This is a genomic window from Ruegeria sp. BJ6 (assembly GCF_056537885.1).
The window spans coordinates 172,041-215,949 of record NZ_JBQFSG010000009.1 but is presented as its reverse complement, the minus strand read 5'-3'; the positions used below and the strand labels follow the sequence as shown (position 1 = coordinate 215,949).

The following is a 43,909-nucleotide window of genomic DNA, read 5'->3' as shown; positions in this document are numbered from 1 at the left end:
CGAGATCAACACCGCTACCGTCCGCTTTAACGCGGACCTTCACATTATAGTCAATCACGCGTTTGACAGGCACGAGTACCTTCATCGCGTTCTCCTCTGGTTAACTTGGTTGGGTTTGTACAAGGGATGGACGCCCGGATACCGTTTCGTACCAAGCGGTAAGCTGCGGGCGACCGTGGCGCCAGTCCCCGATGGGTTGACGGAAATCGAGATAGCCCAACGCGCAGGCCAGCCCGATACAGGCGGCGTCGAAGTTGGACTCCAGTGTATCAGAGACATGTGCTTCGAACCAATCAAGGGCACGGTTTGCCTTTTCCGCTTGCGCATCAAGCCAGGCCTGAGACACCTGATCCTCTGGTCGGACCCGCCGCTCATAAACGCATAACAAAGCCGCCTCAATTACGCCTTCGGCAAGGCTTTCGATGGTCAGCCGGTCGAACTCTGCATCACCCTTTTCATAAAGGGGGGCGTCCGGTTTCAGGCTGTCAACAAATCGCAGGATCGCTCGGCTGTCGTAGATTACGCGACCGTCGGATCGCTGAAGGCATGGCAACTTGCCCAGCGGATTACGCGCCGCGAGTTCGGCGTTGGTGTCGACAGGAGAGGTCGCAACTTCGACCTCTTCAACAAGGTTTTCGACGCCCTTTTCGAGAACGGCAACTCTGACCTTGCGGGCGAAGGGCGAGGCTGGTGAAAAATACAATCGATTCATGAGAGCACTTCCTGATTAATCATGTTTGACGGTGACAGGATGCTATCCAGTTTTTCGGTGGGCACCAGCCCACAATCCGAGGCTATTTCACGGATCGACTTGCCGGTGAACAAAGCCTGTTTGGCGATGTGCGCAGCAGCATCATATCCAATGTGCGGGGTAAGGGCGGTTGCAAGCACCAGACTGTTGTCCAGTTGTGCTGCACAACGCCCTGCATCCGCCTGAATTCCCTGAACACATTTTTCTGTCAGAGCGTGGATGCTGTTGGTCAGAATCTTTAGTGATGTCAGAAGGTTGTAGGTAACGACAGGCTCCATCGCGTTCAGTTGCAACTGTCCGGACTCAGCGGCCATAGTCACAGTCAGATCGTTGCCGATGACCTGATAGCAAACCTGATTGACCATCTCAGGGATCACCGGATTCACCTTGCCGGGCATGATCGACGAACCTGCTTGAACAGCAGGGAGGATGATTTCTCCTAACCCAGCGCGAGGGCCAGAAGACAGTAAGCGCAAATCATTGCATATCTTGGACAATTTCACTGCCACCCGCTTCAGGATACCCGAAAAGGTAACAAAGCCGCCCAGGTCCGAAGACGCCTCGATCAGATCACTTGCTTGCCTGAGATCGAACCCTGAGATTTCGGCCAGATGGGCCACTGCACGTGTGTCATAGCCGGGTTCGGCGTTGACGCGCGTACCGATCGCGGTGCCGCCAAGGTTGATTTCGGTCAGCAGCTTGCCAATCTCGTGAATGCGGTCAATGTCCTCTCCCACGTTCACGGCAAAGGCCTTAAACTCTGCGCCCAGCGACATCGGTACGGCGTCCTGCAACTGTGTGCGGCCGACCTTGGCTATGTCCGCGAAAGCACTGGCACGGTCTTCGAATGCGGACTGAAGCCCTGACAAGGCAGCGCACAACGGAGCTACGTGGAACAGAACTGCCAACCGAACTGCAGTCGGATAAACGTCATTGGTGGATTGTCCGTGATTGACGTCATCATTGGGATGCAGATGTTGATAGGCGCCAGGCGGGTGGCCAAGTTTCTGTAGAGCCAGATTTGCAATCACCTCATTGGCGTTCATGTTAGTCGAGGTTCCGGCCCCGCCCTGAATCATATCGACCACGAAGTGATCGTGGTGCTGCCCGGCAATGATTTCGTCGCATGTTTCAACAATGGCCTGCGCCTTTTTCACTTCGATGCCGCCAATCTCTCCGTTTGCCTGCGCCGCTGCGCTTTTTACCATCGCCAGCGCTGAGACAAGGTTTGAAAACTGAGACAGCGGTACACCGGTGATCGGAAAGTTCCGGCGCGCGCGCTCGGTCTGAATTCCGTAGAGGCATGATGCTGGCAACTCGATAGGGCCGATTGAATCTGTTTCGGTTCGGAACTGGGACATTGCTCATCGATTTCAAAAGACTGAATTGGGGTCAGGCTTACTGGACGTGATCCGCTATCTAAAGACGGTCTTTCCGTTGCTTTGATTAGGAGTTGTCGAAGCAGTGGACCGAGTGTTTACGCCGATGGTCAAATTCAGGGCGGCGGAGTGGATGCAAAACTAGCGTAAAATAATGTTTTAAAACAAAAAAATGTAAATGATTAGGATTAGCCTAATGTTTGATGAGGAACTCAATAATTCAGCGGACTGCCCTCCACGTATATAACCGGCCCAATCTTCGCGATGCTTAGGGAGGCGGACGTGTCTAACAAGGAAAATGTCGCGATTGACGTGCGGGATGCGGTTAAACGCTATGGCGACTTTACGGCGCTAAAAAAGATCTCACTGTCAATCATGGACAACGAGTTCTTTACACTTCTGGGGCCTTCGGGCTGCGGCAAGACCACTTTGTTGCGGATGATTGCCGGGTTCGAAGATGTGACCGAAGGTGCAATCTTCCTCTATGGCGACGAGATCGAGAGTCTGCCGCCGAACAAGCGTCCGGTGAACACGGTGTTCCAGAACTATGCGTTGTTTCCGCATATGACCATTCTGGACAACGTGGCCTTTGGTTTGGAAATGCGCGGCGCTTCGAAATCCGAGGCGCGTACCAAAGCCGGAGAGATGCTGGAACTGGTGCAACTGAGCCAGTTCTCGGCACGTAAACCCAGTCAGCTTTCAGGTGGCCAGCAACAGCGTGTGGCATTGGCCCGCGCGCTGGCACCACAACCGAAAGTGCTGTTGTTGGATGAACCGTTGTCGGCGCTGGATCTCAAGTTGCGCAAGGCGATGCAGCTTGAGCTGAAGCAATTGCAGCGCGAAACCGGTATTACCTTCATCTTCGTGACCCACGATCAGGAAGAAGCCCTGACCATGTCTGATCGCATCGCCGTTATGTCGGCGGGCGAGATGCAGCAACTAGGCGCCCCAACGGATATTTATGAGCGTCCGCACAACATGTTTGTGGCGGACTTCATCGGCGAAACAAACCTACTGGAAGTTTCTGTTGATGGTATCGAAAACGGGCGTGCTACCTGCCACCTTGGCGGTGGCCATGAACTGACCTGCAACGCTGTTGATGGCGTCGGTGTCGGGTCCAAGGTACACATGTCGATCCGGCCCGAACGCCTGTACATGTCTGCCGAGCCGGTTGAAACCGAGGGCCTGCACGGACGGGTCAAGGACAACATCTTTGTCGGCACCGACATCACCACAATCGTGCATCTGGACGAAGGTCCGGATTTCGTGGTCCGCACATCGAATTCCGATCGAGGCAACAAGCGCATTTTTGAGCCGGGCACAGAAATGTTCGTCAACATGGAGCTGGGGGCCGCGCGCCTCCTGGTGGACTGATGGCAGCAGGTGCAGCAAGCGGCGGCAGCGCAACGACCGACACCTATAAAGAGGCCCGCACATGGCTGTTATTACCCGCATGGGTGACCTTGTCCATCCTGGTGCTGGCCCCGGTCTTCATGATGCTGATCTACTCTTTCCTGACGAAAGAGTTCCGAGGCGGTGTGATCTGGGAATTCTCACTGGCCGCCTATGATCAGTTCTTCTTTGATCGCGGACTGTTTGGGGATGATCCCCCCAAGATCGAGTGGACCTATATCACCATCTTCTGGCGTTCGATCTGGCAGGCAGGCGCGGCGACGCTACTCAGTCTCGTGATCGGCTTCCCGACGGCCTACTTCATTGCCACGCGGTCTGAAAACATGCGACCGATCTGGGTATTCCTGATCACCATTCCCTATTGGGTGAACCTGTTGATCCGGACCGTGTCGATGAAATTCCTGCTGCGCGATCAGGGTCCGCTGAATGACTTCCTGATCAACATCGGCCTGATCGACAGCCCATTGCAAATCGTCAACACCAACTTTGCGGTGCAGTTGGGCCTGTTCTATTCCTATCTGCCCTTCATGGTGCTGCCGATTTATGCGGCGGTGGAACGCTATAACTTCGCGCTGAGTGAGGCTGCGGCCGACCTCTATGCCACCAAGTGGACCACGTTGCGGCGCATTCTGTTGCCCGCGGTCAAGCCGGGTGTCATCGCGGGATGTATTCTGGTCTTCGTTCCATCGATGGGTTCGTTCCTTGCCCCCGACCTGCTGGGCGGCGCCAAGAACTTCATGATTGGCTCGCTGATCGAGGAACAGTTCAAGGGCAATGCGGGTAACTGGCCGTTTGGCGCGGCAGCGTCGATGATCCTGCTGACCATGGTTCTGATCCTGTTGATGCTGTTCGCACGGCAACAGGCCAAAGCCGAAAAAGCGGAGGGATAAATCATGGCGAGCAAACAATTCGACATCAAATCCTACACCGGCTTCAAAGGTATCACCCTACTGTGTCTGGTCGTGCTGTACGCACCGCTGCTTGTGGTGACGATCTACAGCTTCAACGCCTCGCAATCGCTAACGAATTGGGAAGGTGTGTCGCTACGCTGGTACGCGGATGTCTTTACCGGGCCCGAAAGCGAAAAGTTCAAACAGGCCGCCAAGAACAGTTTTATCATTGCAATCGTTGCAGCCACGGTGTCGACCTCGATCGCTACGCTGGCAGCGACCGGCATGGTCCGGGGCGGCAAGTTCAAGCTGCGCACCGTGTCCTTTGGTCTGATCAGTCTACCGCTGATGGTGCCCGAGATCGTGACTGCTGTTGCAACCCTGATCTTCTTCAACTCGATCGGGTTTGATCGCGGCATCATGACCATCCTGCTGGCCCATATCGCCTTCTGCATTCCCTTTGCCTATTTGCCGATCTCGGCCCGGATGCAGGGGATCGAGGACAGCTATGAGCAGGCCGCGCAGGATTTGTATGCCACCAAGCGGCAGGCGTTCACCAAGATCCTGCTACCGCTGATGATGCCGGGTATCATCTCGGGCTTCCTGCTGGCCTTCATCGTTAGCCTGGACGATTTCATCATCACCAATTTCGTCAAAGGCGCGGGTGTCGAAACCCTGCCGACGGCGATCTTCGGTTCGGTAAAGCAGGGGATCAAACCCAATATCATGGCGATTTCGACCATGTTGCTGGGCGTGTCCATCGTCATGGTCACGATCAGCTATTTCGTCAGCAAAACCGACAATACCAAATAAAACCAACAGATGGAGAGAACGATGAAACATATGATGAAAAGTGGCGTCGCAGCGCTTGCTCTGACACTGGGTGCGAACACTGCCGCAGCGGAAGGCGAACTGGTTCTGTACCACTGGTTCGAATACATGCCGCAGGAACTGCTGGAAAAGTTCACTGATGAGACCGGCATCAACGTGACCATGGATACCTACGATTCAAATGAATCCATGCTGGCCTCGCTCAAGGCCGGTGCGATCGGAACCTATGACGTGGCCGTTCCGGGAGATTACATGGTTTCGATCATGACCGGTGAAGGGATGCTGGACACAATCGAAGACGGCGAGTTGAAAAACAAAGGCAATATCGAACCCGAATGGGCCGATCCCAGCTTTGATCCGGGCCGAAAGCACTCGATCCCGTATCAGTGGGGCTCAACCAGTTTCGCCGTGAACCGGGATGTCTATGATGGCGACATTCAAACCACCGACATCCTGTTCAACCCTCCCGCCGAATTGCAGGGCCGCATCAACATGCTGGACGCGCAGGGCGAGATTATGGTCATGGCCTCGCTGCATCTGGGCATCCCGCAATGTTCGAGCGACCGTGAGCAGCTAAAGGCCCTGAACGCTCTGTTGCAGGAGGCCAAGCAACATTGGACCTCGTTCAACTCGGATACCGCGAAAGAGGTTTTGGTCTCGGGTGACGCGGCGGCTGGTCAGATTTATGACGGTTTCTCTGCCAAGGCCCGGGAAGAGGGTGCTAATGTTGAATACGCCTTCCCGACGCAGGGCTATGTCGCGTGGATGGACAACGTCGTTCTGCTGAAAGACGCACCCAACCGCGAAAACGCACTGAAATTCATGGACTTCCTGCTAGAGCCGGAAAACATCGCAGCTGTCACCAATTTTGCCCGCTACAATGCCGGTGTAAAAGATGTGGAGGAATTCCTTGATCCGGATCTGGCTGCACAGCCGGAAAAGAACCCGCATGACAATGTTGGGCCCGGTGTCTTTATCGAGGTTTGCAGTGAAGAGGTTCAGGCCGTCTATGACCAGATCTGGACGAACTTGAAAAAGTAAAACTCCCCGTGCGTGACGCACATCTTATCCGGGCAGTCCGTCTGCCCGGATTTTTTATTCGGATTTTGCGCCGACATGGTTGAGCACCAGCAAGAAGAGTTCGCGCTCGGTGGTGATGTCGAGTTTACGATAGATACTCTTGCGATGATTTTTGACCGTGCCCACCGCAATGCCCAGCTGTTCTGCGATTGAGGCTGAGGGAAATCCACGCAAGGCCAGATGGCAGATCGAAATCTCGCGCTGTGTCAGGCGATTTGCAAACAGGCTTTCGATGACATCGGATAACACCAGTGACGACGACGCCATTGGACGCTGAATGATGAACGTGATCCGGCCATTTGGTGCAGGCGGGAAATCCGCACCCAGCCTTTCTGAAACAACATACGCCGTGCCAACGATCCGAGGCTGCCCCGGCGCGGCCTGCCGGGCGTGACTGACCGCATCCGACAGCGCAATTGTCTGCCCGACAAGCTGTTGCCAGTTGCTGCTGACAAAGCTCTGTCGGCCTTGGCTATCATCGATGGCAAAGGCATCGGCTTCGGGGAAGCCGGTGATTTGCGTGGCGCCTTCCCCCAGTGCCTTGAGGATCAGGCGCTGGTTCAGATCATGCAGAGCACGGATGGTGGGGTACAGGGCCCGAAGCATGTCCATCTCATCCTGAGAAAACGGCGTGCCGCGTAGAAAGAAATAGTTGTCCACCGCCCCGCCGATCTTGGGGCACAGCACCGCGATTTCATCCGCCATGCCGGTCTGGGGCTGAAAGCGCACGATATAGACGCGGGCCTTTTCGCCGACCCGCCCCTCTGCGCCGCTGAGTTCGCCTAAACTCAGCACGCCATTCACCTGATGTTCGCGCCAGTGCCGAAAAAACGGGTCAAAGCGGTAAGCACCAGCCAGATAAAAGTCGATCTCATCCTCGGGCACATGATTGCGCACAAGGTAATGCGGCAGCGCATAGCGGGAATATTGCAGCACCCCACGGCTTTCGGCCCCGAGAAAGGTGGCGATCGCCTCGCTTAATGCCGACTGGAATCCCTCGGTGCCGCAGGTTTGCACCGCCTCTGATAGGTCAGGTAGCGTGGTTTTGGGGGAGGGGACTTGTTGGGATTCTGCCATGGTCCGCTTTGGATATGTCCCTTTAGGGACACTATGCTCCCGGTCGGGTCTCGTTAGACTTTTGGCAATCATATTGCCAACCCGCCCATTGGCCAAGCCATAGGAAAGGTTGCGTTTCTGCAAGCCAGGGAGGCCAGCCATGCCAAGAGATCCCCGTTACGACGTTCTGTTCGAACCCGTTAAAATCGGACCTGTTACAACGAAGAACCGGTTCTATCAGGTGCCGCATTGTTCCGGTACCTCCGACAACGCCCCCGATGCCAACACGCGGATGCGTGAAATGAAGGCCGAAGGTGGCTGGGGCGTCGTCTGTACCGAAATCGCCGAGATCGGCAATACCACCGAGTTCTGGCCATTCCCTTCGCTGCACCTTTGGAATGACGAAGACATCAAACGAATCTCGCGCATGCCCGAAGCTGTCCATCGACATGGCGCGCTGGCCGGGGTTGAGTTGGGCCATGTTGGCCTGGCCGCTGGCAACCGGGCGTCGCGTACTCCGCCGTTGGGACCGACCTCGCGCCTGACGCTGGAATCGGTCGAGCCGTTTCAGTCCAGAATGATGGACAAACAGGACATCAAAACCGTGCGCGAGCAGCATATTGCTGCGGCGGTGCGCGCCCAGAAGGCGGGATTTGACATCGTCTATGCTTATGCCGGGCACGGTTTGTCGATCTTCAGTCAATTCCTTCAGCCCAGCTATAATACAAGGATTGATGAGTATGGCGGCAGTCTGGAAAACCGCGCACGCCTGCTGCGTGAGGTTCTGGAAGGCATGAAAGACGCCATCGGTGACAAATGTGCTGTCGCATTCCGTTTTGGCGTTAACGAGATCGACGGCGATATGGTTCAGGGCAAGGAGCTGGTCGAGATGCTAAAAGACATCCCCGACCTGTGGGATGTGAACATCACCGACTGGCCCGAGGACAGCCAAACCTCGCGGTTTTCCAAGGAAGGCTTTCAGGAAGAACAGATAGCTTTTGTCAAAGGCGTCGTGGACAAGCCGGTGGTCAGTGTGGGTCGCTTTACATCGCCAGATACGATGCTGTCTCAGGTACGGCGCGGCGTGCTGGATCTGGTGGGTGTGGCGCGCCCTTCGATTGCCGATCCGTTCATCCCGACAAAAATCGACGAGGGTCGCGTCGATGATATCCGCGAATGTATCGGCTGTAATATCTGCGCCTCGGGCGAGATGTCCTATGCGCCGATGCGCTGCACGCAGAACCCAACCATCATGGATGAATACCGCCGTGGCTGGCACCCGGAAAAAGTGCCCGCGAAAGGATCGGACGACAACATCCTGATTGTGGGCGGTGGTCCCGCCGGTCTGGAATGCGCCAACATCCTGTCCAAACGGGGTTATGAAGTGACCGTGGCAGATGCGCGTGAGGAACTAGGCGGCCGGGTCAAGCGAGAAGCGAACATGCCGGGCCTGTCCGAGTGGATCCGGGTCGCCGATTATCGCCTGTATGCGTTGCAGCAATTGGGCAACGTGAACCTCTATACCGAGTCGCCGCTGCAAGCGGGCGATATTCTGGAATTCGGGATGGAACATGTGGTGATCGCGACTGGTGCCACGTGGCGTCGTGATGGTGTGGGCCGGTTCAACCTGACGCCGGTGCTGAAGGGTGATGAGGCAAATGTTCTGACCCCGGACGACATCATGGACGGGGCAGAGGTAAACGGGCCGGTCGTGATTTATGACGAAGACGGCGCTTATCTGGGCAATGTGATCGCGGAAAAGCTGGTCAAAGATGGGCATGATGTTACCTATGTGATCCCGGCCTCCGAAGTCGCTCCGTATCTTGCGCTGACAATGGAACAGCACAAGGTCATCGCCCGTCTGATGGAGCTGGGTATTCGGATTGAGCGCCTGAAATCCCTCAAGGCGGTTCATGCGGACAAGATCGAATTTGCCTGCGTCCATGGTGGCGAGGGAATGGAACTGCCGCTGGGAACGGCGGTTGTGCTGACGTCCAAAAGCCCCAATGATGGTGTCTATCAGGAGCTGATGGCGCGCGAAGGCGACTGGGCGGATGCTGGTATCAAATCCGTCACCCGTATCGGCGACTGCGAAGCGCCCTCGATTATCGCCGCCGCCGTTCACGCAGGACACCGCTGGGCGCGCGAACTGGATAGCGTCGAGCAGCACGTGCCGCAATTCCTGCCAATGCCACTGGCCTGAAGAAGGAGGAACACATGAACAAACCTATTCGTTTGCTGGCTGACGGCCACCCCGAAACCGGCTTTGTCGCGTCTTCGCTTGTAGCCGAAGGTGATTTTACCACCGCGGACAAGGCAGAGACGATCAGCAGCTTTTTTGAAAGTCAGGACGAAAGTATTTCAGTCGGTGTGTGGGAATGCGCGCCGTGCCGTGAAGAGATCGAAGCCTATCCGGTGGATGAAATGATGACCGTTATCTCGGGGTCGGTCACACTGACTAGTTCGGATGGTGCAGCGCAGACCTTTAACGCGGGAGATACCTTTTTCATCCCCAAAGGCACGCCTTGCACTTGGGAAATCACAAAGACTTTGCGCAAGTTTTATATGATTTCAGCATGATGTTTACACGGCGCAGGTTACTCTGCGCCGTGTAAATTACGAAAGACGGCCAGTACGGCGATAAACAAGAACATCACTTCGATGACGATCGCACCCGGATTGGGCCGATGGGCCAGCGAGATCATGACCAGCGATCCCCCCAGAATGTTCCAGGCATTGAAGGGTATCTTGTTCGCAGGAAGGACGTTCCGCGTCGCCAGATAATAGACGCATACGATAATCGCCGAACCCAACAGACCAACCCCATCAGAAAATGTGAGCTCTTGAAGCAATTCCATCGTCGGCCTCAGTAACTGATATCTTCAAGGATGCGGTCCATCATTGCATCACAGGCATTGAGCTGCCCGAGATCCAGATGCTCATCCGGTTTGTGGCCTTGTTTCTCCATTGACCCGGGGCCGCAGACAACTGTGGGAATTCCCAGCTCGCTAAAGAATCCAGCCTCGGTGCCAAATGCGACCTTGGTTGTCGAGTTGCTCTGCGCCAGCTTCTGGGCATAACCGATCACTGCGTCCGTCTCGGATATATCCAGCCCGGGATAAGCGTTGTACTGTTCGATCTCGACCCGCGCCTCAGGGCAGATGTTTTCATACTCTGCGCCAACCCTGTGCGCCGCGTCTTGTATCTGGCTAAGAATGTCTTTCCCTCGATCCGCAGCCAGATGCCGGTATTCAAACGTCAGTTCCGCGCGGTCCGGAACGATGTTCAGCGCCTTACCGCCGGACAACATACCAACGTGGAAGGTTGTGTAGGGAACGGAATAGGCCGGATCGCTGTTACCGCTTTCGGCAAAGGTCTTTTGCAGACTCCGCAGCTCATTCACGAAATCCGTTGCCAGATGCAGCGCGTTGACGAATTTCGGGGCCAGCGCTGAATGCCCGCTTTGTCCATGGCACAAGGCCCGCAACGCGGCCTTACCTTTGTGCCCGATCGCCACCTGCATTTCGGTGGGCTCCCCCACAAAGCAGGCGCGCGGCTGGCCCAGCATCGGGGCCAGACGATCCAGCATATGCTGAATGCCGACGCATCCGACTTCTTCGTCATATGACAGCGCAATCTTCAGCGGTTCACGCAAGCTCGACTTCGCCGCCCGGTCTGCCAGCGCCATGACCGAGGCCACATATCCCTTCATATCGGTGGTGCCACGCCCATAGAGGCGGTTGCCCTCGCGCGTCAGGCTGAACGGATCTTTGGTCCAGCTCTGCCCCTCGACCGGAACAACATCGGTATGGGCGGACAACAGCACGCCATCGCCTTTTGGCCCCATTTCTGCATAAAGTCCGGTCTTCTCGCCACCGGGGTCGGTGATGCGATGAACCTCGAAACCGCGGGTCTTAAGGAATGTTTCGACATAGCTGGCCAGATCGAGGTTCGAGTTCTTGCTGACGGTATCGAAACCGATCAGCTTTTCCAGGATTTCCAGTGAAGACGCCATACTTTATGTACCTGCAGTTCGAATGCATAATCTGAGTTACAGTCAGCCTATACGACCCGTTAAAAACATAAATCCGGGAATGGCGAAGCAGTGGTTAGGAGAAATCGAAGCAGTTTTTAGTCGGCATTCAACGTGTAAAGGCCCGGAAGGGTGCCAGAGTTCACCGCTTGCTCGCAATGCTGAATAAACGCCCGCATCGTGTTGGTTTCATTTTCCGTTCGCGCCCTGAGCAGGCCGAGATGCATCGGCCTGAGGTCGCCGGCCAAAGGCACAAAGATCAGCTTTTTACCATCCGGCGACAGTACATTCAGGGGACGGATATTTGCGATGGAAAACCCAAACCCATTGGCCACCAGTGAGCGCATCACCGACATGTCCGAGGTACGCTCGGCAATGTTTGGTTTGATGTTGGCATCGCGAAAAAACGAAAGGAAATATTCTCCGCTGAACGGCAGGTCCAACAGCACCATTGGACTGTCCTGAAGGTCAGGAATCGTCAATTCTGCCCGGTCGGCCAGCGGGTGGCCCTCGCCCAGAACGACGTAAGGGGGCAGTCCATAAAGTGGCCGAAATTCAAGATCGGCAGGAATATCCAGATCATAGGTCAAGGCAATGTCCAACTCGGCCCGCCGCAACTGACTGAAGATTTCGGCCTGATTGAGCTCGCGTTGTTCTATCCGGACTTCGGGATATGTGTTTTCGAACTCGCGCCGCAGCCCCGGCAAGACAATTTGCGCAAAAGTCATCAGGCAGCCGACCGATAGGATACCCTGAACCTTGCCGGTGATTTCCCCGGCGAGCGTAGCCAGCAACTCGGCCTCACGCAGAACGAATTCCGTTCGTTCCATGAACTTGTGTCCGGCCTTGGTCAGCGACAGACCGCGGGCGTGTTCTCGGACAAAGAGGTTTACGCCGAACTCTACTTCAAGCTGGTTGATCGCCGCCGATATCGACGGCGATGAGACGTTCAACTTATCACTGGCGGCGGCGATGCTGCCTGCCTTTCCGACGGCCACAAAATACTCAAGTTGGCGTAGCGTGTACCTGAAAGGCAAACTGGCATCCCCGCGTCGTTGGGGATCAAGCCCTGTACTTGATCCACGTGGTCTTCAAAGCAGTATACTTTTCAAGCGAGTGCAATGACAAATCCCGCCCGAAGCCTGACTGTTTCATGCCGCCGAACGGTGTTTGGGCAGACAGGGCATCGACGGTGTTGACCGAGACAGTACCCACCATCAGCTTGTCCGACACCCGGCAGGCACGGCTGAGGTTGTCTGTCCAGACCGAGGCCGCCAGACCGTAGATCGAGTCATTTGCCATGGCTACTGCCTCATCCTCGCTGTCGAACGGGATGACCGACAGGACGGGGCCGAAGATTTCATCGCGTGCCAGCGGGTTGTCGTGGCTGACGTCGTCAAAAATGGTCGGTTGGACAAAGCAACCTTTGCCGTCGATTGTGACACGTTCACCACCAGCAACCAGATTTGCCGACTTTTTGCCTTCTTCGATAAAACGCATGATGCCCTGCGTCTGCTTTTCGTCAACGATGGCCCCCATTTTCGAAGCAGGGTCCAGCGGGTCGCCCGGCTGGGTCCCCTGCGCACGGGCAATCAGCTTTTCAACGAATGCGTCCTTGATCGAGCGTTCGACATAGAGCCGCGAGTTGGCCGAGCAGACCTCGCCCTGATTGAAGAAGATACCAAAGGCAGCCATATCGGCGGCGGCGTCCAGATCCTCGCAATCGGCAAAGACCAGATTGGGGCTTTTGCCACCGGTTTCCGGCCAGACTTGCTTCAGGTTCGACTGGCCCGAATACTGCATGAACATCTTGCCGATTCCAGTCGAGCCGGTGAAGGCCAGACAATCAACATCCATGTGCAGACCCAGAGCCTTACCCGCTGTCACACCAAAGCCCGGCACCACGTTGAAGACACCATCCGGGATACCAGCCTCGGCCGCCAGCTCAGCCAGACGCAGCGCGGACAAGGGCGATTGTTCGGCTGGTTTCAGCACGACCGAATTGCCAGCGGCCAGCGCGGCGGCGGCCTTCCAGGTGGCCATGTCCAACGGAAAATTCCACGGTGTCACCGCACCAACGACGCCCAAGGGCACACGCTTGACCAGCGCTAAATCGCCGGGTCCGGTGGGGGCGACCTCGTCAAACACCTTGTCGATGGATTCCGCATACCACTGGAAGAAATGCGCTGAGCCGGGCGCATCTACGGTGACCGCATCCGTCACCAGCTTGCCCATATCAAGACTGTCCAGTAGCGCCATCTCTTCAAGGTTTTCGCGGATCAGGTCAGCCAGTTTCAGCATCACTGCCTTGCGGTCACCTGGTGCCATGTCCGACCATCGACCGTCTTCGAAGGCAGTACGTGCTGCGGCGACGGCGCGGTTGACGTCTTCCTCGTCGCATTCGGCGACCGTGTTCAGAATTGCGCCGGTGGCCGGGTTGATGTTGTCAAAGGTCTTGCCCGATGCAGCATCGACAAACTTGCCATCAATGAACGCCTGACCGCGAAACGACAGGCCGGCGGCACGGCTTTTCCAATCTTCATGCGAGTAGTCCAACATGGTGTGTCTCCCTGATTATTCGTCGCCGGGGACGCCGTAGGATGGCGCCTCGCGCGGGTCGAGCGCGCGCTGGATGTATGCGTCGAGCTGAGGTTTGTAGATGTCCCAGGCGGTTGCGATGGCCTCAATCGGGCAGTCCTCGGTCCAGTCGCAGCGCAGATCGGCCACAGGCCAGCTGACCTTGTCTACGATCTTCATTCCTGCAGAGTGTATGGGGCCTGCTTCGCCCCCCGCGGCCAAGCCAGCACGCATGGCAGCGATCAAGCGGTCGCCGATATGGCCTGAGGCCGACAGGAACCCATCGACAATGGCTTGCGGGATACCTTCATTATCCAGAAGGTTACCACCCGAAGCGACGTTTTCCGCCTGCGCCTGTGTCCAGATGCCGAGACTGTTGGGGCCGGAGTGAATCGCGGTACGTCCGGCAATATCCACGGCCAAAACCTGACGGTATTCGATGAAATTTGCCTGGGCGGTCATCGATTCGATGGCCTCGGGCGCAGTTTTTCCCCCTTCCATCAGGTCCAGCGTCAGCGGGCCAAGTCTGGGATCGGTCACGTTTTGCGATGCCACAGCCCCGACACCGGCGCGGGCAAAGGAACAACGCGCGGCCACAGCAGGGGAGGAAGACGAAATCGCCAGACCGAACATGCCGGTATCAGCGCAACGGGCAACCAGAGAAAAAGTCATTCGGCTCTCCTATTAAACACAAATACCGGACCGCGCCTTTAAGGGGAGAAGGGGGGCGCGGTCCGGTTGGATTGATCAATTGGATCAATCGGGAATGACAGCAGTACCGTCGATTTCAACCAGCCATTCAGGACGGGCCAGCGCCTGAACGACGAGGCCGGTCGAGCAGGGGTGAACCCCTTTGATATACTCGCCCATGGTGCGATAGACGGCCTCGCGGTGACGGACATCGGTGACATAGACGACGACCTTGACCAGATGCTCCATTGAGCCGCCGGCCTCTTCGATCAGCTGTCTGATATTCTGCATCACTTTGTGGGTCTGTTCGACAGGATCATGGCTGTCGATATTGACCGCATCGTCCAGATTCTGCGGGCACTGACCGCGCAAATAGACGGTCTTGCCGCCCTGCGTGACAACGGCCTGACACAGGTCGTTGTCCAGATTTTGCTCTGGGTAAGTGTCCGAGGTATTGAATTTGCGTATGCGTGTATGCGCCATTTCTGAATCCTGTCTTCTTATTCTGCTGCGGGGGCGATGATGGCGGCTTCGCCATCATAGTCGGCATAGGCCCGCTGGATCGCGATCTGATCGGCGATGTACTTGGCGTCATGCCAGACCCCCCAAAGGAAGGTCGAGCCACGGCGCGACTGCCACGGCAGGCCAAGGAAATAAACGTCCGGCTCGACTGACACGCCACGCTGGTGAATTGGCGCGCCCTTGTCGTCGAATGCGTCGGCCTTAATCCAGCTGAAATCCTGACGGAAGCCCGTGGCCCAGATGATAGTGCTGATGCCTTCTTTGGCGAAGTCAATCGAGCTGAGCGGGTTGGCCAGGCTGTCCGGGTCGGCAAAGGCTTCGCGCGCTTCGGGCTCTTCTGGCAGGTTCAGGCCGGTGCGTTCCACATAGGCGTCCGCCAGATCCAGCATCTCATGATAGTTGGCGTCGCCGGCGGCCACATTGCGCTGCAGGTCGTCGGCAAAGCTCAGAACGCCATTTCCAAAGCTCTTGGTCAGACCGGCCAAAGTGACGCCTTCATTGCCTAAACGGCGGAAGTCCATTGTGTGTCCACCATAGGCGCCGCTGACCGAGATGGTCACATGTTCTGTGCCCGGCTTCATTGCGGCCATGTCCCACAGACCCAGAACGCCCAGCCACCATACAAAGTCACGGCCACGGTAGCGACGTGGCGGCCGGTCATGCGGGCCAACTGACAGGAATACCTTGCGGCCGGCCCGGTTCAGCTCATCCGCGATCTGCGCGCCTGAGGACCCAGCGCCGACAACCATCACGGCCCCCTCGGCTAGCTGATCGGGGTTCTTGTAGTAGAAGGAGTGAATCTGATCGACGCCCGCCATCTCCGGTACGATCGGCGGTATGACCGGATGCTGGAAGGCACCGGTGGCTGCAACGATGCGTTTCGCATGGATTTCACCGGCAGAGGTTTCGACGCGGAAGCCTCCTTCACCGGGAATGCGTTCGGCCTTCAGGGCTTCGACGCCTTCGCGGATCGGGGCATTTACCATATCGGCATATTCGACCAGATATTCGGCGACCCGGTTCTTTGATACGAACGCATCCGGATCGTCGCCGTTGAACAGCAGACTCGGAAAGCGATCATGCCAGGCGGGGCCGTTGGCAACCAGAGCATCCCAGCGACCTGTGCGCCATGCCTCGGCCGTACGGTTCTTTTCCAGGATGATATGCGGAACATTGTTGTTTCCCAGATGCTCGCTCAGCGCGATTCCGGCTTGTCCGCCGCCAACAACCAGCGTGTCCGTTTTTTCGATGGGCATATGTCGGTTCCCTCTAGTTTTAACTCAATCCGGCCCTGAAGGACGGTAATTTCGTGGCTGTGCCGGATCGGGTTTGACAGTTGGTTCCAGTGAAGAACGTTCCTGCAGCCACCAAAAATCGGGGGTCAGCTTACAACCGACCGGTTGACCCGTGCGCGGACGACGGTCACCTCGGGGTTGCAGCTTTCCGTGCCGGTCCAGCACGCCTTGCGCGTTTCGTGGACAAGGTCCCACAAGTTGGGAATCGGCGAAATTATTGTCTAACTTACCCTTAATTAGGCTTTGACTAATCCGCCGGGATTTAGGCTTTGATTGCTTGCTGTTGGCTTTGGTCAGACAGGTAAGGCGCGATCAGATAAAATAGCTCTCCTTGCGAGGAGATCTGGCATTTCCTGTAAAGCTGCTTGCGGATGACCTTGACCGTTTGCGGGCTGATCCCAAGCGTGAGGCCAATGGAAACTGACGAGTGGCCTTGCAGGATCAATAGTGCGATTTCGGCCTGTCTTCCGCTTAGGCTGATGCCGAGCTCCGAGGACAATCGGTGACGCAGCAGATCGACAACATCTTCAGGCATATCTTCGTCTCTGGGTGTGAGTTCCGACCAGTTCTGCCTGACCAGCGCATTTACAACCGGGGCCAACTGCCGGGCCTCATCCAGATCGCGCGCCGAGAACTTTGACCCAGTCGTCGCATCCCGACCCAAACACACAGTAATCGACACGCCCGACGATGGAGACGAGAAGAACGCGATCTCATCAGCCAAAGTGGTGCGTTGATAATAGGACTTGTAGTATTCATTACGTTGAAATTGGTCCGGCGCGATGTCGGTCAGCCGATACATCCCATCCGCCGCCCCGTTGACGTGCAGGGAATAGAACGGGTCCAGCAGATAGGCCCCGGTCACATAGTGGCTATCCATACGTTCAAAAACGCGTCGTTCAGCGGCATGTGTCAGAAAGACCTCTGGTTGTTGGTTTTTGAAGAACGCGACGATGGTCATGTTGTCGATTCGAAGGCACGCGCTCAGCCAATAGTGCAGCCGATGTGCAAATCCATCGGCTCCGATGGACAGGATTGCGTCTGCCAGAAGGTCAGGCCTCGGAGTGTTGCCCATGTTTCTATACCTCCTTGGGGGTATATACCCCTATATCACCATTCAAATACAATAATTGTCGAAAATAGGGGGTATATCCAGCGTGAAATGCCCCGCGTTTCTAACAATCGCAACCCGGAAACGGGCAAAACCGCCAGATGCCTAAGGGAGATCCAGCAATGCGCGACCCACGCTATGACATTCTGTTTGAGCCGATGAAAATCGGCCCGCTGACTGCCAAGAACCGATTCTATCAGGTGCCGCATTGCAACGGCGGCGGCTATCGTGATCCCTCAGCAGCCGCCGCGATGCGAGGCATCAAGGCCGAGGGAGGCTGGGGCGTGATCTTTACCGAGCAGTGCGAGATGCACCACACTTCGGAAATCACACCGTTCATCGAGTTGCGTCTGTGGGAAGACAAGGACATCCCTCAGTTGCGCAAAATGTCCGAGCGGATGAAGACCCACGGCGCGCTGGCCGGTATCCAGTTGGCCTATTCCGGCATCAATGGCCCCAACCTTTATACCAAGGAGGTGCCGCTGGCCCCTTCAGCTCTGCCGATCCGGACTTTTACCAACGATCCCATTCAGGCCCGTGCGCTGGACAAACAGGACATCAAAGACCTCCGCCGTTGGTTTGTGAACGCAGCCAAACGGTCCAAAGAGGCCGGTTTTGATCTGATTTGCCTTTATGGCGCGCATGGGTTCGGCATCTTCCAACATTTCCTGAGCCGTGCCACAAACCAGCGAGGCGATGAATATGGTGGCTCTCTGGAAAATCGCGCCCGGTTCAGCCAGGAGGTCATCGCCGACATGCGCGACGCCGTTGGCGACACGATGGCGATTACACTGCGGGTGTCGCTGGACGAGACCATCGGTGAGCTTGGATTCTCGAACGCCGAGGTGCGCGACTATATCGAGATGAACAAGGACCTGCCTGATCTCTGGGATCTGGCGCAGGGCACTTGGGAGGACTGTTCGGGTCCGTCGCGCTTCAAGGAAGAGGCGGCACAGGAACAGTTGGTACGTGGCATCCATGAACTGACTGATAAACCCATCGTCGGGGTAGGGCGGTTCACCTCGCCTGACGTGATGGCCAAGATGGTCAAGTCCGGTACGTTGGACTTCATTGGCTGTGCCCGCCCGTCGATTGCCGACCCATTCCTGCCGAAGAAGATTGAAGAAGGCCGGATTGACGACATCCGTGAATGCATTGGTTGCAACATCTGCATCACCGGCGACATGACCATGTCGATCAGCCGCTGTACGCAGAACCCCACATTCATGGAGGAATGGCGCAAAGGCTGGCACCCCGAGAAGATGAACGAAAAGGGCGACAGCTCGAACGTACTGATCGTTGGCTCAGGTCCTGCCGGGCTTGAGGCTGCTTGGGCCCTGTGCCGCCGTGGCTACGACGTTGCCGTGGCCGAAGCGCGCGACGTGATCGGTGGTCGCGTCACCCGCGAACGCGCCCTGCCGGGGCTCAGCGCCTGGGGGCGTGTCGTTGATTATCGCGAATATCAGCTGCAACAACGGCCCAATGTCGAAATCTACCGCGAAAGCGAGCTGGATGCCGACAGCATACTTGAGTTCGGATTCGAGAATATTTGCGTTGCCACCGGTTCGGTCTGGCGCCGTGACGGAGTGTCCCGCCAACACGTCGTCCCAATGCCGATCGCAAAGGACGCAAAGGTCTATACCCCGGATGATCTGATGGATGGCTCTATCCCATCAGGCCGCGTGGTGGTTTATGACGATGACCACTATTACATGGGTGGAGTTTTGGCTGAACTTTTGGCCAAGAACGGCGCGCAAGTGACGCTTGTCACCCCTTCCGCCTATGTCAGCGACTGGACGAACAACACGCTGGAGCAAATCGCAATCCATCCAAGGTTGGTCGAGGCAGGTGTCGAGATTGTCCTCAATCGGGGCATCACCGAACTACGCGCGGACCATGTCGTATCGAACTGCACCTACACCGACCGGACATGGAATATCGAGGCAGACGCTGTGGTCATGGTGGCCTCTCGTGTCGGCAATGACCGCATCTTCGAAAACCTGTCGCAACGCAAAGCCGAGTGGGCAGATGCCGGTATCAAATCTGTCAAACTGGTGGGGGATGCTAACGCCCCTGGTCCGATCGCATGGGCAACCTATGCAGGGCATCGCTATGCCCGCGAACTGGACGGCCCCGATATCGGAGATGCACTGCCCTTCCGTCGGGAGATTACGGAGCTTGCGGTCGACTAACCGGTTCTGTCGCAAACTCTGCTCTCGACTATGGCTCCGACCGCGTGTCTGATTGCACGCGGTCGGATAAGACAGCAGCAACCTATGGCAAAGCCCGGGAACTAAGCAGTCGTTCGCAATTCAGCTCAAGGGGGCTTTGTCAGATGAGCTGATCAACTGAAGCTCAGCGAGTTCAGACAAAGCCGACAACGGGCGCTGTCTGGCTGAAGATCGGGCGTCGCGCTGTGATAGTTCGATGAGCTTCGTTAGTATGGCCCGATTTCAACAGCAGGTTCAGATAAGTCAGTTCCAAAAGGTCGCGCTGCGCGCGGCTGCCGCCAAGACGGGCGTGATCCGCCATGACCGGTGTTAATTGTTGCAGCGCCTCAGTCCAATCTTGCCGTGTGATAGCACCCCAAGCCCGTGCCACCGGGCGAACAAGATCTGCCGCGAAACCCGACTTTGCTTCGGTCAGGACCGCAAGGCGTTCTCCGTCTCCAGCCATGGCATGGGCCAGCGCTCTATGAATATCCGCAAAACTCATGCCCGGGTTTGGAAAAAACCGTGATGCATAATCGCTCAGGTCGCGCCAGAGTTTGGGTGCCACGTCTAAACCGGCAATCTCGGATCGGTACAGAAGTGCAGCAGCATCAGTCAAAACGTTAATAGGTAGCGAGTGGGACACGGTGGGCGCGATGGCGCCGTCGTAAATCGCCCACAGCTCCGCCTCATCTTCCTGCTCCAAAGCCCATAGAGCGCGATGCCAGCTCAGGTGGCCATGCAACAATGAGCGGGTATCGTATTCCGCGATCCAGTCGGCAAGGTATGTGCGACCAACCTCCCCAGAGCCCTGTTCATAAAGCGTGTGTGCTTTGAAATGTGACGCATTCGCATTTGAATTATTCAAGGCGAGCGAGCGATCCATCATGGACATGGCCTCATCAAGCCGTCCAACCTCGCATAGCGCCTGACCATGCACACTCATGATCCACCAGTCCTCGCCCAAGGCATCAAACAGTTTGGTCGTGTAGGCAAGCTGCGCGCTTTCCCGTCCGGGTTCGCCAGATGTCCCGATCAAGCCGAAAATGTTGGTACAGATTTGCGCGACAAGGACATCGCGCGGGTGATGTGCAGCGTGCTTCTGAACTGCGCTTCGTGCCTCGGACACACGCCCCTGAAGCAAGAGATCGAAGACCGCGAGATGGCCTTCCTCGCGCTCGGTCAGCCCAGACGCGCAGGCGCGGGCCGACGCCATCGCCTCTTGAGCGCCAGGCATATCGCTCTCATACATTCGAGCCCGAGCAAGCCCAACGTGACCTAGGGCAAAGTCGGGATCGGCCGTTATGGCTGTGGAAAAGGCATCGCTTGCACCAAACGTTGCTGCAAGGATGTGATCAAGCCCTGTCACATAGGCGTCCCGCGCCTCCGGCAGGCTGGTCGTCAGCGTCAGTCCATATCGATCAGTCAGCATGTCCACACTTCCATTTTCAACCGCAAACCCAAGTGCGAGTACTCGCAACTGTTCAACGCTAGCACAAAAGTTGAAACCCTAAGCATTCAAACAGATAATCGACTGTGTTGCGCAACAAAGTGGACTTTCGCTGCGCAAGCACAAATGTCAGCTGTTTTATTTGTAACGACCTCAGCGAAGAGAAACTCGGACAGAAGGCTGAATTTCTCTGAGGGTTTTGACAACGTAAGTGGTGCCGTCGTCAAACGCGGGCCACGTAGACCGGGCTGGACCAGGCCTGGAACCCGTCTTCGGTATAGGCCGCGATCCAGATCTGGTTATCGCCTTCCTCATGCAGATCGATTTCGACTTCATCGGTGATATTGCGATCTAACGGAGCATCAGGCAGGCGGAAAAGCTTGATCTCGCGCTCCAGGCCGCCAGCATCCATGCGGATGTCTTCCAGCCCGATATCGGAAAGCGCCGTCATCATGTCACCCAGATTGGTGGTAATCTTCAACTCGCCTTCGTTGTTGTCCACATGCATGTCGAAGCCCATGAAATTACCGGTGGTGATGGTTTTCCAGATCACCTGACCGGAGTTGCGCTGCTGTAACAGCGCGTCCGGGTTCCATTTGTTAATCGTTTCAAACCAATTGATCACAGCGTCCGACAGGGTCGCCAGACCATTCCAGGTGGTGTTTCGGCCACGGCCGCGATATTCAGCCCCGCTCCAAAGCACGCGGATGCGATTGCCGAGATCGGCCTCGGTATAAGGACGCAGAGTTTTCAGAACCTTTTTACCGTTGCGGATCTCGATCCGTTCGATGCCTTTTGCTGCCCGAACATCCAGTGACAGGCGCGCGGTTTTTGACGGGGTTTCGACGATATCACCCATCATCACCTCGCGCACACTATGGCGCGGGGTATCAGGATTACCCACGGGATTGCGTTCGAACAGCGTGCTGTCCTGATCGAAACTGACCTTCACATCCATCGCCATCCGGCAGCCCGTGGTGGCATAGTGATGGCGGCGGCGTTGTGCCTCCATGATGCCATCGCGGGTGTTTTCCGCGGTTATGAAACAGGTCAACCCGCCATAAGCCCCGAATAGGCTGTCGCCGGGATAGCTGGCGCCGGGACGGCCCTTGTGCCCGTCCGAGTTTGCCACGACGCCTACTCGGCGACCCAGTTCGAACCCATCGGTCAAAACCCATTCGAACGTACCCCAGGCCGAGTGCATTTCAACTGCGGTTTCGATGTTGGGATCATGATCATAGTGGATATTGGCATAGCGCCCACCCACATGGGCATAGACAACCACGTCCTCATCCGTCTCGCGGAAAGCACGGAACAGGTCGGTCAGCGTGTGGGCGTCGTTGTCATAATCCGTTGTCCCTTCGATCAAGGCATGGCTGCAGCGGCGGATTGGGCGACCTTCAGTGCGGAAGAATACGTTATGGTCTCCGCCAACGGCCGTGTTACCCGACCATTCATAACCGGGCAGAACGGTAAACCGGCCCGGTTCGTCCCATTCGGCGGTCAGCATATGGAGTTTTTCCCAAAAAGCGTCGTTGATCTGGAAGTCGTTGGCCTGATGGCTTGTCACATCCAGAAACGCCTTGTTGCGGGCAAAGTCGAAATAACTTTCGGCAGTATTGGTGCCAATGGTTTCCCCAGTCTGGCCGTGCAGATCGCCCCAGTAACTGGCCACATCCCCTTTGCGGATCAGCAGCGGACCGGCCTCGGCCACAAGGCTGTCGCCTTCAAAGACTTTGATACGCAACTCGCCTTCGTCCGAAACTTTCAACCCTTCAAGGGTCAGTGCGCGATCCTCCGGCGCAAAGGTCAGGGTATTGGGCAAACCGGTCACCGGCAAATTGGCTTCCAGGCGCAGATCGGTGCCTTCGGCCTGCGGGGTTGGGTTGCCCCAGAGGTCTTCGTTTTTCAGCCCCAGCGTAAATGCCTCGCCGGGGCGGCGCAGGGTCGGCAGAACCGCTTTCCAATCAAAGGCCGGGCCGGGCACGATCGGCACAAACATTTGCGGGCCCGGCACTTCGATGAAATGGCGGGTGGCCTGCACATCCGCCAGCACCTTGAATTCCCGCCCGCCCTCGATAAAGGTCTGGGCCAGCATGCCCGGGGACCCACCTGAGGTGTCGCCGAATATGACGGTGATTTCTTCTCCCTCACGCAGGTAACCACCCTTTTGCTGGATCGTGAGGACCTCGAACCACGGCCGCGTGCCTCCTGTTTTTGCGTAGGAAAGGTGCAACTTGCCTTCGCCATTTGATTTCGCGGTTACATAATTGGGTGCGGTCGGGTCGGTGAATTGCGGCATGCCACTGTCCGAGACCATGCGAAACGCGATCTGGATCGCACCCAGGTCGTCAAGGCCCAGACGCCCAACCCTGTAGGTGATCGTTTCGGTGTGAAACCCGCGCACCTCGACCGGTTTGACCGGTGTCATTGTAGCGGTGCCGTAGAGGGTCGGGTCGGGGCCGGGCTGAGCCGATGGGGTGAGTGCGCCGACAAGCTCGCGTGCGACAGGGCCATGCGGGTTCGGTTTTTTCATTTTCTCACACTTTCGTTAAGCATTTCAGTGGGAACTCAATGGGACAGAAGAACAGGGATGGCGCATCGCTCCAGCACGGTTGCCGTTACGCCGCCAAATATGTCTTCGCGGAATTTCGAGTGTTCGTAGGCGCCCATAACCAGCAGACCGGCCTGGCGGGTTTCACATTCTTCAAGCAGGGTTTCGGCAACTGATCTGCGTCCGTGTTCGACTTGGTCGTGCTGACAGGTGATCCCGTGGCGCTTCAGGACGGTCGTTACATCGATCCCGTCCAGAGGATGGGACAGTTCGCTGCTTTTAACGCTCAGCACGGTGACGCGGCGCTTGGCTTCCAACAGCGGTATCGCATCGTTCAGGGCACGTGTCGCAGCGCGATTGCCGTCCCAGGCCAAAAGCGCATGATCGGCGAACCGGGGTTCAGTCCATGTCCGCGGAACGACCAGCACTGGGCGGCCGCTTCTGACAGCGATCCTGTCGGGATGAAACGCGGCGCGGTTTTCGGCAAAGACACTGTCGCGACGGCCCACTACTGTCAGATCGTACATCTGCGCATATTCGGAGACGGTGGCGTCCGCTTCAGCACGGCGCGCGATCCAGTGGGTCTTTTCGGGGTCGGCATCCACGCAAGCGGCATGGAAGCTGGCTTCGACCTCACGCACATGGTTTCGATCCAGGTTCAGGATACTTTTGCGGATGGACGAGCTTAACCAGGGCTGTTGCCTCAGATCCACCCGCGAATACATTGCCATCAGGCCCGTGACGTGCGCTCCATACCGGCGTTGCATATTGAGCGCAGCCGAAAGGGCCGCATCCGAAGACGGGCTGCCGTTATAGGCCACGAGGATGTTGCGCAGGGCCATGGGAAACTCCGTTTATTCCGGTTGTTTTCGCGGGCGTGAAAAGAAAATGATGACGCCGAAAGCCAGTGCGATGAAAAAGATCGACGTTGGACTGCGGAACAGAAAGAACGGGTCGCCATCCGTGATTGCAAAGGCCTGCCGGATCGTATCCTCAAGGTTTCGCGACAGGATGAAAGCGATCACAAAGGGCAGGATCGGAACCGACAATTTGCGCATCAGATAGCCCAGAACGCCGAAGCCAAGGGCGAACAGCATTGCCGAGAACGCGGTTTCCTGCGCGTAGATTGCCGTCAACGTCAGCAGCAGAACAAAAGGCATGAGGATCGGCTTTGGAATGCGCACCATCACACCCACAAGCGACATGAAGCGCGCACCAGTGAACCAGTTCAGCAGATTGGCCAGAACCATGCAGGTAAACAGACCAAAGGCGATGATCAGCTCGGGATTGACCTCGTTCTCGGTAAAGCGAAAGACGGACGGGCCGGGATTGAAACCACCGATACTGTCGGCCGCGAGGATCAGGAACACAGCCCCAACATTGCCCGGTATGCCCAGCGACAGAACGGGGATCAGATTGGCCCCCGAAACCGAGGAATTGGCAGCTTCGGTCGCCGCGATACCTTCGGGCGTCCCTTCTCCGAAGGGAACCGGGCCTTTGTACATGCGTTGGCCCGTGGCATATCCCAGCGTCGCCGCAAGGGTCGAACCGATACCCGGTAGGGCACCGACCACCGTTCCGATCACGGCAGAGACACCGATAAAGGGCGCCAGTGCCCGTCGCTCACGCCAACTGAGCCGGTTGTCATCGCTGTGAACAGGGTCCGAGACCGTCTGGTGCGCGCGCTTTTCGCGCCACATCTCCTCGAATGAAACAAACAGCTCGCCCAGGATCAGCACGCCCAGAACCGCAGTGATCAGAGGTATGCCGTTGGACAGGGCATCCAACCCCATGGACAGGCGGGGATAGCTGTCTTCGCCTGTTCCGATCGAGGCAATCAGCAATCCAAGTCCTACCGCCATGACGCCTTTGAGAGGTGCAGCCCCGACAACGGCGGCAACAAATGACAAGGACAGGATGATCAGGGCCGCCTTTTCAGGAAAACCCAGATAGCTTTCCACCGCGATTGCCAGAAACGGCGCGCAAGTGAACAACACCAGATCGGAAAAGGTATCCCCCGACGCTGACGAGAAATGCGCGACTTTCAATGCCTTTCCCGATTGACCCCTGCGGGTCATCGGGTAGCCATCCAACGTTGTCAGCAGCGCATCGGGCGTGCCGGGCGTGTTGAACAGTATGGCGGGTACTGCCCCCCCGACCGTCGCCCCTTTCATGACCCCTACCAGAAAACCGAATACAGGCAGCAGCGCCTCTTGGCCAAAGCCGAAACTTGACAGCAGAATGGGTAGCGACACGGCCATCAGGAACGGACCGCTCAGCCCCGGTGTGGCCCCCGCAACGATGCCCGCGAAGAACCCGAAGACTATCATCAGCAGCGTGACCGATATCGAAATACCAAGAAGGGTGAACGCTTCGGGCCCCTGAAACACGGCCAAAACACCAGCCCAGACATAGTCGAATGCCGACATTACCAATCTCCGTTCGGGGGCAGAAGGATACTGTCGAACGGCAAATCGAACAGAACGATCAGGAATGTCGTCGCCAAAGCCGAAATAACCGGAATACGCGGGCGAAGCCGTCCTTCGATGATCGAAATCAACCCGGTCAGCATCATCGTACCGCCAAGGAAGAACCCGGTATATTTGAACGGGATATGCCCCCGAAGGCCGCGATACCCGTTTTCGTTCCAGAAAGACAAAAGCGGCCCGGCCCAGAACATGACCAGCAAAGACGTGGCGATCACCCCCAGGAATATCCCAAGCAGCATCAGATCCGACCGTGAAAGGGGTGCAGATTTGAATGCGTCAGATGGCGTTGAGCGGCGCAACAGAACGGAGATCAGTTGCAGAAGAGCACAAATCGCAATGGCTGCGGCGGCCAACACCGGCAGGAACGCGTCACCGATAATGGTTTGACGGCGAAAGGTCTCGATCATTCCGGTATCGACATCCCAAGGGATCCAGATACCCAGCGCGGCCAGACCGAAGCACAGGGCAAACAGTGCGAAAGCAATTTCAGTCTGATGGGGTGTCATGAGAGTCCTCCGGGTAAAGGATACAGAAACCGCGAGAGAGCCTTGCAGCCCTCCCGCAATCCCGGGAGATATTACTCGGAAGTGACTTCCAGCAGGGCGGCATCGTCCGCCGCTTTCTGGGTCAGATAGGCGTCCAGTTCTTCGCCGTTGATGGCCTGAACACCAGCAAACGCGTTAGTGATAAAGGCGTTGGCCTCGGTGTTTTCGTCGGTGATAATCTCGACAATGGCGTTGGTCAGCGCCTCTTTGGCCTCGGCAGGGATACCTTTGGGCGCAACGAAGATGAATTTGGAGCCGAAGGAGTACGGAACACCGAATTCTTTCAGAAGCGGCGCATCAGGAGATGCCACCAGCGCTTCATCTTCCCCCGAAACAAGGTTGACCAGTTCGCCGCTGGCCACCAGCTTGTTCTGCGGACCCGCGCCCCAGGCGATGTCCAGATCATCGGCCATCACACCATTCATGCTGCCCTTGCCTCCTTTGACCATCACGGTCTTGAGGTCGGCTCCGGTTTCCTTCGACAGCAGATAGATCGCGTCTGCGACCCGTGGGCTGAAAGCTCCGACCGAAATGTCCTCACCGGCTTCGGCGGCCGCGATTACGTCATGCAGGGTGTTCCATCCGCGGTCGGCCTTGGCAAACAGGGCCATCTGGGTGCCTGCCGTGGTGGTTAGCGCCTCGAAATCTTCAAGTGCATATCCCGCATCCCGCGTGGCAAAGGGGGAATAGGTCAGTGCTTCGGAGACAGTCATGCCGATGGTCATGCCATCGGCGGGATCGTTCACATGTTCCCGCAGCATCACGGCGCCACCTTTGCCGGCGATGTTTTGCGGGATGATCTCCCAGCCGTGGCGTTTGTTTAGTTCCGTGGCGATCAGGCGGGCCTGAGTGTCTGTACCTCCGCCAGCGCGGAACGAAATCTTGAGTGTGATCGGTCCCGATGGCTTCCACTCTTCCGCCAGAGCTGCGGTGGTTCCTGTCAAGGCTGTTACGGCCAACAGGGTTGCAGTGGCAACTGCTTTGAACATGTCTTCCTCCCTTATGAACACCTTCCGGTTCATTCAGGAGTCATTCTGTCTGCTGAAATGATGATATGTCAACAATAATTATTCAAATGATCAATATGTTGCTAATCGTTGAATTCTATCTCGGACGCAGAAATTGTCTCCAGAGCGGCGTTAAACCCCCGTAACGCCTCTTCCCCAATGGCTTTTTCCAGCTCGGTCCGTCGCTCAAGGAATCTTGGCGCAAGCAGGGCAATCAGCGTCGCCCCGTCTTCGGTCATGTGGATCAGTTTCTTGCGCTTGTGAGTCGGGTCCGCATGAAAATCGACGAACCCTTGCTCGACCAAAGTCGCGACCATGCGGCTGATAAGGGCACGGTCCACCAGAATGCGGCGGCTCAACTCGGACACAGTAATCTCTTCGAAAATGCTGACCACGCGCAGGATACGATAGCCTGTCAGCGTCAGGGGGGTGTCTTCGATCAACCGCAGGGTCTGCTGTTCGAGTACCTTGTTGGCGATGGCGACCCGATAGGTGAGGTTGCTCTCCAGCTCGCGTGTCTTTCTCAGCTCCGTTTCAAGCTGTTTTTCACGTATCGACATAGCGATCATCCTTTGTTGACTTATCATCATAAGTAGAAGATTCCATGCACGGGAAACAAGCCCGTCGGGTACATTAAGCATATTGACGGCTTAACGCTTTCGAGGGTGGTTCTCGGTACTGCCACCTGTACCAATCTCAGAATTCGGAAAGGTGCTGATCCAACTGCTTGCAGGAGCTTTAGCGAAGCTAGCGGAAATCCGAGGGAACAAACGCCAAATCACTTTTGCTCGTCAATAAAGCTCTAAAGTTTGCGACATATCCAAGCTTGGTTGTCAGGGCAAAATATTCCACTAACAGGATTGTCGACAATCTAACAATACTATGATAATGAGCTCCCACGGGAGAGCCGAGAGCCCCTTGGCCTCAGCAAACTGACCCAACGTGGAGGATAAGCATGACAACCAATTCAACCCTTGGCGCCAAGTTGCGCAATCGGGCGACAGCGCTGACCGTTGCAGCTGGCTTGGTGGTTCCTGGAGCAGCCGTTGCCGAAGAGACCTTTCTGACAATCGGCACCGCAGGCGTAACAGGTATCTATTATGCGGTTGGCGGAGGTATCTGCCGGTTGGTCAACAAAGACCGCAAGGAACACGGTATCCGTTGTTCGGTCGAAAGCACCGGCGGATCGGTTTACAACCTGAAAACCATTCGCTCAGGTGAGTTGGAGATGGGGACCGTTCAGTCAGACTGGCAGTTCCACGCCTACAACGGTACCAGCGTGTTCGAAGAAGATGGGCCGCATGAAGATTTGCGTGCTGTCTTCTCGTTGCACCCCGACACTGTAATTGTTGCCGCGCGCACGGATACCGGCATTGAAACGCTTGATGATCTGAAGGGTAAAACCGTTAACCTCGGCAATCCGGGTTCGGGTACACGCGCTACAGCAGACGTTCTGGTGGACGCTCTCGGTTGGAGCCATGACGATTTTGCTCTGGTGACCGAGTTGAAATCGGCCGAGCAGTCCGCTGCTTTGTGTGACGGCAATATTGACGCTTTCCTGATGGTCGCGGGCAACCCGGTTGCCAACGTTTTGGAGGCGGCAACGACCTGCAACATCAATATCATTCCCGTCACCGGAGATGCCGTGGACGAGCTGGTCGAAAGCAAGTCGTTCCTGGGTCACGTGACCATTCCTGGCGGCCTGTATCGGGGTGTCGATGAAGGCGTTCCAACCTATGGCCTGTCGGCTACCTTTGTAACCCGCGCAGATGTTGACGATGAGGTTGTTTACCAGATGGTGAAAGCCGTGTTCGACAATTTCGATACCTTCAAGGCAATGCACCCCTCGTTCGCAAATCTGGACAAAGAGCTGATGGTCTCTCAGGGGCTGACTGCACCGCTGCATCCGGGCGCCGAGCGCTACTACCGTGAAGTTGGCTTGATCAAATAAAAGCCGCGCAAAAGGGCATTTGTGCCCTTGCGCACTTGGGGCGCTCTCTCCCTGGCGCCCCAAAGGAAAGTCCTCCTTCGGGTGGGCTTTCGTCCCAGTCACAAATGCGAGCAACGAACCCATGTCTGATGCAATTCACAGCCATTCAACCCATGACGCAGAAGAAGATGCGCGGAACCAGGATATCAAAATCTATGTGAATGGTGAGATTGTTCACCGGGATGAAGCCAAAGTCTCGGTTTATGACTCCGGGTTCATGCTGGGGGATGGCATGTGGGAAGGCATGCGGTTGTATAATGGGAAATGGGCTTTCTTCGATGAGCACATGGATCGCCTCTACAATAGCTGCAAATCCGTCTCTATCGACATAGGCCTAAGCAAAGAAGAACTGCTGGACGCCATGAACCGCACGGCGGCGGCCAACGACATGACAAGCGATGCTCATTGCCGCCTCATGATTACTCGGGGCCGCAAGGCGAAACCGTTCCAGCACCCGGGGTTGTCACGGTTTGGTTCTACAGTCGTAATCATTGTCGAGCACTCGAAGCCGAAATCCAGCTTGCATAGCGCTGGCATTCGTCTGGCAACAGTTCCCCAAGTGCGCGGCCTGCCGATGAGTCAGGATGCAAAGTTCAATAGTCATTCGAAGCTGAACTGCGTTATCGCTTGCCTGCAGGCCGAACAGGCTGGCGCAGACGAAGCGTTAATGCTGGATCCAAATGGGTTTGTGAACACCACCAACGCCTGCAATTTCTTCATCGTGCGCCGTGGCGAGGTTTGGACCTCGACCGGGGATTATTGCATGAACGGTGTCACTCGGCAGAAAGTCATTGATTTGTGCCGTCAGGACGGAATCCCGATCTTTGAAAAGAACTACTCCCTTTATGAAGCCTACGGCGCGGACGAGGCATTTCTGACCGGCACTTTCGGTGCGCAAACCCCGGTTGCTGCAATCGACGGGAAACCCATCGGGACAGGAGACAGGCCAATCATGGCCCGGTTGCAGCAGCTCTACAAAGAGCTGGTTGCACAAAACACACAAGGCTAAGGCCGATCATGCTGGACAAGATCGAAACGCTGCTGCTGGTAGGCTGCGGAAGAATGGGAGGCGCCCTGCTAAGAGGGTGGCTTGAAGCTGGTCTGAAACCCGCACAGGTTAGCGTAATTGACCCACATCCTGCTGATTGGTTGCTTGCACTGCAAGGGCAGGGCATCTCGATCAATGTTCAGCCCCAGTCCGCCCCCGACGTTGTCGTGATCGCGACCAAACCGCAGATGATGCAAGAGGCCGTCCCAGGCCTGAAAGAATTTGGCAACGGTCGAACCCTTTTCCTGTCAATTGCCGCAGGGACCTTGGTTGACAGCTTTGAAAGCATGCTGGGGGCGGCAACTCCGATCGTTCGGGCCATGCCCAATACTCCGGCAGCGATAGGGCATGGTGTCAGTGGCATCGTCGGCAACGCGGCCGCCGGTGCTCAGATGCCGTTGGCCGTTGCATTGATGCAGGCTGCGGGACACGTTGTTGAACTGGAAACCGAAGATCAGATGCACGCGGTCACCGCCCTGTCCGGATCTGGACCGGCTTATGTGTTTGCGATGACCGAAGCGCTCATCGCTGCGGGACAGTCTGTTGGGCTTACAGCCAAGATGGCGCAGGAACTCGCCGTCGCGATGGTCGCCGGTTCCGGCCAATTGATTGTCCAAAGCCAAGAAGATCCTGCTGAGCTTCGGCGTCAGGTGACCTCGCCCAATGGAACCACCGCAGCTGGCCTGGCCGAACTGCAATCCCCGCAAAACGGAATTGATGCGCTGATCAAGGAAACCGTTCAGGCAGCGCACGATCGGTCGATTGAATTGGCCCAAGGGACATAACGGTTCCCCAAACTGCAACAGGTATGCACCTGCAGGAGAGCGTAATATGATCAAGGACACCTCCGAAACGCACCAGTATACCGAGGAAGAGCTGCAAGAGCTTGTCGCTTCGTCCGATGCCGGAGCGCGCAATCCCGCAGGCGCAGTCGGCATCGTCATGTCCGTAACGGCCATTGTGTGGTCTCTTTTTCAGGTTGTTCTGGCGTCTCCACTGGTGAACCACCTGCTACCGGCAGATGTCATTAACAATTCACGTCAATTCCACCTGATGTTTGCCATCTTTCTGGCTTTTCTGGCCTATCCTGCATTCAAGTCCAGCCCGCGTGACCATGTCCCGTACGTCGATTGGGCATTGGCGTTGGCCGGGTCCTTTGCCGCGATCTATGGATTCTTCTTCTATGACAAGATCGTCCGTGCCGGGGGCATCGCTGATGATGTAGACAAATGGGTGGCTCTGGGCGGTCTGCTGTTGCTGTTCGAAGCGGCCCGTCGCGCGCTTGGTCCCGCAATGGCCATCATCGCCTGCATCTTCTTGGCTTATATCTTCTTTGGCTCTTCCGAATACGTGCCCGAGGTCATCCGCTGGAAAGGCGCGTCGCTGACCAAGGCCATGAGCCACCTCTGGACCACATCCGAAGGTGTTTTTGGCCTACCGCTGAGCGTGTCGACAAAGTTCGTTTTCCTGTTCGTCCTCTTCGGTGCCCTTTTGGAGAAAGCCGGCGCGGGGAACTATTTCATCCAACTGGCCTTTGGCGCACTTGGCCACCTGCGCGGTGGCCCGGCCAAGGCGGCCGTTGTCGGCTCGGCTGCGACCGGGCTGATCTCTGGTTCATCCATTGCCAACGTTGTGACCACCGGCACCTTCACCATCCCGCTGATGAAACGGGTAGGCTTCACCTCGGAACAGGCCGGATCGGTCGAGGTCGCATCGTCCGTCAACGGTCAGATCATGCCCCCTGTGATGGGCGCCGCGGCATTTCTGATGGTGGAATATGTGGGTATTCCCTATGTGCAAGTCATCACGCATGCCTTTGTACCTGCAGCCATTTCCTATGTTGCGCTGGTCTATATCGTTCACCTAGAAGCCGTAAAACGCAACATGCCGACACTTGGTGACCGGGCTGTGTCCCTTGCCAGTACGATCGGGGGAATGTTTGCGTTTTTTGCGGGCTTTGCCCTGCTTTGCTATGCGATGAAATACCCGGTTCTTTGGGTGACATCTCTGGTTCCCGAAGGCGCTGGCTGGGTTTTGGCGGTCTTGTTGGGCCTAGCATATCTGGGACTGCTGGCCATTGCTGCGCGTTATGACGATCTGGAACCGGACGACCCGAACGCCAAAGAGGTGCACCTGCCCGTGGTGTCGGAAATCTACAAAAGCGGGCTGTACTTTCTGCTGCCGATCATCGTGCTGGTCTATTTTCTGATGATCGAGCAGAAATCCCCGGGCTTGTCGGCCTTTTGGGCCACGATGCTCCTGTTCGTCATTCTGTTTACACAGAGACCGCTCAAGGCTTTGCTACGTGGTCAGACCAATTATGCCGAACAGATTCAGAGCGGCGCTCGCGATGTCATCGCGGGTCTGATTGACGGTGCGCGGAACATGATCGGGATCGGCCTGGCGACGGCAACGGCGGGGGTCATTGTCGGAACAGTGACTCTGACCGGGGTTGGCCAAGTTATGGCGGATCTGGTCGAGTTTCTTTCGGGTGGAAACCTGATTGCCATGCTGGCCTTGGTCGGATTTCTGTCCCTTTTTCTTGGCATGGGCTTGCCAACCACAGCAAACTACATCGTCGTCAGCTCGCTTTTGGCGGCCGTCGTGGTTGAACTGGGCGCGCAAGCCGGGTTGGTGGTTCCGCTGATCGCGGTTCACCTGTTTGTCTTCTACTTTGGCATCATGGCCGACGTGACGCCGCCCGTTGGGTTAGCCAGCTTTGCTGCCGCCGCAGTTTCCGGGGGCGACGCCATCAAGACAGGCTTCATAGCCTTTTTCTACTCGCTGCGCACTGTGGCGCTGCCGTTCGTGTTTATATTCAACACGGATCTGCTGCTGATTGATGTTACGGTCTGGCAAGGCGTTTTCATCTTCATCATAGCTTCAATCGCAATTCTGGTGTTTACCGCAGGCACAATGGGATGGTTCGTCACGCGTAGCCGGATTTATGAAAGTGCTGCGCTCGTATTGATCGCCTTTGCACTGTTCCGCCCGGATTTCTTTCAAGACCGCATTCAGCCCCCGTATGTGCAAAACGAAGTCTCCGCATTGGAAACATTGCTGGATGCAACTGCGGAGGGTGATGAAATTCGCGTTGTTGTGAACGGTCCGGATTTTGATACCCTCGAACTCAAGGACCTGACACTAAAGATTGACGTGCCTGCCGGTGCTTCCGGAGCTGAGCGGCTGGATAAACTTGGGTTGCTTCTGGTGTCTGACGGCGAAACAACCGCACTGGAAGAGCCTTTTGGCGGCACGCCTTTCTTCGAGCCGCTTTCCAAGTTCGATTTCTATGCCGACGATCCGGTTGAGGTCAAAATGGTTCTAACCACTGCGGACAGAATGCCGAAAGAGCTGATCTACATTCCTGCGCTTCTGTTGTTGGGTCTGATTGCATTTCTTCAGAACAATCGTGCAAATCGGCAAGAGGTGGTGGCATGACCAAACGTATTCTTTGTGCAATTGACGTATCTCAGGCTGACCACGATTTAGCTGTTTTAACCGAAGCGGTTTCTTTGGCGCGATCAAATGCTGCGCATCTGGACGTTTTGTCTGTTCTCCCCGACTACGGCACAAGTTTTGTGGGAAGCTTCTTCAAAGATAACCATCACGCCCAAATCAAACAGTCGGCGCGGAAGCATCTGGATGAAATGGTAAAGGGTGCTATTGGAAACGACACCAATCTGTTGATCCGGAAAGTGATCGCCACGGGTTCGACTTACGAGGAAATCCTGAAGACAGCTGAGACAACGGGCTGCGGGCTCATCGTCATCGGCGCGCATAAGCCCAACTATCAGGACTATTTATTGGGCCCCAATGCGGCTCGTGTTGTCCGGCATGCGCCATGTTCGGTATACGTTGTCCGGTAGGTGATCGGACAAAGGTCGCACAGCTTTGAGCCGGAGACCTGCATCTGACCAACGTTATTCCAGCGGCAGGGCTGCCAGTGCCTTTCGCATTCCCTGGCGCATGTGGTCAGTGAGATGGTCCAGCATAGCGCTCAAATCGTCTCCACAAGCCAATGTGACATACAGTTCATGTGCATCGCGCTGCGGGCCGGCTCTTTCGTGCGCCTGCTGGTGTATGGTAAAATAAAAATTCAGATTGGGGCGCAGTTGGTTCCAGCTTTTTTGAAGCAGCGAATGTTCCGACAATTCATAACACCAACTGTGTAGAACAAGTTCCCGCTCAATTGCCTCATGAGGGTTGCAATTATCGTCCACGACGCTGGTCAGTCGATGGTTTCGCTCGTGAAGATCATCAAAGCTATCCTGAGTACGCTTGTTCCAACATTCCTGGAACGCAAATTGCTCAAGTGTGAGCCGCATCGAATACAACTCTTCAACATCGCGTCTGGTCACGCCGCGTACAAAGATGCCGGTGTATGGTTTGCTTACCAGAAGCCCGGTATCGACAAGCTCGCGAATGGCTTCCCGCAGAGGACCACGGCTGATCCCCAGCGCTTTTGCCAAACCGGCCTCGGTTAGCCTCTCTCCTTTACTAAGCTGTCCGGAAACAATCAGCGACGTTAACTGATCGACAGCCTGTTCACGTAAGGTTCTGGAGCTCAAGGGTTTTAAGTCGCTTAGTGACATTCGTTTGACGTACTCTTATTGCCGGCAAATCAATGCAAATAGTGTCAGTAAGTTCAAATTAGCTCTTTGTTGACAATAAAACAATCAGAAGGCGGGCCCTTTGGTGATTTCGGGATGCGTCAATTCACTTAAGCTCGTCAGTAAAACCCCAAGGTTTGCGACCCATCCTTGACCGGCCTGAAGACAATTGAGCTGGCAGTGGCCTAGCCTGCAGGTTTCGTCGAGGCCAGTGAACATGCGAGCCGCGCAATCAGGCCGATTAATTGCCCGCCGGAACTGAGGTTTCGATCCCTCTGAAATTCTTGCAAATCATCGGTTGTTCACAAACGACGCAACCGTCACTGAAGTTGAAGAATGTCTGGTACGCAGAGCTTTCTCTGTGCAGGCATCTGATCTGCGCCGTCCGAGCGTTTCAACCGTTTCGGCCCGTCTTTGACCTTGATTTTCGGCTTGGCCAGCGGCCCCTTTGCTGTTACCGGCCAAGGGCTTCGCGAAAGGGGTTCTCCGATTTTGCGGGGCTGCAAATTAAGATCGAGCGCTTTGTTGTTCAGATCCACCCCGCCAAAGATGACAACCTGCACCTGATCCGTTTCCAACGTGGTCTGTTTCGTTGAAATTGTTCCATTGGAAATACTCAGTGGCGCGCGCAAACAAACGATTGGCGCCACTTTTTGTTTTTCTTTGGAAAACACCCAAGGCAGCAACCCAAGTCCCGCCAAATCCAGAAGCTGAGTTTCGACCGAGCCATCGCGCATGGAAACCGTAGCACTGCCGCTCATCGAGTTGGCAAAGTGCTTTGCTGATTCCGTCCCGCCGGTTACGTCAAAGTCGGCGTAAATCGTTCCGCTTGCACCTTTCTTGAAGTTCAAATTGTGCAGTATGTCGTCTAACTGCCACCCCCCAGCTTTGCCAGAAATGGTTAGGGGGTGCGCCTCATCCGACAAATCCATGCGACCGTTCACAGTGAAATGGCCGCCGCCATATTCGAAATTCAGGGGTCCGGCCTTCAGTTCGTTTTCATTCAGCGTCAGTTCACTTTGCAGGACGCTGATGCCCTTGGCACCTTCGATGTGGCGCAGATCGATATCGACGTCCATGTTCATTCCAGACAGAAGAATTGACCTCCCGATTGGTTTGAGCGTCACATCCCGCAGCGGGCCCGGATCATCCTTGCCATCCGGTTCGGCGGTGTCCTCGGCATTCTCACTGTCCGCGTCCGAATTGCCCAGCTTTCTCAGTTGAGCAGTCGCCAACACAATCTGGCGAATCTGATCTATTTTGATCAGATCACTTTCAACTGTCCCTCGCAGCACAGGATCTGTCGTCGCATCATCAAGATCGGCTTTGATCTTCAAAACTGAATCCGCGACTGAAATCTCGGATTCGGCGTTCCAATCCGTCCCCTCACTCACGAGATTGATCGCAAAACTGGCTTTCCCTGTTTCTACCGGTTCCAGTGACAAGGCTTGCAAAAGTTCGGCGCCGGACGGGACTTCGACTTCAATACTCAAATCGAGATTTTCGAATTTGAGAACATTTTTGACAGTACCGTGCACTTCAAGGTTCCAGACATCCGTTTCGCTTGTCTTGCCGTCCAGATTGGTAAGTGAAAGCTGATTGATATCTCCGTTCAGATGAAAATCGCCTGAAAACCTGCCAAGCTTGTCATCTGGTCCCAACAGCTCTGGCGAGATCAGGCTGCTTGCGGGGATATCCAGCAGCCCCTCTGCCGATATGCCTTGCAACTGCAAGGCATCGTCGACCGAGCCATTCAATACGACAAACGGATGCGCTGGATTTCCGATACGCAAGTTGACGTTCCCGACCCGCAGAGCACCTTCCGGCGTTCTGGATAGCTCGGAAAACTTGATCGGCGGTGGTCCTTCGCCTGAGGTATCCAGCGTGAAACCATTGGTCTTGATAACCATTTGCCGCTGAGGAACCTGACCCGGTACGCTGTCCATAACCATATCGACGGCGACAAGCTTGAGGTCGTATCGCGATTCTGCAGGAGCAGGTTCAGCGTCTTCTGGGTAAAGTCTGATACGGGTCGTCAGCGAAACATCGGCCGGGTTCCCCAACTCGCCGATCTGTCCGGTCAGATCCAGACTTTGCCCACCATCCAGTTCGACCATGACATCTAGGTCATCAATCCGCGCTACGCCGTCTGCAGTCCTGAACGTCGCACCTACATTCCCCGATCCCTCCAGCACACGGTTCAGCTTTAACACATCAAGAAGTTGACCAAGCTCAGCGATTTCAACTGCTGTTCTTACTTCCAGTCCGGATTCCTGTTGGACCTGATTTGCGATAATTGAAATCTGATCAAAATTCACGGTCACCTGAAATGGTTCACCGACCGGAAAAACTCCGTTCAACTCAAATTTCTCGCCGTTCAGCGTGCCCGTTCCAGCTACAGAAGCATCTTGGGCTTCACTACCGCGCGCCAAAACCAGTTCAGGAAGCTGCAGATCGATATCCAGGCCGTTCTGTGCGCTCTGGTATAGGATTGATACGTCAGTCAGCTCAATTTTCCGGTCCGTCAGAATGTCGGAGACTGAGGTTTCCCGGTGTTTGGCTGGTTTTTCGTTCTCATCTCCTGGCGTGGAAATGGGCTGCCAAGAGGTTGTGCCATCTTCAGCAGTAAGAAGGTTAAGATGAATGCCCGCCACGGATAGGTTGCTCAAAGACAACCTGCCATTCCATAAGTCTTTTGCTGAAACTTCGAACGCAAACCTGTCGATTTCTGCAAGATTACTATCAGCAGCCGATGTACTGGGCAGGACCAACCCCGTAGCCGATACCCCCAACTTTCGACCCAGACTTACTCGTACTTCATCTTCAATTTCGACGGTTTGGCCCAGACTTTTAGAAATCTGTCCTTCAACAAAAGCAGTCCTCATCGAAGAAAACAAAGAGGATGATAGAACAAGCCAGGCGGCGACAATTACGACAAGTGCGATCGCACCACACAACATTAAACCTCGTACGATGTATCGCACGCTCATCTCCTTTGTCGCCAATAACTAGCAGCATTCATTTAGCTTAATTCTATTATGCCAAAAAACCTGTTGGCGTGCTGGTGTCAATCGGCGTGTTTCGAAAACCGGCTAAACGCAGGGTATGAGCGAAGGGAGATGTTGTAAGCTTTGGAGCTTTATTGACCAAAAATTCGTGAATTGACGTTAGTTCCCGTGGAACAGATTTAGTATAGACTTAAGCATGGTCTCTTTAGAAGGCTGTCACTTCCCCAAGGATATGGCTCTGAATGCCGTGTACTTCTACCTGCACACAGTGTGCCATCTTGACCTGGAAGAAATCATGGCCAAAAGAGGCAATTCCCAGCGCTACGATCTCAGGCTTTCGGCTGTTTGCCGAACTCGCTGGATAGGTGTGTCAAAGCAAAGGCTAATCCCCTCCTTCCCAAAGTTTTGCAGTACAACCAATCTATTTGACTGACCTAAAACTTTGAAACGGAACCTTTGTCAGTGGGTAACTTCTTTGAGACCCTCAATCTGCAAATCGAAACCCTCCTGAATGTGACGAGTGAATGTTTCCAAGGCTTCGGTCACGTCTCCCGTAGCAATCGCATCAACGAGTGTCAGGTGGTTCCCAAGGGATTTTGAAATATCGACGTTTTCGATTGCCGAAAACAAATGGAACGCCATGGCTTTGCCCCAAATCATATCGAACATGTCGATCAAAAATTTGTTGCCAGCCTCTACCATAAAGGCACGGTGAATGCGCCGGTTTGCGATAAAGTAGTCCCGCGTCGTTGGGTGGGTCAGATCTTCTTCGCGACGAATGAGCTCGCGCAGACGATCGAGCACCTCTGGTTCCGCATGAACCGCAAGAATCCGTGCAGCTTGACCTTCGATCGCGGCTCGGGCCTGATACAGTTGCCTAACCTCAGCCTGGTCCATACGGGCCAGCCGAAATCCACCGCTTGCGGCAACTTCCAACACGCCTTCGGTTTCCAACCGCATAAGCGCCTCGCGCACGGGCGTGCGGCTGATGTTCAATTCGGCGGCCAACTTTTCCTGCACCAGCCGATCATCACCGGTGATCTCGCGACTCATGATGGCTTCGACCAATTGGTCATAGACCTCGTCAGCAAGGCGTCTACGTTGTGTTTTGATCTGTTTCAGAGCCACTCGGGGCCTCTCTTTCTGTTCTTTTCGAATTCTGTATTCAAAAAAGCAGCGGGTGCCAAGGCGAATGGGGTTGCTATTACCTGTGTACTGTATACAGTATACAGACGCGGATGAACAGGGAGCTCTTTATGTGTGGAATTGCTGGTAGAATACTGGCCGCGCCCGGGAAGGTTGGGGCGGATCTGGTTGACCTGATGGATGCGCAGGAACACCGCGGCGCCGATAGTACCGGATTTGCCGTTTACGGTTTGCCGCGGGAAACAGGGTACGTTCTGCGGGGAATGGGGTTCGACAAGTCGCGGCAGGAATCTGATCTGTCCGAGTTCGAGGCTGTTTTGCGTGAACACGGCAGCAGTTTCCTTTCTGACCCCGAAGTTCTCACGGACCAAAACCGTCACTACTGCTTTCGGATGGAGATTTCGGATCCAGCAAATCTGCAAGCTTGGGTCGCGGATGCGGATGAACTGACGGATCGTATCGAAATACAATCCTGTGGCCGCAGCCTTGAAATCATCAAGGATATCGGTGGCGCAGAGGCGGTGGCCGAAAAGCACGGTGTCCGCGATATGATTGGAACACACGGGTTGGGGCACGCGCGGCTGGCCACGGAAAGCTCGGTTTTGCCCAACGCCTCTCATCCGTTTTGGGCGCGCCCGTTTTCGGATGTCGCGATCGTGCATAACGGACAAATCACCGACTATTTCACCTGGCGCGATAAACTGACCCGGATGGGCTATCGGTTCCTGACCGAGAATGACAGCGAGTTGATTGCCGTCTGGGTCAGCGACCAGATGAAGGCCGGGCTGACGATGGAGCAGGCGCTCAAGAAGTCGATCACCTCGATCGACGGCGTCTTTACCTACATGATCGCAACACCGAACGGGATCGGTTTTGCCAAAGATCGATTTGCCATGAAGCCTCTGGTTGTCGTTAACCGCAGTGGCGATCTGGCAGCGGCGACCGAAGAGCAAGCGGTCCGTCGGGTGATGACCGAGGAATGCGATGTGATCAACTATGACGGCCCGTCGTTGACTGGCATCTGGGGCGTCGGAAACCGGAGCTTGGCGGCATGAACAAGGTGGCAGCAAAGATGGATGAGATTGTCATCGAAGTTGGCAAGCGCCATATCCGCGAGGTGAACCGTGACATCATGGAGGCCTGTGCAACCGGCCGACCCATCCGTGTCGTGGACACCCTATCGCGCCATAACTTGGGCGTGGGATTGCCGGACAATGTGGATATCACCTTTGAGGGATCGGTTGGCTATTACTGCGGCGGTCTCAACACCGGTGCAAATATCTCGATCGAGCGTAACTGCGGCTGGGCGGTTGGAGAGGGCATGGCCAAGGGTCACATCACCGTCGGTGGTTATGCGGGTATGTCCTGTGGCGCTGCGATGATTGGCGGTACGATCCATGTCAAGGGCGATGCGGGCCCAAGGGTCGGCGTCGCGATGAAAGGCGGAAACATCGTTGTCGAAGGCAAGATCGGTTATCAGTCCGGCTTCATGGCACATTCCGGGCGCATCATCGCGCTTGGCGGGGCAGGGGAATCCTGCGCTGACGCGCTGTGGGAAGGCGAGGTCTGGGTGGCCGGAGAGGTCGATAGCCTGGGTGTGGATGTCGACGTAATCGAACCGACAGCTGAAGAAGTGGCCGAGGTCGACGCGATCCTCGACCCGCTCGGTCTGGTCGACAGTTCGCGAAATTGGCGCAAAATGGTTTCGGGCCAGCGTCTTTGGTATTTTGAAAGCAGGGACGCAAGCGCATGGCTCATGATCTGAGTAAACCATACGAATATCCTTTCGACGTCGCCTCGGAAGAGGAAATCAGGTTCCGCGATGCGGGCGCGATCGATGGCCGCCCAGCCGGTGTTCCATCCTCTTACGATGAGGGAGGGTCGACCCGTTGGACACCCGAGGCGATCTCGGAGGTGCACGCGCTGGCGCAGCTCGGGCGCTATCAGGTGCGCGGGTACAATACGTTCAACAAGCAATTGCCGACCTTCGACGACCTGACGTTCGTCCCTGCAACGATGACTCGCCTACCTTTGGAAGGCTATCGCGAGAGTTGTGATACGACGACCGTTTTGGGCGGTGGCCGCGGTCTTGTGGAACGTCCGCTTGAATTGAAAATCCCGATCTATATCGCATCGATGTCCTTCGGGGCCTTGTCGGCATCGGCAAAGGCATCGCTGGGTTATGGGGCCTCGAAAGTGGGGACCATGACCTGCACGGGTGAGGGTGGCATGCTGGAAGAGGAACGCGAAGCCTCCCAACGCCTGCTCTATCAGATGTCGCCCGCCCGATATGGAGTGGATCTGGATCACTTGCGCCGCGCGGATGCCTTGGAGCTGGTCGTGGGGCAGGGGGCGAAACCGGGAACCGGCGGGCTGTTGTTGGGCATGAAAGTCAGCCCACGGGTCAGCCAGATGCGGACATTGCCTGAAGGCGTCGATCAGCGGTCGACCATCCGCCACCCTGATTTCCTTGGTGCTGACGATTTGTCGGTGAAGATCGAAGAGCTGCGTATTGCCACCAACTATCAGGTCCCGATCTTCATCAAGATGGGCGCCACACGACCCCGGTTTGACGTGGCGGTTGCTGCCAAAGCGGGCGCAGATGTTGTGGTCGTTGATGGTGCCGAGGGTGGCACCGGTGCGTCTCCGGAGCTGTTGCTGAACCATACCGGTATCCCAACGATGAGCGCCATTCGCGCAGCGCGCGAAGCTTTGGATGAATGCGGCATGACCGGCAAGGTCTCTCTCGTGGCTGCCGGTGGCATTCGGTCGGGCGTGGATGCCGCGAAATGTTTGGCACTTGGCGCGGACGCTGTGATGATCGGTAATGCGGCCATGGTTGCCCTGGGATGCAACAGTCCACGCTATCTTGAGGATTACGCCGCCTTGGGAACTTCCCCCGGCGCGTGCCACCATTGTCACACGGGCCGTTGTCCGGTCGGTATTGCGACACAAGATGAAACCTTGGAGGCGCGGATGAACCCGCACGCCGGGGCGGAACGCATAGCGCGGTATCTGACGGCCATGACCATGGAGATAACGGCGCTGGCCAAGGCCTGCGGCAAGTCTTCGGTTCATAATCTGGAAACCGAGGATCTACGCGCGCTCAGCTTTGAGGCATCGGCTTTTACCGGAGTGAAAATGGCCGGAATTGACAGGGCCTTTGACTGGTGAGGATATCGGTTCTTGAACTGACCAGCCACCCTTTGCCTTTGCTCGAAGGGGTGCCGCGAACCGCACAGCAGATACAGGAGTGGATCGCTCCGCATCTGCCCGAGGCCAAGTTCGCGGTGGCTGGGGTCGTCGATGGTGCACCACTTCCCGATCACGATGATTTCGACGGTGTCATCGTCGGCGGATCGGAATGTGGTGTTTATGATGACACCGAATGGATGCAGCCGCTTCGCGAATTTCTCGAACGGCTTCGGGATCACCGTAAACCGGTATTCGGTATTTGTTTCGGGCACCAGATCATGGCCGACGTCTATGGCGGACGGTCCGAGAAGGCAGAGGTCGGCAATATCGTCGGAGCGCGTCCTTTCGACTTCGCAGGCGAGAGTGCTGACGCATTTGTCTGGCATCAGGATCAGGTGACCCGCGTTCCGGATTCGGCCCGGGTTACGGGATCAGCAAGCCACTGCCCTGTGGGCGCGTTGGACTATGATTTTCCTGCACGGTCGGTGCAGTTTCATCCCGAATACAGGGCGGATCATTTGCGTGAACTGCTGATACGGGTTCGAGAGGTTCTTTTGACGCCCGAAGAAGCGGACGCAAGTTTGTCCACGGTCAACGCCGCAAGGGTTTCAGAAGATCTTGCCGCGCGTCAGGCGGTGGAGCTGTTCCGAGGTTCCTACGCCCTCGTGTGATACACCGCTAGACAAAGGTTCCTTGATCCTGATCAAGTCCGGCCAACCCTTAATATGTATACTGTATACACGGTAAGATGGGAGGCTGGGGAATGACAGGATACAAGGATTTCTTCGAGAAAATTGCGCGGATCGTGAATGCACCGCGTGAAGGAAGTATCAGCGATCTGGAGTTGTCGGATCTCGGTCTGTCCCGGGCCGATCTGGCCATGTTGCGATCTGGTGCACCCAATGCGCGGGAACGTATTCTATCGATGGCCCGTCAATTTGGCCTGAGCGTCGACGATCTTAACGCACATCCCGAGCTTGGTTTGGAGTTGGCTGAAAAATGCGGGCATTGCCGTCAGGCAAAGAC

38 protein-coding genes and 1 pseudogene (1 of these 39 running past the window's edge) are annotated in these 43,909 nt (G+C 56.0%); 17 read left to right on the top strand and 22 right to left on the bottom strand.

What is annotated here, in order from left to right; translation table 11 throughout:
* From ACR0D6_RS17750 to ACR0D6_RS17740, 3 genes and pseudogenes are all read right to left on the bottom strand, one after another.
* A pseudogene (locus tag ACR0D6_RS17750) lies at nucleotides 1-85 on the bottom strand (electron transfer flavoprotein subunit beta/FixA family protein); the annotation flags it as partial.
* Nucleotides 86-100: 15 nt separating this feature from the next.
* Nucleotides 101-712, bottom strand: coding sequence for a glutathione S-transferase family protein (locus tag ACR0D6_RS17745; protein WP_480766492.1), 612 nt, complete (start codon nucleotides 710-712; stop codon nucleotides 101-103).
* The gene (locus ACR0D6_RS17740; RefSeq protein WP_480766491.1) at nucleotides 709-2,112 is read right to left on the bottom strand and encodes an aspartate ammonia-lyase; all 1,404 of its coding nucleotides are present in this window, start codon (nucleotides 2,110-2,112) and stop codon (nucleotides 709-711) included. The genes ACR0D6_RS17745 and ACR0D6_RS17740 overlap by 4 nt, the downstream gene beginning before the upstream one ends.
* 282 nt (nucleotides 2,113-2,394) lie before the next feature.
* On the opposite strand from ACR0D6_RS17740, the gene ACR0D6_RS17735 reads away from it, so the two are divergent.
* The 4 genes from ACR0D6_RS17735 to ACR0D6_RS17720 are packed head-to-tail and all read left to right on the top strand — an operon-like array spanning nucleotide 2,395 to nucleotide 6,305.
* Nucleotides 2,395-3,504, top strand: coding sequence for an ABC transporter ATP-binding protein (locus ACR0D6_RS17735; protein ID WP_480766490.1), 1,110 nt, complete (start codon nucleotides 2,395-2,397; stop codon nucleotides 3,502-3,504).
* Nucleotides 3,504-4,433, top strand: coding sequence for an ABC transporter permease (locus tag ACR0D6_RS17730; RefSeq protein ID WP_480766489.1), 930 nt, complete (start codon nucleotides 3,504-3,506; stop codon nucleotides 4,431-4,433). The genes ACR0D6_RS17735 and ACR0D6_RS17730 overlap by 1 nt, the downstream gene beginning before the upstream one ends.
* 3 nt (nucleotides 4,434-4,436) lie before the next feature.
* Nucleotides 4,437-5,246: an ABC transporter permease gene (locus tag ACR0D6_RS17725; protein WP_480450179.1), complete on the top strand. Its 810-nt coding sequence runs from the start codon at nucleotides 4,437-4,439 to the stop codon at nucleotides 5,244-5,246.
* A 21-nt stretch (nucleotides 5,247-5,267) separates the two neighbouring features.
* Nucleotides 5,268-6,305 (top strand): extracellular solute-binding protein, encoded by a 1,038-nt coding sequence (locus ACR0D6_RS17720; RefSeq protein ID WP_480766488.1) that lies wholly within the window; start codon nucleotides 5,268-5,270, stop codon nucleotides 6,303-6,305.
* A 54-nt stretch (nucleotides 6,306-6,359) separates the two neighbouring features.
* Here ACR0D6_RS17720 and ACR0D6_RS17715 read toward each other — a convergent pair whose 3' ends face one another.
* The gene (locus ACR0D6_RS17715; RefSeq protein ID WP_480766487.1) at nucleotides 6,360-7,421 is read right to left on the bottom strand and encodes a helix-turn-helix transcriptional regulator; all 1,062 of its coding nucleotides are present in this window, start codon (nucleotides 7,419-7,421) and stop codon (nucleotides 6,360-6,362) included.
* Nucleotides 7,422-7,560: 139 nt separating this feature from the next.
* Here ACR0D6_RS17715 and ACR0D6_RS17710 point away from each other — a divergent pair, with 139 nt between their 5' ends.
* Complete coding sequence (locus ACR0D6_RS17710; RefSeq protein WP_480766486.1) at nucleotides 7,561-9,603, top strand: oxidoreductase; 2,043 nt, start codon at nucleotides 7,561-7,563, stop codon at nucleotides 9,601-9,603.
* A 14-nt stretch (nucleotides 9,604-9,617) separates the two neighbouring features.
* Entirely contained in the window at nucleotides 9,618-9,980 is a 363-nt protein-coding gene (locus tag ACR0D6_RS17705) for a cupin domain-containing protein (protein WP_480766485.1), read from the top strand.
* Between the two features lie 17 nt (nucleotides 9,981-9,997).
* On the opposite strand, the gene ACR0D6_RS17700 is transcribed toward ACR0D6_RS17705, so the two are convergent.
* From ACR0D6_RS17700 to ACR0D6_RS17665, 8 genes are all read right to left on the bottom strand, one after another.
* Complete coding sequence (locus ACR0D6_RS17700; RefSeq protein WP_480766484.1) at nucleotides 9,998-10,258, bottom strand: CBU_0592 family membrane protein; 261 nt, start codon at nucleotides 10,256-10,258, stop codon at nucleotides 9,998-10,000.
* Nucleotides 10,259-10,266: 8 nt separating this feature from the next.
* Nucleotides 10,267-11,415, bottom strand: coding sequence for an acetylornithine deacetylase (gene argE, locus ACR0D6_RS17695; protein WP_480766483.1), 1,149 nt, complete (start codon nucleotides 11,413-11,415; stop codon nucleotides 10,267-10,269).
* A gap of 116 nt (nucleotides 11,416-11,531) precedes the next feature.
* Nucleotides 11,532-12,470, bottom strand: a complete 939-nt coding sequence (locus tag ACR0D6_RS17690; protein ID WP_480766482.1) for a LysR substrate-binding domain-containing protein — start codon at nucleotides 12,468-12,470, stop codon at nucleotides 11,532-11,534.
* Between the two features lie 25 nt (nucleotides 12,471-12,495).
* Nucleotides 12,496-13,992: an aldehyde dehydrogenase gene (locus tag ACR0D6_RS17685; RefSeq protein WP_480766481.1), complete on the bottom strand. Its 1,497-nt coding sequence runs from the start codon at nucleotides 13,990-13,992 to the stop codon at nucleotides 12,496-12,498.
* 15 nt (nucleotides 13,993-14,007) lie between these two features.
* Complete coding sequence (locus ACR0D6_RS17680) at nucleotides 14,008-14,682, bottom strand: DUF1028 domain-containing protein (RefSeq protein ID WP_480766480.1); 675 nt, start codon at nucleotides 14,680-14,682, stop codon at nucleotides 14,008-14,010.
* 84 nt (nucleotides 14,683-14,766) lie between these two features.
* On the bottom strand, nucleotides 14,767-15,183 hold the full coding sequence (locus ACR0D6_RS17675) for a RidA family protein (RefSeq protein WP_480766479.1): 417 nt from the start codon (nucleotides 15,181-15,183) through the stop codon (nucleotides 14,767-14,769).
* 17 nt (nucleotides 15,184-15,200) lie between these two features.
* A complete protein-coding gene (locus ACR0D6_RS17670) occupies nucleotides 15,201-16,478 on the bottom strand; it encodes a flavin-containing monooxygenase (RefSeq protein ID WP_480766478.1) in 1,278 nt (425 codons plus the stop codon).
* 301 nt (nucleotides 16,479-16,779) lie between these two features.
* Nucleotides 16,780-17,592, bottom strand: a complete 813-nt coding sequence (locus ACR0D6_RS17665) for a helix-turn-helix transcriptional regulator (RefSeq protein WP_480766477.1) — start codon at nucleotides 17,590-17,592, stop codon at nucleotides 16,780-16,782.
* 158 nt (nucleotides 17,593-17,750) lie between these two features.
* Here ACR0D6_RS17665 and ACR0D6_RS17660 point away from each other — a divergent pair, with 158 nt between their 5' ends.
* Nucleotides 17,751-19,820, top strand: coding sequence for an oxidoreductase (locus ACR0D6_RS17660; RefSeq protein WP_480766476.1), 2,070 nt, complete (start codon nucleotides 17,751-17,753; stop codon nucleotides 19,818-19,820).
* A 172-nt stretch (nucleotides 19,821-19,992) separates the two neighbouring features.
* Here ACR0D6_RS17660 and ACR0D6_RS17655 read toward each other — a convergent pair whose 3' ends face one another.
* From ACR0D6_RS17655 to ACR0D6_RS17625, 7 genes are all read right to left on the bottom strand, one after another.
* Complete coding sequence (locus tag ACR0D6_RS17655) at nucleotides 19,993-21,270, bottom strand: tetratricopeptide repeat protein (RefSeq protein WP_480766475.1); 1,278 nt, start codon at nucleotides 21,268-21,270, stop codon at nucleotides 19,993-19,995.
* A 241-nt stretch (nucleotides 21,271-21,511) separates the two neighbouring features.
* Nucleotides 21,512-23,824 (bottom strand): DUF3604 domain-containing protein, encoded by a 2,313-nt coding sequence (locus tag ACR0D6_RS17650; RefSeq protein ID WP_480766474.1) that lies wholly within the window; start codon nucleotides 23,822-23,824, stop codon nucleotides 21,512-21,514.
* Nucleotides 23,825-23,859: 35 nt separating this feature from the next.
* Entirely contained in the window at nucleotides 23,860-24,684 is an 825-nt protein-coding gene (locus tag ACR0D6_RS17645; protein ID WP_480766473.1) for a universal stress protein, read from the bottom strand.
* 12 nt (nucleotides 24,685-24,696) lie between these two features.
* The gene (locus ACR0D6_RS17640; protein WP_480766472.1) at nucleotides 24,697-26,271 is read right to left on the bottom strand and encodes a tripartite tricarboxylate transporter permease; all 1,575 of its coding nucleotides are present in this window, start codon (nucleotides 26,269-26,271) and stop codon (nucleotides 24,697-24,699) included.
* A complete protein-coding gene (locus ACR0D6_RS17635) occupies nucleotides 26,271-26,837 on the bottom strand; it encodes a hypothetical protein (protein WP_480766471.1) in 567 nt (188 codons plus the stop codon). The genes ACR0D6_RS17640 and ACR0D6_RS17635 overlap by 1 nt, the downstream gene beginning before the upstream one ends.
* A 71-nt stretch (nucleotides 26,838-26,908) precedes the next feature.
* Nucleotides 26,909-27,865, bottom strand: coding sequence for a tripartite tricarboxylate transporter substrate-binding protein (locus ACR0D6_RS17630; RefSeq protein ID WP_480766470.1), 957 nt, complete (start codon nucleotides 27,863-27,865; stop codon nucleotides 26,909-26,911).
* A gap of 101 nt (nucleotides 27,866-27,966) precedes the next feature.
* Nucleotides 27,967-28,443 carry a MarR family winged helix-turn-helix transcriptional regulator gene (locus tag ACR0D6_RS17625; RefSeq protein ID WP_480766469.1) on the bottom strand — a complete coding sequence of 159 codons (477 nt, stop codon included), beginning with the start codon at nucleotides 28,441-28,443 and terminating at the stop codon, nucleotides 27,967-27,969.
* Nucleotides 28,444-28,838: 395 nt separating this feature from the next.
* On the opposite strand from ACR0D6_RS17625, the gene ACR0D6_RS17620 reads away from it, so the two are divergent.
* From ACR0D6_RS17620 to ACR0D6_RS17600, 5 genes are all read left to right on the top strand, one after another.
* Entirely contained in the window at nucleotides 28,839-29,834 is a 996-nt protein-coding gene (locus ACR0D6_RS17620) for a TAXI family TRAP transporter solute-binding subunit (RefSeq protein ID WP_480766468.1), read from the top strand.
* A gap of 121 nt (nucleotides 29,835-29,955) precedes the next feature.
* On the top strand, nucleotides 29,956-30,882 hold the full coding sequence (locus ACR0D6_RS17615) for an aminotransferase class IV (RefSeq protein WP_480766467.1): 927 nt from the start codon (nucleotides 29,956-29,958) through the stop codon (nucleotides 30,880-30,882).
* Between the two features lie 8 nt (nucleotides 30,883-30,890).
* On the top strand, nucleotides 30,891-31,706 hold the full coding sequence (gene proC / locus ACR0D6_RS17610) for a pyrroline-5-carboxylate reductase (RefSeq protein WP_480766466.1): 816 nt from the start codon (nucleotides 30,891-30,893) through the stop codon (nucleotides 31,704-31,706).
* A 46-nt stretch (nucleotides 31,707-31,752) separates the two neighbouring features.
* Nucleotides 31,753-34,362 (top strand): TRAP transporter permease, encoded by a 2,610-nt coding sequence (locus ACR0D6_RS17605; protein WP_480766465.1) that lies wholly within the window; start codon nucleotides 31,753-31,755, stop codon nucleotides 34,360-34,362.
* Nucleotides 34,359-34,790, top strand: coding sequence for a universal stress protein (locus ACR0D6_RS17600; protein WP_480766464.1), 432 nt, complete (start codon nucleotides 34,359-34,361; stop codon nucleotides 34,788-34,790). The genes ACR0D6_RS17605 and ACR0D6_RS17600 overlap by 4 nt, the downstream gene beginning before the upstream one ends.
* Before the next feature lie 54 nt (nucleotides 34,791-34,844).
* On the opposite strand, the gene ACR0D6_RS17595 is transcribed toward ACR0D6_RS17600, so the two are convergent.
* The 3 genes from ACR0D6_RS17595 to ACR0D6_RS17585 all read right to left on the bottom strand — a co-directional run bounded on the left by ACR0D6_RS17595 (nucleotide 34,845) and on the right by ACR0D6_RS17585 (nucleotide 39,670).
* Complete coding sequence (locus tag ACR0D6_RS17595; RefSeq protein WP_480766463.1) at nucleotides 34,845-35,516, bottom strand: GntR family transcriptional regulator; 672 nt, start codon at nucleotides 35,514-35,516, stop codon at nucleotides 34,845-34,847.
* 338 nt (nucleotides 35,517-35,854) lie between these two features.
* Nucleotides 35,855-38,203, bottom strand: coding sequence for an AsmA family protein (locus tag ACR0D6_RS17590; protein WP_480766462.1), 2,349 nt, complete (start codon nucleotides 38,201-38,203; stop codon nucleotides 35,855-35,857).
* A gap of 798 nt (nucleotides 38,204-39,001) precedes the next feature.
* Nucleotides 39,002-39,670 carry a GntR family transcriptional regulator gene (locus ACR0D6_RS17585; RefSeq protein WP_170653148.1) on the bottom strand — a complete coding sequence of 223 codons (669 nt, stop codon included), beginning with the start codon at nucleotides 39,668-39,670 and terminating at the stop codon, nucleotides 39,002-39,004.
* A gap of 128 nt (nucleotides 39,671-39,798) precedes the next feature.
* Between ACR0D6_RS17585 and ACR0D6_RS17580 the strand changes: the two genes are divergently transcribed.
* The 5 genes from ACR0D6_RS17580 to ACR0D6_RS17560 form a co-directional block, all read left to right on the top strand.
* Nucleotides 39,799-40,743, top strand: coding sequence for a class II glutamine amidotransferase domain-containing protein (locus tag ACR0D6_RS17580; protein ID WP_480766461.1), 945 nt, complete (start codon nucleotides 39,799-39,801; stop codon nucleotides 40,741-40,743).
* Nucleotides 40,740-41,453: a GltB/FmdC/FwdC-like GXGXG domain-containing protein gene (locus tag ACR0D6_RS17575; protein WP_170653144.1), complete on the top strand. Its 714-nt coding sequence runs from the start codon at nucleotides 40,740-40,742 to the stop codon at nucleotides 41,451-41,453. The genes ACR0D6_RS17580 and ACR0D6_RS17575 overlap by 4 nt, the downstream gene beginning before the upstream one ends.
* Complete coding sequence (locus tag ACR0D6_RS17570) at nucleotides 41,438-42,862, top strand: FMN-binding glutamate synthase family protein (RefSeq protein WP_170653143.1); 1,425 nt, start codon at nucleotides 41,438-41,440, stop codon at nucleotides 42,860-42,862. The genes ACR0D6_RS17575 and ACR0D6_RS17570 overlap by 16 nt, the downstream gene beginning before the upstream one ends.
* Nucleotides 42,859-43,554, top strand: a complete 696-nt coding sequence (locus ACR0D6_RS17565; protein ID WP_480766460.1) for a type 1 glutamine amidotransferase — start codon at nucleotides 42,859-42,861, stop codon at nucleotides 43,552-43,554. The genes ACR0D6_RS17570 and ACR0D6_RS17565 overlap by 4 nt, the downstream gene beginning before the upstream one ends.
* Nucleotides 43,555-43,646: 92 nt before the next feature.
* Nucleotides 43,647-43,909 carry the 5' portion of a hypothetical protein gene (locus ACR0D6_RS17560; RefSeq protein WP_480450211.1) on the top strand. The gene runs 88 nt beyond the window's last position, so the window shows 263 of its 351 coding nt (coding positions 1-263); it begins with the start codon at nucleotides 43,647-43,649; its stop codon lies beyond the right edge, outside the window.

Bases quoted from the DNA above. Each gene is read 5' to 3' on its own strand.
- ACR0D6_RS17745 (WP_480766492.1), bottom strand. From the start codon at position 712: ATGAATCGATTGTATTTTTCACCAGCCTCGCCCTTCGCCCGCAAGGTC.
- ACR0D6_RS17740 (WP_480766491.1), bottom strand. From the start codon at position 2,112: ATGTCCCAGTTCCGAACCGAAACAGATTCAATCGGCCCTATCGAGTTG.
- ACR0D6_RS17735 (WP_480766490.1), top strand. From the start codon at position 2,395: ATGCTTAGGGAGGCGGACGTGTCTAACAAGGAAAATGTCGCGATTGAC.
- ACR0D6_RS17730 (WP_480766489.1), top strand. From the start codon at position 3,504: ATGGCAGCAGGTGCAGCAAGCGGCGGCAGCGCAACGACCGACACCTAT.
- ACR0D6_RS17725 (WP_480450179.1), top strand. From the start codon at position 4,437: ATGGCGAGCAAACAATTCGACATCAAATCCTACACCGGCTTCAAAGGT.
- ACR0D6_RS17720 (WP_480766488.1), top strand. From the start codon at position 5,268: ATGAAACATATGATGAAAAGTGGCGTCGCAGCGCTTGCTCTGACACTG.
- ACR0D6_RS17715 (WP_480766487.1), bottom strand. From the start codon at position 7,421: ATGGCAGAATCCCAACAAGTCCCCTCCCCCAAAACCACGCTACCTGAC.
- ACR0D6_RS17710 (WP_480766486.1), top strand. From the start codon at position 7,561: ATGCCAAGAGATCCCCGTTACGACGTTCTGTTCGAACCCGTTAAAATC.
- ACR0D6_RS17705 (WP_480766485.1), top strand. From the start codon at position 9,618: ATGAACAAACCTATTCGTTTGCTGGCTGACGGCCACCCCGAAACCGGC.
- ACR0D6_RS17700 (WP_480766484.1), bottom strand. From the start codon at position 10,258: ATGGAATTGCTTCAAGAGCTCACATTTTCTGATGGGGTTGGTCTGTTG.
- argE (WP_480766483.1), bottom strand. From the start codon at position 11,415: ATGGCGTCTTCACTGGAAATCCTGGAAAAGCTGATCGGTTTCGATACC.
- ACR0D6_RS17685 (WP_480766481.1), bottom strand. From the start codon at position 13,992: ATGTTGGACTACTCGCATGAAGATTGGAAAAGCCGTGCCGCCGGCCTG.
- ACR0D6_RS17680 (WP_480766480.1), bottom strand. From the start codon at position 14,682: ATGACTTTTTCTCTGGTTGCCCGTTGCGCTGATACCGGCATGTTCGGT.
- ACR0D6_RS17675 (WP_480766479.1), bottom strand. From the start codon at position 15,183: ATGGCGCATACACGCATACGCAAATTCAATACCTCGGACACTTACCCA.
- ACR0D6_RS17670 (WP_480766478.1), bottom strand. From the start codon at position 16,478: ATGCCCATCGAAAAAACGGACACGCTGGTTGTTGGCGGCGGACAAGCC.
- ACR0D6_RS17665 (WP_480766477.1), bottom strand. From the start codon at position 17,592: ATGGGCAACACTCCGAGGCCTGACCTTCTGGCAGACGCAATCCTGTCC.
- ACR0D6_RS17660 (WP_480766476.1), top strand. From the start codon at position 17,751: ATGCGCGACCCACGCTATGACATTCTGTTTGAGCCGATGAAAATCGGC.
- ACR0D6_RS17655 (WP_480766475.1), bottom strand. From the start codon at position 21,270: ATGCTGACTGATCGATATGGACTGACGCTGACGACCAGCCTGCCGGAG.
- ACR0D6_RS17650 (WP_480766474.1), bottom strand. From the start codon at position 23,824: ATGAAAAAACCGAACCCGCATGGCCCTGTCGCACGCGAGCTTGTCGGC.
- ACR0D6_RS17645 (WP_480766473.1), bottom strand. From the start codon at position 24,684: ATGGCCCTGCGCAACATCCTCGTGGCCTATAACGGCAGCCCGTCTTCG.
- ACR0D6_RS17640 (WP_480766472.1), bottom strand. From the start codon at position 26,271: ATGTCGGCATTCGACTATGTCTGGGCTGGTGTTTTGGCCGTGTTTCAG.
- ACR0D6_RS17635 (WP_480766471.1), bottom strand. From the start codon at position 26,837: ATGACACCCCATCAGACTGAAATTGCTTTCGCACTGTTTGCCCTGTGC.
- ACR0D6_RS17630 (WP_480766470.1), bottom strand. From the start codon at position 27,865: ATGTTCAAAGCAGTTGCCACTGCAACCCTGTTGGCCGTAACAGCCTTG.
- ACR0D6_RS17625 (WP_480766469.1), bottom strand. From the start codon at position 28,443: ATGTCGATACGTGAAAAACAGCTTGAAACGGAGCTGAGAAAGACACGC.
- ACR0D6_RS17620 (WP_480766468.1), top strand. From the start codon at position 28,839: ATGACAACCAATTCAACCCTTGGCGCCAAGTTGCGCAATCGGGCGACA.
- ACR0D6_RS17615 (WP_480766467.1), top strand. From the start codon at position 29,956: ATGTCTGATGCAATTCACAGCCATTCAACCCATGACGCAGAAGAAGAT.
- proC (WP_480766466.1), top strand. From the start codon at position 30,891: ATGCTGGACAAGATCGAAACGCTGCTGCTGGTAGGCTGCGGAAGAATG.
- ACR0D6_RS17605 (WP_480766465.1), top strand. From the start codon at position 31,753: ATGATCAAGGACACCTCCGAAACGCACCAGTATACCGAGGAAGAGCTG.
- ACR0D6_RS17600 (WP_480766464.1), top strand. From the start codon at position 34,359: ATGACCAAACGTATTCTTTGTGCAATTGACGTATCTCAGGCTGACCAC.
- ACR0D6_RS17595 (WP_480766463.1), bottom strand. From the start codon at position 35,516: ATGTCACTAAGCGACTTAAAACCCTTGAGCTCCAGAACCTTACGTGAA.
- ACR0D6_RS17580 (WP_480766461.1), top strand. From the start codon at position 39,799: ATGTGTGGAATTGCTGGTAGAATACTGGCCGCGCCCGGGAAGGTTGGG.
- ACR0D6_RS17575 (WP_170653144.1), top strand. From the start codon at position 40,740: ATGAACAAGGTGGCAGCAAAGATGGATGAGATTGTCATCGAAGTTGGC.
- ACR0D6_RS17570 (WP_170653143.1), top strand. From the start codon at position 41,438: ATGGCTCATGATCTGAGTAAACCATACGAATATCCTTTCGACGTCGCC.